55 protein-coding genes and 1 rRNA gene are annotated in these 57,485 nt (G+C 75.4%); 47 read left to right on the top strand and 9 right to left on the bottom strand.

From position 1 onward, the window contains the following. From JIG38_RS18930 to JIG38_RS18845, 18 genes are all read left to right on the top strand, one after another. Positions 1–1,974 (top strand): peptidoglycan D,D-transpeptidase FtsI family protein (locus tag JIG38_RS18930; RefSeq protein ID WP_307845034.1); only part of this gene is annotated, 1,974 nt, incomplete at its 5' end. 106 nt (positions 1,975–2,080) lie between these two features. Then, a complete protein-coding gene (locus JIG38_RS18925; protein WP_199425209.1) occupies positions 2,081–4,117 on the top strand; it encodes a UDP-N-acetylmuramoyl-L-alanyl-D-glutamate--2,6-diaminopimelate ligase in 2,037 nt (678 codons plus the stop codon). Continuing rightward, positions 4,114–5,196: a phospho-N-acetylmuramoyl-pentapeptide-transferase gene (gene mraY, locus JIG38_RS18920; RefSeq protein WP_199425208.1), complete on the top strand. Its 1,083-nt coding sequence runs from the start codon at positions 4,114–4,116 to the stop codon at positions 5,194–5,196. The genes JIG38_RS18925 and mraY overlap by 4 nt, the downstream gene beginning before the upstream one ends. After that, positions 5,196–6,644, top strand: coding sequence for a UDP-N-acetylmuramoyl-L-alanine--D-glutamate ligase (gene murD, locus JIG38_RS18915; RefSeq protein ID WP_307845033.1), 1,449 nt, complete (start codon positions 5,196–5,198; stop codon positions 6,642–6,644). Before mraY ends, murD begins: the two co-directional genes overlap by 1 nt. Before the next feature lie 9 nt (positions 6,645–6,653). Beyond that, the gene (ftsW, locus tag JIG38_RS18910; protein WP_307845032.1) at positions 6,654–7,943 is read left to right on the top strand and encodes a putative lipid II flippase FtsW; all 1,290 of its coding nucleotides are present in this window, start codon (positions 6,654–6,656) and stop codon (positions 7,941–7,943) included. After that, on the top strand, positions 7,936–9,054 hold the full coding sequence (gene murG / locus JIG38_RS18905; RefSeq protein WP_307845031.1) for an undecaprenyldiphospho-muramoylpentapeptide beta-N-acetylglucosaminyltransferase: 1,119 nt from the start codon (positions 7,936–7,938) through the stop codon (positions 9,052–9,054). Before ftsW ends, murG begins: the two co-directional genes overlap by 8 nt. Further along, positions 9,051–10,520: a UDP-N-acetylmuramate--L-alanine ligase gene (gene murC, locus JIG38_RS18900; protein WP_233405263.1), complete on the top strand. Its 1,470-nt coding sequence runs from the start codon at positions 9,051–9,053 to the stop codon at positions 10,518–10,520. The genes murG and murC overlap by 4 nt, the downstream gene beginning before the upstream one ends. Continuing rightward, entirely contained in the window at positions 10,517–11,524 is a 1,008-nt protein-coding gene (locus JIG38_RS18895) for a cell division protein FtsQ/DivIB (protein ID WP_199425205.1), read from the top strand. Before murC ends, JIG38_RS18895 begins: the two co-directional genes overlap by 4 nt. Positions 11,525–11,660: 136 nt before the next feature. Beyond that, entirely contained in the window at positions 11,661–12,965 is a 1,305-nt protein-coding gene (ftsZ, locus tag JIG38_RS18890) for a cell division protein FtsZ (RefSeq protein WP_199425204.1), read from the top strand. A 25-nt stretch (positions 12,966–12,990) separates the two neighbouring features. Next, the gene (locus JIG38_RS18885) at positions 12,991–13,722 is read left to right on the top strand and encodes a purine nucleoside phosphorylase YfiH/LACC1 family protein (RefSeq protein WP_199425203.1); all 732 of its coding nucleotides are present in this window, start codon (positions 12,991–12,993) and stop codon (positions 13,720–13,722) included. A 113-nt stretch (positions 13,723–13,835) separates the two neighbouring features. Next, complete coding sequence (locus tag JIG38_RS18880) at positions 13,836–14,315, top strand: cell division protein SepF (RefSeq protein ID WP_199425202.1); 480 nt, start codon at positions 13,836–13,838, stop codon at positions 14,313–14,315. A 1-nt stretch (position 14,316) separates the two neighbouring features. After that, a complete protein-coding gene (locus tag JIG38_RS18875; RefSeq protein WP_307845030.1) occupies positions 14,317–14,604 on the top strand; it encodes a YggT family protein in 288 nt (95 codons plus the stop codon). Positions 14,605–14,720: 116 nt separating this feature from the next. Then, on the top strand, positions 14,721–15,458 hold the full coding sequence (locus tag JIG38_RS18870) for a DivIVA domain-containing protein (RefSeq protein ID WP_199425201.1): 738 nt from the start codon (positions 14,721–14,723) through the stop codon (positions 15,456–15,458). 141 nt (positions 15,459–15,599) lie between these two features. Next, the gene (locus tag JIG38_RS18865; protein ID WP_199425200.1) at positions 15,600–16,070 is read left to right on the top strand and encodes a TraR/DksA family transcriptional regulator; all 471 of its coding nucleotides are present in this window, start codon (positions 15,600–15,602) and stop codon (positions 16,068–16,070) included. Positions 16,071–16,072: 2 nt separating this feature from the next. Next, the gene (gene lspA, locus JIG38_RS18860) at positions 16,073–16,642 is read left to right on the top strand and encodes a signal peptidase II (RefSeq protein WP_307845029.1); all 570 of its coding nucleotides are present in this window, start codon (positions 16,073–16,075) and stop codon (positions 16,640–16,642) included. Continuing rightward, positions 16,639–17,580, top strand: coding sequence for an RluA family pseudouridine synthase (locus JIG38_RS18855; RefSeq protein ID WP_199425199.1), 942 nt, complete (start codon positions 16,639–16,641; stop codon positions 17,578–17,580). Before lspA ends, JIG38_RS18855 begins: the two co-directional genes overlap by 4 nt. Positions 17,581–17,667: 87 nt before the next feature. After that, a complete protein-coding gene (dnaE, locus tag JIG38_RS18850) occupies positions 17,668–21,204 on the top strand; it encodes a DNA polymerase III subunit alpha (RefSeq protein WP_199425198.1) in 3,537 nt (1,178 codons plus the stop codon). A gap of 28 nt (positions 21,205–21,232) precedes the next feature. Beyond that, the gene (locus JIG38_RS18845; protein WP_199425197.1) at positions 21,233–21,640 is read left to right on the top strand and encodes a TIGR03618 family F420-dependent PPOX class oxidoreductase; all 408 of its coding nucleotides are present in this window, start codon (positions 21,233–21,235) and stop codon (positions 21,638–21,640) included. Between the two features lie 20 nt (positions 21,641–21,660). Here the strand turns inward: JIG38_RS18845 and JIG38_RS18840 are convergent, their stop codons facing one another. Continuing rightward, positions 21,661–21,885 carry an RNA-binding S4 domain-containing protein gene (locus JIG38_RS18840; protein WP_199425196.1) on the bottom strand — a complete coding sequence of 75 codons (225 nt, stop codon included), beginning with the start codon at positions 21,883–21,885 and terminating at the stop codon, positions 21,661–21,663. 87 nt (positions 21,886–21,972) lie between these two features. On the opposite strand from JIG38_RS18840, the gene hisD reads away from it, so the two are divergent. After that, entirely contained in the window at positions 21,973–23,301 is a 1,329-nt protein-coding gene (gene hisD / locus JIG38_RS18835) for a histidinol dehydrogenase (protein WP_199425195.1), read from the top strand. A gap of 39 nt (positions 23,302–23,340) precedes the next feature. Here hisD and JIG38_RS18830 read toward each other — a convergent pair whose 3' ends face one another. Further along, complete coding sequence (locus tag JIG38_RS18830) at positions 23,341–25,533, bottom strand: RecQ family ATP-dependent DNA helicase (protein WP_307845028.1); 2,193 nt, start codon at positions 25,531–25,533, stop codon at positions 23,341–23,343. Between the two features lie 64 nt (positions 25,534–25,597). On the opposite strand from JIG38_RS18830, the gene JIG38_RS18825 reads away from it, so the two are divergent. The 8 genes from JIG38_RS18825 (at position 25,598) to JIG38_RS18790 (ending at position 31,628) form a co-directional block, all read left to right on the top strand. Next, positions 25,598–26,434: an alpha/beta hydrolase gene (locus tag JIG38_RS18825; RefSeq protein ID WP_199425193.1), complete on the top strand. Its 837-nt coding sequence runs from the start codon at positions 25,598–25,600 to the stop codon at positions 26,432–26,434. 76 nt (positions 26,435–26,510) lie between these two features. Further along, on the top strand, positions 26,511–27,140 hold the full coding sequence (locus tag JIG38_RS18820) for a YgjV family protein (protein WP_199425192.1): 630 nt from the start codon (positions 26,511–26,513) through the stop codon (positions 27,138–27,140). An 82-nt stretch (positions 27,141–27,222) separates the two neighbouring features. Further along, a complete protein-coding gene (locus tag JIG38_RS18815) occupies positions 27,223–28,323 on the top strand; it encodes a histidinol-phosphate transaminase (protein ID WP_307845027.1) in 1,101 nt (366 codons plus the stop codon). Next, complete coding sequence (hisB, locus tag JIG38_RS18810; RefSeq protein ID WP_199425191.1) at positions 28,320–28,955, top strand: imidazoleglycerol-phosphate dehydratase HisB; 636 nt, start codon at positions 28,320–28,322, stop codon at positions 28,953–28,955. Before JIG38_RS18815 ends, hisB begins: the two co-directional genes overlap by 4 nt. Beyond that, positions 28,952–29,431 (top strand): hypothetical protein, encoded by a 480-nt coding sequence (locus tag JIG38_RS18805; protein ID WP_199425190.1) that lies wholly within the window; start codon positions 28,952–28,954, stop codon positions 29,429–29,431. The genes hisB and JIG38_RS18805 overlap by 4 nt, the downstream gene beginning before the upstream one ends. A 99-nt stretch (positions 29,432–29,530) precedes the next feature. Beyond that, positions 29,531–30,172: an imidazole glycerol phosphate synthase subunit HisH gene (hisH, locus tag JIG38_RS18800; RefSeq protein ID WP_199425189.1), complete on the top strand. Its 642-nt coding sequence runs from the start codon at positions 29,531–29,533 to the stop codon at positions 30,170–30,172. Between the two features lie 8 nt (positions 30,173–30,180). Then, positions 30,181–30,909 (top strand): bifunctional 1-(5-phosphoribosyl)-5-((5-phosphoribosylamino)methylideneamino)imidazole-4-carboxamide isomerase/phosphoribosylanthranilate isomerase PriA, encoded by a 729-nt coding sequence (gene priA, locus JIG38_RS18795; RefSeq protein WP_199425188.1) that lies wholly within the window; start codon positions 30,181–30,183, stop codon positions 30,907–30,909. Further along, on the top strand, positions 30,909–31,628 hold the full coding sequence (locus tag JIG38_RS18790; RefSeq protein ID WP_199425187.1) for an SseB family protein: 720 nt from the start codon (positions 30,909–30,911) through the stop codon (positions 31,626–31,628). The genes priA and JIG38_RS18790 overlap by 1 nt, the downstream gene beginning before the upstream one ends. Positions 31,629–31,648: 20 nt before the next feature. Here JIG38_RS18790 and JIG38_RS18785 read toward each other — a convergent pair whose 3' ends face one another. The 3 genes from JIG38_RS18785 to JIG38_RS18775 form a co-directional block, all read right to left on the bottom strand. Further along, positions 31,649–32,164 carry a spore germination protein GerW family protein gene (locus JIG38_RS18785; RefSeq protein ID WP_199425186.1) on the bottom strand — a complete coding sequence of 172 codons (516 nt, stop codon included), beginning with the start codon at positions 32,162–32,164 and terminating at the stop codon, positions 31,649–31,651. Between the two features lie 67 nt (positions 32,165–32,231). Next, positions 32,232–33,002, bottom strand: a complete 771-nt coding sequence (locus JIG38_RS18780) for a S1C family serine protease (protein WP_199425185.1) — start codon at positions 33,000–33,002, stop codon at positions 32,232–32,234. Then, complete coding sequence (locus tag JIG38_RS18775; RefSeq protein ID WP_199425184.1) at positions 32,999–33,490, bottom strand: hypothetical protein; 492 nt, start codon at positions 33,488–33,490, stop codon at positions 32,999–33,001. The genes JIG38_RS18780 and JIG38_RS18775 overlap by 4 nt, the downstream gene beginning before the upstream one ends. 91 nt (positions 33,491–33,581) lie before the next feature. On the opposite strand from JIG38_RS18775, the gene JIG38_RS18770 reads away from it, so the two are divergent. After that, the gene (locus JIG38_RS18770; protein WP_199425183.1) at positions 33,582–33,944 is read left to right on the top strand and encodes a hypothetical protein; all 363 of its coding nucleotides are present in this window, start codon (positions 33,582–33,584) and stop codon (positions 33,942–33,944) included. A gap of 47 nt (positions 33,945–33,991) precedes the next feature. On the opposite strand, the gene JIG38_RS18765 is transcribed toward JIG38_RS18770, so the two are convergent. From JIG38_RS18765 to JIG38_RS18755, 3 genes are all read right to left on the bottom strand, one after another. Then, a complete protein-coding gene (locus tag JIG38_RS18765; RefSeq protein ID WP_199425182.1) occupies positions 33,992–34,378 on the bottom strand; it encodes a DUF1844 domain-containing protein in 387 nt (128 codons plus the stop codon). Between the two features lie 84 nt (positions 34,379–34,462). After that, entirely contained in the window at positions 34,463–35,959 is a 1,497-nt protein-coding gene (locus tag JIG38_RS18760; RefSeq protein ID WP_199425181.1) for a catalase, read from the bottom strand. Between the two features lie 96 nt (positions 35,960–36,055). Further along, on the bottom strand, positions 36,056–36,466 hold the full coding sequence (locus JIG38_RS18755) for a Fur family transcriptional regulator (RefSeq protein ID WP_199425180.1): 411 nt from the start codon (positions 36,464–36,466) through the stop codon (positions 36,056–36,058). A 318-nt stretch (positions 36,467–36,784) separates the two neighbouring features. Between JIG38_RS18755 and infC the strand changes: the two genes are divergently transcribed. From infC to pheT, 7 genes are all read left to right on the top strand, one after another. Then, a complete protein-coding gene (gene infC, locus JIG38_RS21260) occupies positions 36,785–37,915 on the top strand; it encodes a translation initiation factor IF-3 (RefSeq protein WP_372420014.1) in 1,131 nt (376 codons plus the stop codon). 71 nt (positions 37,916–37,986) lie between these two features. After that, positions 37,987–38,181: a 50S ribosomal protein L35 gene (gene rpmI / locus JIG38_RS18745; RefSeq protein ID WP_199425214.1), complete on the top strand. Its 195-nt coding sequence runs from the start codon at positions 37,987–37,989 to the stop codon at positions 38,179–38,181. A gap of 64 nt (positions 38,182–38,245) precedes the next feature. Next, positions 38,246–38,629 (top strand): 50S ribosomal protein L20, encoded by a 384-nt coding sequence (gene rplT, locus JIG38_RS18740; RefSeq protein ID WP_199425179.1) that lies wholly within the window; start codon positions 38,246–38,248, stop codon positions 38,627–38,629. Positions 38,630–38,729: 100 nt separating this feature from the next. Next, positions 38,730–39,614, top strand: coding sequence for a TrmH family RNA methyltransferase (locus tag JIG38_RS18735; protein WP_307845026.1), 885 nt, complete (start codon positions 38,730–38,732; stop codon positions 39,612–39,614). Next, on the top strand, positions 39,614–40,237 hold the full coding sequence (gene thpR, locus JIG38_RS18730; protein WP_199425178.1) for an RNA 2',3'-cyclic phosphodiesterase: 624 nt from the start codon (positions 39,614–39,616) through the stop codon (positions 40,235–40,237). The genes JIG38_RS18735 and thpR overlap by 1 nt, the downstream gene beginning before the upstream one ends. Before the next feature lie 201 nt (positions 40,238–40,438). Beyond that, positions 40,439–41,521 (top strand): phenylalanine--tRNA ligase subunit alpha, encoded by a 1,083-nt coding sequence (gene pheS, locus JIG38_RS18725; protein WP_199425177.1) that lies wholly within the window; start codon positions 40,439–40,441, stop codon positions 41,519–41,521. Continuing rightward, positions 41,521–44,139: a phenylalanine--tRNA ligase subunit beta gene (gene pheT, locus JIG38_RS18720; protein WP_199425176.1), complete on the top strand. Its 2,619-nt coding sequence runs from the start codon at positions 41,521–41,523 to the stop codon at positions 44,137–44,139. The genes pheS and pheT overlap by 1 nt, the downstream gene beginning before the upstream one ends. Before the next feature lie 22 nt (positions 44,140–44,161). Here pheT and JIG38_RS18715 read toward each other — a convergent pair whose 3' ends face one another. Beyond that, positions 44,162–45,142: a quinone oxidoreductase family protein gene (locus tag JIG38_RS18715; protein WP_199425175.1), complete on the bottom strand. Its 981-nt coding sequence runs from the start codon at positions 45,140–45,142 to the stop codon at positions 44,162–44,164. A gap of 70 nt (positions 45,143–45,212) precedes the next feature. On the opposite strand from JIG38_RS18715, the gene argC reads away from it, so the two are divergent. The 12 genes from argC to JIG38_RS18655 form a co-directional block, all read left to right on the top strand. Further along, the gene (gene argC, locus JIG38_RS18710; RefSeq protein WP_199425212.1) at positions 45,213–46,259 is read left to right on the top strand and encodes an N-acetyl-gamma-glutamyl-phosphate reductase; all 1,047 of its coding nucleotides are present in this window, start codon (positions 45,213–45,215) and stop codon (positions 46,257–46,259) included. After that, the gene (gene argJ, locus JIG38_RS18705; protein ID WP_199425174.1) at positions 46,256–47,419 is read left to right on the top strand and encodes a bifunctional glutamate N-acetyltransferase/amino-acid acetyltransferase ArgJ; all 1,164 of its coding nucleotides are present in this window, start codon (positions 46,256–46,258) and stop codon (positions 47,417–47,419) included. Before argC ends, argJ begins: the two co-directional genes overlap by 4 nt. Further along, positions 47,416–48,402 carry an acetylglutamate kinase gene (argB, locus tag JIG38_RS18700; RefSeq protein ID WP_199425173.1) on the top strand — a complete coding sequence of 329 codons (987 nt, stop codon included), beginning with the start codon at positions 47,416–47,418 and terminating at the stop codon, positions 48,400–48,402. The genes argJ and argB overlap by 4 nt, the downstream gene beginning before the upstream one ends. Beyond that, a complete protein-coding gene (locus tag JIG38_RS18695) occupies positions 48,399–49,652 on the top strand; it encodes an acetylornithine transaminase (protein ID WP_307845025.1) in 1,254 nt (417 codons plus the stop codon). Before argB ends, JIG38_RS18695 begins: the two co-directional genes overlap by 4 nt. Then, complete coding sequence (gene argF, locus JIG38_RS18690; RefSeq protein WP_199425172.1) at positions 49,649–50,581, top strand: ornithine carbamoyltransferase; 933 nt, start codon at positions 49,649–49,651, stop codon at positions 50,579–50,581. The genes JIG38_RS18695 and argF overlap by 4 nt, the downstream gene beginning before the upstream one ends. Next, positions 50,578–51,129, top strand: a complete 552-nt coding sequence (locus JIG38_RS18685; RefSeq protein ID WP_199425171.1) for an arginine repressor — start codon at positions 50,578–50,580, stop codon at positions 51,127–51,129. The genes argF and JIG38_RS18685 overlap by 4 nt, the downstream gene beginning before the upstream one ends. After that, entirely contained in the window at positions 51,126–52,556 is a 1,431-nt protein-coding gene (argG, locus tag JIG38_RS18680) for an argininosuccinate synthase (RefSeq protein WP_199425170.1), read from the top strand. The genes JIG38_RS18685 and argG overlap by 4 nt, the downstream gene beginning before the upstream one ends. Before the next feature lies 1 nt (position 52,557). Continuing rightward, entirely contained in the window at positions 52,558–53,973 is a 1,416-nt protein-coding gene (gene argH, locus JIG38_RS18675; RefSeq protein WP_199425169.1) for an argininosuccinate lyase, read from the top strand. Beyond that, the gene (locus JIG38_RS18670; RefSeq protein WP_307845024.1) at positions 53,966–54,604 is read left to right on the top strand and encodes a uridine kinase family protein; all 639 of its coding nucleotides are present in this window, start codon (positions 53,966–53,968) and stop codon (positions 54,602–54,604) included. Before argH ends, JIG38_RS18670 begins: the two co-directional genes overlap by 8 nt. Next, positions 54,601–55,269: a DNA-3-methyladenine glycosylase gene (locus tag JIG38_RS18665; RefSeq protein WP_199425168.1), complete on the top strand. Its 669-nt coding sequence runs from the start codon at positions 54,601–54,603 to the stop codon at positions 55,267–55,269. The genes JIG38_RS18670 and JIG38_RS18665 overlap by 4 nt, the downstream gene beginning before the upstream one ends. A gap of 67 nt (positions 55,270–55,336) precedes the next feature. Continuing rightward, positions 55,337–56,614 (top strand): tyrosine--tRNA ligase, encoded by a 1,278-nt coding sequence (gene tyrS, locus JIG38_RS18660; protein WP_307845023.1) that lies wholly within the window; start codon positions 55,337–55,339, stop codon positions 56,612–56,614. Between the two features lie 597 nt (positions 56,615–57,211). Then, a 16S ribosomal RNA gene (locus JIG38_RS18655) occupies positions 57,212–57,485 on the top strand; the annotation flags it as partial.

Here is a 57,485-nt window from a genome sequence, read left to right as displayed (position 1 = left end):
ACCGCGGGCCGCAGCCCGGCCGGCCGCACCACGCCGGGCCCGCTGCCGCGCGCCGTGCCGACCCAGCGCCTGCAGGCACGCGTGGGGGCGACGGGGGAGGCCACGGGCGCGCCGCGCACCCCCCGCGCGTCCGGCACCGACGGCACGGACGGCCTCCCGCGCCGCCGCGTCCCCGGCGCGACGCGTCGGGCTGCGACCCCGCGCGCCTCGGCTGCGCTCGCGGGCGCCCGGGTGCGGGACGCCGCGGCGCGCGCCTCACGCACGGGGACGCCGCAGCGCCGGCAGTCCGCGCTGCTCGTCGTCGCGCTCTGCCTGCTCACCGTCTTCGCGGGCCGGCTCGTCTACGTGCAGGGCCTCCAGGGCCCCGCGATCGCCGAGGACGCGCTGTCGACCCGCCTGGTGACGGTGCCGATCCCGGGTGACCGCGGGGACATCCTCGACCGCGACGGCGACGTGCTCGCGACCTCCGTCGAGCGGTGGAACGTCGTCGTCAACCAGCGGCAGTTCACCCAGGCCCGCTCGACGGCCCAGGGCGCAGCCGACGCCGCTGCCCTGCTCGCCCCGCTCCTCCAGGCAGACCCCGCGGCGCTGGGCGCGAAGCTGCTCGGCGAGGACCAGTTCGTCTACCTCGGCAAGAACGTCTCGCCCGAGGTCTACGAGCAGGTCCTCGACCTCGGCCTGCCCGGCGTCACCGGCGAGCGGACGACGGACCGGGTCTACCCGGAGGGCACCACGGGCGGCAACGTCGTGGGCTTCGTGGGCGCCGAGGGCCACGGTCAGGCGGGGCTCGAGCAGGTCTTCGACGAGCTGCTGTCGGGCAGGCCCGGCGAGGAGACGTACGAGCGCGGCGCGCGCGGCCAGCGCATCCCGACGGGTCAGGACGACCTCGTCCCGGCCGTGCCGGGCCAGGACGTGAAGCTGACGATCGACGGCGACCTGCAGTACACGGCGCAGGCGGCGATCGACGAGCAGGTCGCGGCGACCGGCGCCGAGTGGGGCGTCGTCGAGGTGGTCGACGTCCGCACGGGCGAGATCCTCGTCCTCGCCGACTCGGGCACGACCGACCCCAACGCGCCCACGGGCGCCGACGCCAGCCGGGCGGTCGCCGCGGTGTACGAGCCGGGCTCGACGGCCAAGGTCATCGCCATGGCGGCGATCCTCGAGACGGGCCTCGCGACGCCGACCTCGCAGTACGTCGTCCCCTACACCTACGCGGTGCCGAACGGGCAGTCCTTCAAGGACTCGCACGAGCACCCGGACCTCAACCTCACGCTCACGGGCATCCTCGCCGAGTCGTCCAACACGGGCACGGTCATGGTCGGCCAGGACCTCCCGGCCCAGGTGCGCCACGACTACCTCGCCCGGTTCGGCTTCGGCCGGACGACGGGTGTCGGGCTCCCGGGCGAGTCCCGCGGCCTGCTGCACGACGCCGACGCGTGGGACGGCCGCACGGCGTACGCGGTGCTCTTCGGGCAGGGCGTCGGCGCGACGACCCTCCAGTCGACCCAGGTCTTCGCGACGCTCGCCAACGGCGGCGTCCGCCAGCAGCCGCACGTGGTCGCGGGGACCTACGCGCCCGACGGCACCTACCGGCCGGCCGAGACCGAGCCGCCGCAGCAGGTCGTCAGCGAGCAGACCGCCCGCACGGTCGTGTCGATGCTCGAGAGCGCGGTCGCGGAGGGCACGGGCGGCAACGCCGCGGTCCCGGGCTACCGGATCGCGGGCAAGACCGGCACGGCGCAGGCGTGGGAGCCGAACGGCGCGATCAAGATCGTCTCGTCCTTCATCGGCATCGCGCCGGCGGACGACCCGCGCCTCGTCGTCAACGTCGCGCTCTACGACCCCAAGACGTCGATCTACGGCGGCACGGTCGCCGCGCCGGTCTTCAGCGAGGTCACGGCCCACGCCCTGCGCTCGCTGGGCGTGCCGCCGTCCGGGACGCCCGCGGAGCTGTTCCCGACCACGTGGCAGTGAGGGCGGTCCGGGCGCGCGTGCCGAGCGTCGCCGGGCGGGTGCCCGCGACGCGCCCCGGGGCCGGCCCGGCGCGGCGGGCCCCGCGCCGGACGGTAGATTCGTCGCCGTGACGTCCCCCCAGGGCCGGATGCGGCCCGAGCACCGCCCGACGCGTCACCTCCCCGACCTCGTCGCCCGCTTCGGCCTCGTCGTCGCGCGCGGAGGTGCCGACGCGTCGGCCGCCGGGGCACCCGGCGACGCGCGTGTCGACGTCACGGGCGTCGCCGTCGGCTCGGCCGACGTCCTGCCGGGCGACCTCTTCGTCGCGCTGCCCGGGCTGCGCTCGCACGGCGCGCGGTACGCGCGCGCGGCGGTCGACGCGGGCGCGGCCGCGCTGCTCACCGACGCCGCGGGGGTCGAGCTCCTGCCCCCCGCGCTCGGCGTCCCCGTCCTCACCTGGCCCGACGGCGTGTCGGGGCGCACGCTCCTCGGCGAGCTGTCGGCCTGGTTCTACGAACACCCGGCCGAGCGGCTCACGGTCGTCGGCATCACGGGCACCAACGGCAAGACCACGACGTGCTACTTCGTCGACGCCGCGCTGCGCACCGTCCACCCGACGACGGCCGTGGTCGGGACGGTCGAGCTGCGCGTCGGCGCCGAGGCGATCGAGAGCCCGCGCACGACGGTGGAGGCGCCCGTCCTGCACGGTCTCTTCGCCCTCATGGGGGAGCGCGGTGCGACGGCGTGCGCCATGGAGGTCTCCTCGCACGCCCTCGCGCTCGAGCGCGTCGGTGGGCTCCGGGTGGACGTCGCCGGGTTCACCAACCTCCAGCGCGACCACCTCGACTTCCACGGCGACATGGAGGGCTACTTCCGCGACAAGGCGCGCCTCTTCGCGCCCGGGAGCGCCCGCCGCGGCGTCGTGTGCGTCGACGACGCGTGGGGCGCGCGGCTCGCCGCCGAGGCCCTCGTCCCGGTCGACACGGTCGCGACCCGGCCCGACGCGGTGGGCGGCGCCTCCGCGGGCTGGCGCGTGAGCGACGCGTCGGTCGGCCTCGACGGCGTGGGCTCGACGTTCGTCCTCACCGGCCCGGACGGCGAGCGCGTCGACGCCGCGAGCCCGCTCCCGGGCCTGGTGAACGTGTCCAACGCCGCCCTGGCGATCGTGCTTGCGCACCGCGCGGGCGTGCCCCTCGCCGAGGCGGTCGCGGGCGTCGCGGGCGCGTCCGCGATCCCGGGGCGCATGGAGCGCGTGGTCGAGCGCGGCCCCGGCCGGCCGCTCTGCCTCGTCGACTACGCGCACACGCCCGACGCCCTCGTCCTCGCGCTCGAGGCGGTCCGCCCCGTCACGCCGGGGCGCCTGCTGCTCGTCCTCGGGTCGGACGGCGACCGCGACCAGGGCAAGCGACCGATCATGGGCGAGATCGCGGCCCGGCTCGCGGACGTCGTCGTCGTCACCGACGAGAACCCGCGCTCGGAGGTGCCGGCCGACATCCGGGCGGCCATCCTCGACGGCGCGCGCGCGCAGCGCCCCGACCTGCACGACGTGCACGAGGTCGAGCCGCGCGCCGAGGCGATCCGCGTCGCGCTGCGGCTCGCGCGCGAGGGGGACACGGTGATCGTCACCGGCAAGGGCCACGAGCCGACCCAGGAGGTCGCAGGGGTGTTCCACCGCTACAACGACCGCGACGTGTTCCTCGCGGCGGTCGCCGGGACCGCGCCGGGCGACGCCGGCGACGCCGAGGGGGCCGACGACCGCCAGGCCGTCGACGTCCTCGACGCCACGGGCGGCGCGACGGTCGACTCGGTGCGCGCCGCGCTGCGGGACCTCGCGGTCCGCGCCGGCGCGGCGCGCAGCATCGCCGTCGTCGGCGCGCTCGCGGGCCCGGGCGCGCGGTCGGTCGACGAGCTCGACGGCATCGGCCGGCTCGCCGTGCGCCTCGACATCGACCGTCTCGTCGCCGTCGGCGACGGCGTGCGCGCGGTGCACACGGGCGCCTTCCAGGAGGGGTCCTGGGGCGAGGAGTCGCGGCACGTCGCCGACGCCGCCGCGGCCGCCGCGTGGCTGTCCGCGGAGGTCCGGCCCGGCGACGTCGTGCTCGTGGCTGACGCCGACGGCGCGCTCGCGCCCGTCGTGGCCGCCGCCCGCGGGGTCGCCCCGTGAGGGCGGTCCTCATCTCCGGCGGGCTCTCGATGCTCATCGCGCTGCTCGGCACGCCGCTGTTCATCCGGTTCCTCGTGCGGCGCCAGTACGGCCAGTTCATCCGCCAGGACGGCCCGACCGCGCACTTCACCAAGCGCGGCACGCCGACCATGGGCGGCGTGGTCATCCTCGTCGCGACGCTGCTCGGCTGGGCGGGCGCGGGGCTGGTCACGGGCAACCGCCCCAGCGCGTCGGCGCTGCTCGTCCTGTTCCTCATGACGGGCCTCGGGGTGGTCGGCTTCCTCGACGACTTCATCAAGATCTCGCGCCAGCGCAGCCTCGGGCTCTCCGCGCGGTGGAAGGTCGTGGGGCAGGGCCTCGTCGGCATCAGCTTCGCGGTCCTCGCGCTGCAGTTCCCCAACGAGAACTTCCGCACGCCCGCGTCCACCCACGTGTCCTTCATCCGGGACACGCAGATCGACCTCGCCTGGGCGGGCCCGACGCTCGGCGTCATCCTCTTCGTCCTCTGGGCGAACTTCCTCATCACGGCGTGGTCCAACGCCGTCAACCTCACGGACGGCCTCGACGGCCTCGCGACCGGCGTCTCGCTCATCGTCTTCGGCGCGTTCGTCCTCATCGGCGTCTGGCAGTCGAACCAGACCTGCCAGGGCCTGACGACCGCCGGACCGCGCTGCTACGAGGCGCGCGACCCGCTCGACCTGGCCGTGGTCGCGGCGGCGATCACGGGGGCCTGCTTCGGGTTCCTGTGGTGGAACGCGTCGCCCGCCAAGATCTTCATGGGCGACACCGGCTCGCTCGCGCTCGGCGGCGCGCTCGCCGGGCTGTCCATCCTGTCCCGCACGGAGATCCTCGCCGCGATCGTCGGCGGCATGTTCGTGCTCATCGTGCTCTCGGACGTCATCCAGATCGGCTTCTTCAAGCTCACGAGGAAGCGGGTGTTCAAGATGGCACCGCTGCACCACCACTTCGAGCTCTCGGGGTGGGGCGAGGTGACGATCGTCATCCGCTTCTGGATCATCGCGGGCCTCTTCGTCGCGGTGGGCGTCGGCATCTTCTACGCCGAGTGGGTGGCGGGCTAGTGCCGGTCGACCTCGCCGGACGGCGCGTGCTCGTCGCGGGGCTGGGCGTGACCGGCCGTGCCGTCGTCGCGGCGCTGACGGCGCTCGGCGACCGCGCGCCCGCGCTCGTGACGCTCGACGCGCACGCCCCCGAGGCGGACGTCGCCGCCGAGGCCGACGTCGACCTCGCGGACGTCGACCTCGTCGTGGCGTCGCCCGGCTGGCGCCCGACGTCGCCCGTGCTCGCCGACGCGGCGCGCCGCGGCGTGCCGGTGTGGAGCGAGGTCGAGCTCGCGTGGCGCCTGCGGGTCGACCGCCGCGCCGGCGACGGCCCCGCGCCCTGGCTCGTGCTCACCGGCACCAACGGCAAGACGACCACGGTCGGCATGCTCGAGTCCGTGCTCACCGCGGCGGGCCTGCGCGCCGCGGCGGTGGGGAACGTCGGCACCCCGGTGGTCGCCGCCGCAACCGACCCCGACGTCGACGTGCTGGCCGTCGAGCTGTCGAGCTTCCAGCTCCACTTCACGCACACCATGGCGGCGCGCGCGGCCGCGGTCCTCAACGTCGCGCCGGACCACCTCGACTGGCACGGCTCGTTCGAGGCGTACGCCGCGGACAAGGCGCGGATCTACGAGCGCGTCGAGGTCGCGTGCGTCTACGCGACCGACGACCCCGCCCTCGAGCGGATGGTCCGCGACGCCGACGTCGCCGAGGGCGCGCGTGCCGTCGGCGTGACCCTCGGCGCACCCGGGCCCGGGCAGCTGGGCCTGGTCGACGGGATCCTCGTGGACCGCGCGTTCCACGCGCCCGCCGACGACCCCCACCGGCAGCGCTCGGCCGCCGAGCTGGGGACGGCGCGCGACCTCGACCACCTGGCAGGGCCCGACGGCCGGCTCGCCGCGCACGTCGTGACCGACGCGCTCGCCGCGGCCGCGCTCGCGCGCGCGCACGGCGTCCCGGCCGCGGCCGTGCGCGACGGGCTGCGCGCCTACCGGCCGGGGGCCCACCGCATCGAGCACGTCGCCACGGTCGACGACGTGCGCTGGGTCGACGACTCCAAGGCGACCAACGCCCACGCCGCGGCGGCCTCGCTCGCCGCCTTCGCGCCCGGCACCGTGGTCTGGGTCGCGGGCGGGCTCGCCAAGGGCGCGCGCTTCGAGGACCTCGTGCGGGACCGTGCCGACCGGCTCCGCGGCGTCGTGCTCGTCGGCGTCGACCAGGAGCCGTGGCGCGAGGCGCTCGCCCGACACGCGCCCGCAATCCCCGTCGTCGCCGTCGATCCCGCCGACACTGGGACGGTGATGACCCGCGCCGTGACCGCCGCACGCACCCTCGCCCAGCCCGGCGACACGGTCCTGCTGGCGCCCGCGTGCGCCTCGATGGACCAGTTCGCCTCCTACGCCGCGCGCGGCGACGCGTTCGCCGCCGCCGTCGCGGCCCTGGGCGACGACGACCTCCTGGTCGGCTGACCGGTGGCGGTGTCGGCAGCCGAGACCCCCCGCGGGTCGGTCCTCGGCCAGTGGAACAGCGCGGTCACGAGCTACTACCTGCTCGTGGGCGCCGCGGGGCTGCTCCTCGCCCTCGGGCTGATCATGGTCCTGTCGAGCTCGAGCGTGGACGCGCTCAGCGCGAGCGAGGGCGCGTCGCCCTACGGGATCTTCCTGCGGCAGGCCCAGTTCGCCGTCGTCGGACTGCCGCTCGCATGGGTCGCGAGCCGCCTGCCGGCGCGCTGGTACCAGCGGTTCTCGTGGCCGCTGCTCATCGGCGCGCTCGTCCTCCAGCTCGCCGTGCCCCTCGTCGGCAAGGAGGTCAACGGCAACCGGAACTGGCTCGTGCTCGGGCCGGTGCAGGTGCAGCCGTCGGAGGCGGTCAAGCTGGCGCTCGCGGTCTGGCTGGGCACGGTGCTCGCTCGCAAGCGGGCCCTGCTGGGCGAGTGGCTCCACGTGCTGCTCCCCGGCGTCGTGGTCGCCCTCGCCTCCGTCGGGCTGGTCCTCGCGGGCGGCGACCTCGGCACGGGCATCGTCCTGCTCGTGCTCGTCGCGGGGGCGTTCTTCGTCGCAGGCGTGCCCATGCGGATGTTCGCCGTCGCCGGCGTCCTCGCGGTCGCGGGCGTGCTCGCGCTGACCCAGGTGGGCAGCAGCCGCGTCGAGCGGATCGAGGCGTTCTTCAGCGACGACTGCGACACGTCCGACGCGTGCTACCAGACCACGCGCGGGATGTACGGCCTCGCCTCGGGCGGCTGGACGGGCATGGGCCTGGGGGAGAGCCGCGAGAAGTGGTCCTACCTGCCCGAGGCCCACAACGACTTCATCTTCGCGATCCTCGGCGAGGAGCTCGGGCTGCTCGGCACCGGCCTCGTCCTCGCGCTGTTCGGGCTGCTGGCCGTCGCCGTCACGCGCGTCATCCGCCGGCACACCGACCCGTTCGTCCAGATCACCACGGGCGCGATCGGCGCGTGGGTGCTGGGCCAGGCGCTCATCAACATCGCGGTGGTCATCGGCCTGCTGCCGGTCATCGGCATCCCGCTGCCGCTCGTCTCGGCGGGCGGCTCGGCGCTCATCACGACCATGATCGCCATCGGCGTCCTCGTCTCGTTCGCGCGCGGCGAGCCCGGTGCGGCGGAGTCCCTCGCCGCCCGGCCGGGCGTCGTGCGGCGGTCGCTCGCCGTGCTCGGCCGGCCCTCGCGGCCCGGCCGGGGGGACGCCGGCGCGGCCCGGCGGGCGGCCCGTCGCGCGCGCCGCGCCGACGCGGAGGTGGCCGGTGGTTGAGTCCGTCCTGCTCGCGGGCGGCGGGACCGCCGGGCACGTCAACCCGCTCCTCGCCGTGGCCGACGAGCTGCGTCGTCGCCACCCCGGCGCGACCCTCACCGTGCTCGGCACGGCCACCGGGCTCGAGGCCGAGCTCGTCCCCGTCCGCGGCTACCCGCTGCGCGAGGTGCCGCGCGTCCCGCTCCCGCGCCGGCCCACGGCCGACTGGCTGCGCCTGCCGGGCCGGCTCGGCGCGGCCGTCCGGGCCGCGGACGCCGCCCTGACGTCGACGCGGGCCCAGGTCGTCGTCGGCTTCGGCGGCTACGTGTCGACGCCCGCGTACCTCGCGGCGCGGCGCCGCGGGATCCCCGTCGTCGTGCACGAGCAGAACGCGCGCCCGGGTCTCGCGAACCGGCTCGGCGCCCGGTGGGCGCGGTCCGTCGCCGTGACCTTCCCCGGCACGCCGCTGCCCGGCGCGGTCGTCACCGGCCTCCCGCTCCGGACCGCGGTCGCCGACCTCGTCGCCGCCCGGCGCGACGACGGCGCGGCCGTCCGCGCCGACGCCGCCGCTCGCCTGGGCCTCGACCCGGGACGCCCGGTGCTCGTCGTCACCGGGGGGTCGCTCGGCGCGCTGAGCCTCAACCGTGCCGCATCGGGCGCGGCCGCCGACCTCCTCGCCGCCGGCGCGCAGGTGCTGCACCTCACCGGCCGCGGCAAGGCCGACGCGGTGCGCGACGTCCTCGCGACGCTCGCGCCCGAGGCGGCCGCGGGCTACCACGTGCTCGAGTACCTGCCGGAGATGGAGCGGGCGCTCGCGGTCGCCGACCTGGTCCTGTGCCGTGCGGGCGCGGGCACCGTGAGCGAGCTCGCGGCGCTCGGGGTGCCGGCCGTGTACGTGCCGCTCCCGGTGGGCAACGGCGAGCAGCGGCTCAACGCCGCGCCCGTCGTCGGCGCGGGCGGCGGCCTCCTCGTCGACGACGCCGCGCTCGACGCCGGTCTCGTGCGCACGACCCTCGTCCCGCTGCTGGCCGACCCGGTGCGGCTCGCCGCCATGGGCCGGGCCGCGGCCGGCGTGGGCGTGACCGACGGCGCGGCGCGTGTCGCCGACCTCGTCGAGGCGGCGGCGGCATGACCGCCCGTGCGCACGGGGGCGAGCTCGTCGCGATGGCCGCGCGCGGCCGCGTCCACCTCATCGGCGTCGGCGGCGCGGGGATGTCCGCGGTCGCGGGACTCCTGGCCGCACGCGGCCTGGCCGTCTCCGGCTCCGACGCCCGCGGCGGTCCCGTCGTCGAGGCGCTGCGCGCCGCGGGCGTCACCGTCCACGTCGGGCACGACGCCGCGCACGTCGAGGGCGCGGGGACCGTCGTCGTCTCGACCGCGATCCGCGAGACGAACCCCGAGCTCGCGCGGGCCCGCGCGGCCGGGACCACCGTGCTGCACCGGTCGGAGGCGCTCGCCTCCCTCCTGGCCGACCGGCGCACGGTCGCCGTCGCCGGGGCGCACGGCAAGACGACGACGTCGGCCATGGTCGCCGTGACCCTCGAGCACGCGGGTCTCGCGCCGTCGTGGGCGATCGGCGGCACGGTGCGCGCGACCGCCGGGACGCGCGTGACCGGCGGGCCGCCCGACGTCGGCGGGGGTCATCACGGCACGGGCGACGTCGTGGTCGTCGAGGCCGACGAGTCGGACGGCTCGTTCCTCGCCTACGAGCCGCTCGTCGCCGTCGTGACGAACATCGAGCCGGACCACCTCGACCACTACGGCACGCGCGAGGCCTTCGAGGCGGCCTTCCGGCGCTTCGCGGCCCGCGTGCGTCCGGGCGGGTGGCTCGTCGCGTGCGCCGACGACGCCGGCTCGTCCGCGCTCGCGGCGCACGCGCGCGCGCACGGCGTCCAGGTGAGGACGTACGGCATGGACGAGGAGGCCGACGTCCGCGTCGGACCGTGGGTGCCCGAGCCCGAGCGCTCGGGCGGCGCGACGTGGGTCGACGACGGCGCGGGCCGCGTCCCCCTGGTCCTCGCCGTGCCCGGTGCGCACAACGGTCTCGACGCCGCCGCGGCCTGGACGGCCGCGCGCCTGCTCGGCGTCGACGCCGAGGTCGCGGCGGCGGGCCTCGCGACGTTCGCCGGGACGGGGCGCCGGTTCGAGGACCGCGGCACGGCCGGCGGCGTGCGCGTCGTCGACGACTACGCCCACCACCCGACCGAGGTCGCGGCCCTCCTGCGCGCCGCCCGGCCGGTCGCGGGCGACGGGCGGGTGCTCGTGCTGTTCCAGCCGCACCTGTTCTCGCGCACGACTGCGTTCGCCGAGGAGTTCGCGCAGGCGCTCGACCTCGCCGACGTCGTCGTCGTGACCGACGTCTACGCGGCGCGCGAGGACCCGGACCCGGCCGTGAGCGGCGCGACCGTCGTCGACCGCACGACGGGCGACGCGACGTTCGTGCCCGACCGGCTGGAGGCGGCGCGCGCGATCGCCGCGCGCGCCCGGCCGGGTGACCTCGTCCTCACGGTCGGCGCGGGCGACGTGACGGAGCTCGGGCCCGTCGTGCTCGAGCACCTGCGCGACGTCGGCGGCGCCGGTCCCGACGCGGGCCGATGAGGCCACCCGCCACCCCGCGCCGGGTCGCGCCCCTGGGCGACCCGGCGGTCCGCCGCCCCGCGGCGCCGCCCGCCGCACCGCCGTCCGACCCGCCCGCCGACCCGCCCGCCGCGGCCCGGCGCGACGTCGTCGCCGAGCCGGACGTCGCGGCACGCGAGGCACCGTCACCCGCGCCCGAGCCGCCCGCGAGCGCGTCGCCCGGGGCGTCGGGGAGCGCCCTCGTCGTCCCCGGGCGCGAGTGGCGGCCCGTGCGCCCCGCGGTCGTGTCGGACGCCGCGGACCGGTTCGCCGAGCGCGCCGCCGTGCGGCGCCACCTCCTGCGCCGGCGCGTGGTCCTCGCGGTCGTGGCGGTGCTGGCCGCGGGCGCGCTCGGCTGGCTCCTGCTCCTGTCGCCGGTGCTCGCGCTCGACGCCGCGCAGGTGCGCGTCGAGGGCCAGGGCACCGTCGTCGACGCCGCGGCGGTCGCCGCCGTCGTCGCCCCGCACGACGGCACGCCCCTGCCTCGCCTCGACACGGTGGCGCTGCGCCGGGCCGTGCTCGACGTGCCCGGGGTGCGCGCGGCGGAGGTGGCGCGCGAGTGGCCGCACGGCCTGCTCGTCACCGTGGTCTCGCGCGAGCCGGTCGCCGCGGTGCCGCAGACGGGCGGCGGCGTGGCGCTGCTCGACGTCGAGGGCGTGCAGGTCGGCAGGTCGGACACCGCGCCCGAGGGCCTGCCCGTCGTCTCCGTGCCGCTCGAGGACCCGGGCGCACGCGCGCTCACGGCGGTGCTCACCGTGCTGCAGCAGCTGCCGCCCGAGCTCGCGGCCCAGGTCGAGACGGCGTCGGCGGACAGCCAGGACGCCGTGCGCTTCGGCCTGCGCGACGGGGTGACGGTGGAGTGGGGGAGCGCGGACCAGACGGCGCTCAAGATCAGGGTCCTGCAGACGCTCCGCACCGCCGCGCCGAGCGCGACGGCCACCCACTACGACGTCTCGGCGCCCGAGCTGCCGATCACCCGGTCCTGATCCGGCGACACGCGCGCGCGGTCGTTGCCCGGGTCGTCCCGGCGACCTAGCGTCGCTCTCGACAGCATCTGACATAACTCTAACCTTCTACCTGAGACTGAAGGTTGGGACCCATCGCAGGACGAGAGGCACCGACGTGGCAGCTCCGCAGAACTACCTGGCGGTCATCAAGGTGGTCGGCATCGGCGGCGGTGGCGTCAACGCCGTCAACCGGATGATCGAGGTCGGGCTCAAGGGCGTCGAGTTCATCGCGATCAACACGGACGCGCAGGCACTCCTCATGTCCGACGCCGACGTCAAGCTCGACGTCGGCCGTGAGCTGACCCGGGGGCTGGGCGCGGGCGCCGACCCCGAGGTCGGCAAGAAGGCCGCCGAGGACCACGCGGAGGAGATCGAGGACGTCCTGCGCGGCGCCGACATGGTCTTCGTCACCGCGGGCGAGGGCGGCGGCACCGGCACGGGCGGCGCGCCCGTCGTCGCGCGCATCGCGCGCTCGCTCGGCGCCCTGACGATCGGCGTCGTCACGCGGCCGTTCACGTTCGAGGGCCGACGCCGCTCGGTGCAGGCCGAGAACGGCATCGACGCGCTGCGCTCCGAGGTCGACACGCTCATCGTCATCCCCAACGACCGCCTGCTGTCGATCTCCGACCGCTCGGTCTCCGTGCTCGACGCCTTCCACTCGGCCGACCAGGTCCTGCTGTCCGGCGTCCAGGGCATCACCGACCTCATCACGACGCCGGGTCTCATCAACCTCGACTTCGCGGACGTCAAGAGCGTCATGCAGGGCGCGGGCTCGGCGCTCATGGGCATCGGCTCGGCCCGCGGCGACGACCGCGCGGTCCAGGCCGCGGAGCTCGCCATCTCCTCGCCCCTGCTCGAGGCGAGCATCGACGGCGCGCACGGCGTCCTGCTCTCGATCCAGGGCGGCTCGGACCTCGGGCTCTTCGAGATCAACGAGGCCGCGCGCCTGGTCCAGGAGGCCGCGCACCCCGAGGCCAACATCATCTTCGGCGCGGTCATCGACGACGCCCTCGGCGACGAGGTCCGCGTGACCGTCATCGCCGCCGGCTTCGACAACGGCAGCCCCACGGTGCGGCGCGACAACCGCGCGCTGGGCCAGGTCAGCAGCGCGCCCCGGGTGCCGAGCGTCCCGGCGACGGAGCCGCGTCCGGCGCCGTCCGACCTCGCGCCCTCGGGTGCGGGCACGGAGCCGTGGCGCGCATTCGGCGCCGCGGAGCCGGCCCGCAACGGCGGGCACGCGGTCCCGCGTCCCAACGAGGCCGTCGAGCGTCCGGGCGAGGCGGTCCCGTCGTTCCTCGCGGACGAGCGCGACCCCGCGCCCGCGCCGCAGTCCGTCGAGGTGCCGCCCGTGCTCGAGGACCGTCCGGTCCGGCGGGGCACGGACGACCTCGACCTGCCGGACTTCCTCAAGAACCCGTGACGCGCGCCGGCGTCCCGGTCCGCTGATGCGCTGGTACGACGTCGACCTGGGCCCGGGCGTCCGCGCGGGGTTCACGGGGGCGGACGCGAACCTCAGCGTCGTCGTGGGGGACCGGGACCTGGCGCTCGGCCACCGCCGGGCTCTCGCGGACCTCGTCGGCGGGCCGGTGACCTTCGTGCGTCAGGTGCACGGCGCGACCGTGCTCGAGGCCCCGCTGCCCGGCGGTGTCCCGGGGACCGCCGACGACGTGCCGTACGACGGCGTGCCCGCCGCGGACGCGCTCGTCGCGCGCCGCGGCGCGGCCGTCGGGGTGCTCGTCGCCGACTGCGTCCCCGTCCTGCTCGCCGACGCGCGCGCCGGCGTCGTCGCGGCCGTCCACGCCGGGCGGTGCGGTCTCGTGGACGGCGTCGTGCCCGCCGCGGTCGCGGCCATGGTCGCGCGGGGCGCCGAGGCGGGCGGGGTCCGCGCCGCGGTCGGGCCGGCCGTCTGCGGCCGGTGCTACGAGGTGCCGCCGGCGCTGCGGGACGACGTCGCCGCGGCCGTGCCCGCGACGCCGTCGACGACGTCGTGGGGGACCCCCGCCCTCGACCTGCCCGCGGGCGTGCGCGCGCAGCTGCGTGCGGCCGGGGTCGCCGACGTGCGCGCCGTGGGCGGGTGCACGCTCGAGGACGCCCGCTGGTTCTCGCACCGCGCCGCGTCGGCCGGCCTGCCCGGCCGGGCGGCCGGGCGGTTCGCGGGTGTCGTGCGCATCGCCTGACCCGGGCGTGTCGCCGACGGAGCGCGGGTCGCGAGGGTTAGCGTGGTCACGACCGGATCGGCGCCCCTGGGCGACGGTCCACACCGGACCGTGACTGGGGATGGAGGCCGCTGATGGCCGGAGCACTGCGCAAGACCATGCTGTACCTCGGGCTGGCCGAGGACGACCGTGCCGCCCACGGCGCCGACGAGTACGTCGAGGAGTACGACCACGAGTACGCGCCCGCCCACGAGTACGAGGCCGAGGTGACGCCCCTGCGCGCGGCGCGGGGCCACGAGGTCCACGAGCACCACGCGCCCGCGCCCGAGCTGCGGCGGATCACGACGGTCCACCCGCGCTCGTACAACGACGCCCGCGTCATCGGGGAGGCCTTCCGGTCGGGCACCCCCGTGATCATGAACCTCTCGGAGATGACGGACGCCGACGCCAAGCGGCTGGTCGACTTCTCGGCGGGCCTCATCTTCGGTCTGCACGGCGCGATCGAGCGGGTGACCAGCAAGGTGTTCCTCCTGTCCCCCGAGCACGTCGAGGTCACGGGCGAGGAGCAGGTCGCCGGCGGCGAGCAGCGCGCCGGCTTCTACAACCAGAGCTGACGTGCTGGACCTCGTCTGGGACGTCCTCTACCTGGTCGTCCTCGTCTACCTCGTCCTCCTGCTGGCCCGCCTCGTCCTCGACTGGGTCCAGGTGTTCGCGCGCGACTGGCGCCCGCGCGGCGCCGTCCTCGTGATCGCCGAGGTCGTCTACACGGCGACCGACCCGCCGATCAACGCCGTGCGGCGCGTCGTCAAGCCCATCACGATCGGCCAGATCCGCCTGGACCTGGCCTTCACCATCGTCGTGCTCGCGTGCTGGATCCTCCTGCGCGTGCTCGCCTTCCTGTGAGACACGACCCCGGAACGTCCCCCCGCGCCCGTGCAGCCCTCCCGATGTCCGCTACGGTGATCCGTGGCGGTCGGCGGACTGCCCCGGCCCGACCAGCACGAACAACGAGGTGAACCATGGCTCTGCTCACGGCAGATGACGTCCTGAACAAGAAGTTCCAGGCGACGAAGTTCCGGGAGGGCTACGACCAGGACGAGGTCGACGACTTCCTGGACGAGGTCGTGAACACCCTGCGCGCCGTCCAGGCCGAGAACGACGACCTCAAGACGAAGCTCGCCGCCGCCGAGCGCCGGGTCGCCGAGCTGAGCCGCTCGGGTGCCGCGTCGTCGTCCGCGCCGTCGCCGTTCGCGCAGCCCACGCCGCAGCCGCAGCCCCAGGCCCAGCCGGAGCCCACGCCGGAGCCCGAGCCCGAGCCGGAGCCCACGCCGGCCCCGGCGCCCGTCGTGGCCGCCGCCCCGACGGTCGAGGACCGCGTCACGGCCGCCGCCTCGCCGGCCCCGCAGCGCCTCAGCGAGCCGGAGTCCGCCACCGGCATGCTGCAGCTCGCCCAGAAGCTCCACGACGACTACGTCCGCTCGGGCCAGGAGGAGGGCGACCGCATCATCACGGACGCCAAGTCCCAGGCGACGCGGATCGTCCGCGAGGCCGAGGAGACGTCGGCCCGCACGCTGTCCCAGCTCGAGCAGGAGCGCAGCCTCCTCGAGCGCAAGATCGACGAGCTCCGGGTCTTCGAGCGGGACTACCGCACGCGGCTCAAGAGCTACCTCGAGAACCTGCTGGGCGACCTCGACGCCCGCGGCTCCACGGTCGCCCCGCGCGCCGGGAACGAGCAGGGCCTGCAGTTCAACGGCTGACCGCCTCGGCGGCTCGTCGTCGGCCCGGGTCCGGGCCACCAGACGTCACGACGCACCACACCGGCCGTGCCGGTGTGGTGCGTTGTGCGTCACCCGTGGGAGGTCTACTCTCGCGTGACCTTCTGCACCAGGGAGAGCCCCATGGCCATCGACGACACGGTCAGCCCCACGCTGGGCGGCGACCGGCTCCACGAGATGCCCGACCTCGCCAAGCTCGTCCGCACCTTCCCGGTGCGTGACGGCGAGAAGCCGTGGACGGTCAAGGAGGTCGAGACGATCGCGCAGGAGCTGACGACCGAGATCGCCCGGCTGCGGGTCGAGCTGGCGGAGGCGGACGCCGAGCTCTCGTCGCTCCTGCGCAACTCCGGTGACGGCGCTGGCGACGACCAGGCGGACTCGGGCTCGAGCGCGCTCGAGCGCGAGCAGGAGCTGACGCTCGTGCTCAACACCCGCGACCTGCTCGAGCAGAACACCCACGCCCTCGAGCGCGTCGGTGCCACCGGCTTCGGCACGTGCGAGTCCTGCGGCCAGGCGATCGGCAAGGCACGCCTGCAGGCGTTCCCGCGGGCGACCCTCTGCGTCACGTGCAAGGCGCGGCAGGAGCGTCGCTGAGCGTGCCCTCCCGCCCGGCGCGCCCCCGGCTCGTCCTCGGAGTCCTCGTCCTGGCGGCAGCCGTGCTGGTCGTGGACCAGCTCACCAAGGAGTGGGCGCTGCGGACCCTCACCGAGGGTGAGCGGACCCCGGTCCTGGGCGACCTGCTGGGCCTGACCCTCCTGCGCAACCCCGGCGCGGCGCTGAGCTTCGCGACGGGCATGACCTGGGTCTTCACGCTCGCCGCGGTCGCGGTGACTGTCGTCGTCCTGCGCGTGTCGCACCGGCTCGGCTCACGCTCGTGGGCCCTCGCCCTCGGGCTGCTCCTCGGCGGCGCCGTCGGCAACCTCGTGGACCGGCTCACGCGCGAGCCCGGGTTCGCCCGGGGCCACGTCATCGACTTCATCGCCTACGGCGACTGGTTCGTCGGGAACGTCGCGGACATCGCGATCGTGGCCGCCGCCGGGCTCATCGTCCTGCTCAGCCTCCGCGGGGTGGGCATGGACGGCAGCCGCGCGCCTGCTGCGGGGACGAGCGACGACCCGAGCAACGAGGGGGCGCCCGCGCCCTCGCAGCCCGGCGGCGACGCGTGAGCGGTCTGCGCTCGCTGCCGGTGCCCGACGGGCTCGCGGGCGAGCGGGTCGACGCCGGCCTGTCGCGCCTCCTCGGCGTCTCGCGCACGCGCGCGGCCGACCTGGCGGAGGCCGGGGCCGTCTCGCTCGACGGGCGCCCGGCCGGCAAGTCCGACCGGCTCGCCGCCGGGGCGTGGCTCGAGGTCGACGTCGAGGCGCTCGACGGCCCGGCCGCGGCCGCCGCGGCGGCGGCCGCCGAACCGGTGCCGGGCATGCGGGTCCTGCTCGACGACGACGACGTCGTGGTCGTGGACAAGCCCGTCGGCGTGGCGGCGCACGGCTCGCCCGGGTGGACGGGCCCCACCGTCGTCGGCGCGCTCGCGGCGGCCGGCTACCGCGTCTCGACGTCGGGCGCGGCCGAGCGCCAGGGCGTGGTGCACCGGCTCGACGTCGGGACCTCCGGCGTCATGGTCGTGGCCAAGAGCGAGCGCGCGTACACGGCGCTCAAGCGGGCGTTCAAGGAGCGCACGGTCGAGAAGGTCTACCACGCCGTGGTGCAGGGCCACCCCGAGCCGACGACGGGCACGATCGACGCGCCGATCGGGCGGCACCCGAGCGCGGACTGGAAGTTCGCGGTCACGGAGTCGGGCAAGCCCTCGGTGACGCACTACGAGGTCCTCGAGATGGTGCCCGCGGCCTCGCTCACGGAGGTCCACCTCGAGACCGGGCGCACGCACCAGATCCGCGTGCACATGGCCGCGCTGCGGCACCCGTGCGTGGGCGACGTGACCTACGGGGCGGACCCCGCGCTCGCGCAGCGCCTGGGGCTCGGACGGCAGTGGCTGCACGCGGTGCGCCTCGGGTTCGACCACCCCGCGACGGGGCGGTGGACCGAGGTCACCAGCCCCTACCCGGCCGACCTCCAGCACGCCTGGGACGTCCTGCGCGGGGCGGTCTGAGCCGACGTCGGGCGCGGCACGCCGGGCGACCTGCGGCGCCGTGGGCGCGCGCGGGGAGTGTCGGATCCGCGACCTAGAATCGGGCGCATGGCTGCCGCAGGTTCCGACTTCGTCCACCTGCACGTGCACACCGAGTACTCGATGCTCGACGGCGCGGCCAAGCTCGACGAGCTGTTCGCCGAGGTCTCGCGCCAGGGGCAGACGGCCATCGCGACGACCGACCACGGGTACCTGTTCGGTGCGTACGACTTCTGGAACAAGGCGCGCAAGGCGGGGATCAAGCCGATCATCGGCGTCGAGGCGTACGTCACGCCGGGCACCAGCCGGTTCGACAAGACGCGCGTCAAGTGGGGCGAGGCGCACCAGAAGGACGACGACGTCTCGGCGAGCGGTGCGTACACCCACCTGACGATGTGGGCGCGCAACAACGAGGGTCTGCACAACCTCTTCCGCGCGAGCTCGCTCGCCTCGCTCGACGGCCAGATGGGCAAGTGGCCGCGCATGGACCGCGAGCTGCTGTCCACGTACGCGTCGGGTCTCGTCGCGTCGTCGGGCTGCCCGTCCGGGGAGATCCAGACCCGCCTGCGGCTCGGGCACTACGACGAGGCGCTGCGGGCCGCGGGCGAGCTCCAGGACATCTTCGGCAAGGAGCACTTCTACGTCGAGCTCATGGACCACGGGCTCGACATCGAGACGCGCGTCCAGAAGGACCTGCTGCGCATCGCGCAGGAGATCGGCGCCCCGCTGCTCGCCACGAACGACCTGCACTACACGAAGCGCGAGGACGCGTCGTACCAGGAGGCGCTCCTGGCGATCAACTCGGGCTCGACGCTCGCGGACCCCGACCGGTTCAAGTTCGACGGCGACGGCTACTACGTGAAGTCCGCGCAGGAGATGCGGCGCGTCTGGGCCGAGCTGCCCGAGGCGTGCGACAACACGCTCCGCCTCGCCGAGCAGTGCGAGGTCTCGTTCAACACGTCGGCGAACTACATGCCGAACTACCCGTGCCCGCCGGGCGAGGACGAGACGTCGTGGTTCGTCAAGGAGGTGGAGCGCGGCCTGCACGTGCGGTACCCGGGCGGCATCCCCGACGACGTGCGCCGCCAGGCGGAGTTCGAGACCGAGGTCATCACGGGGATGGGCTTCCCGGGCTACTTCCTCGTCGTCGCCGACTTCATCAACTGGGCCAAGGACAACGGGATCCGCGTCGGACCCGGCCGTGGCTCGGGTGCGGGTTCGATGGCCGCCTACGCGATGCGGATCACGGACCTCGACCCGCTCCAGCACGGGCTCATCTTCGAGCGCTTCCTCAACCCGGACCGCGTGTCGATGCCCGACTTCGACGTCGACTTCGACGAGCGCCGGCGCGGCGAGGTCATCCGCTACGTGACCGAGAAGTACGGCGAGGACCGCGTCGCGCAGATCGTCACGTACGGCACCATCAAGGCCAAGCAGGCGCTCAAGGACTCGAGCCGCCTCCTCGGCTTCCCGTTCGCGATGGGGGAGAAGCTCACCAAGGCGATGCCGCCCGCGATCATGGGCAAGGACATCAGCCTCACGGGGATCTTCGACCCCGCGGACAAGCGCTACAACGAGGCCGAGGAGTTCCGGCAGGTCCACGCCGCGGACCCGGACGCGCAGCGGGTCGTCGAGCTGGCGAAGGGCATCGAGGGGCTCAAGCGCCAGTGGGGCGTCCACGCGGCCGGCGTGATCATGTCGAGCGAGCCGCTCATCGACATCATCCCGATCATGCGGCGCCCGCAGGACGGCGCGGTCATCACGCAGTTCGACTACCCGACCTGCGAGGGCCTCGGCCTCATCAAGATGGACTTCCTGGGGCTGCGCAACCTCACGATCCTCGACGACGCCCTGGCCAACATCGAGATGAACGGCAAGGACCCGGTCGTCCTCGAGGACCTGACGCTCGACGACCCGGCGACCTTCGAGCTCCTCGGGCGCGGCGACACCCTGGGCGTGTTCCAGCTCGACGGCGGCGGCATGCGCACGCTCCTGCGCCTCATGCGTCCCGACAACTTCGAGGACATCTCGGCCGTGGGCGCGCTGTACCGCCCCGGGCCCATGGGCGCGAACTCGCACACCAACTACGCGCTGCGCAAGAACGGTGCCCAGCCCGTCGTCCCCATCCACCCCGAGCTCGCGGAGCCGCTCGCCGAGATCCTGGGTCAGACCTACGGCCTGATCGTCTACCAGGAGCAGGTCATGGCCATTGCGCAGAAGGTCGCGGGCTACAGCCTCGGCCAGGCGGACATCCTGCGCCGCGCGATGGGCAAGAAGAAGAAGGAGGAGCTGGACAAGCAGTTCGCCGGCTTCTCGGCCGGCATGCAGGAGCGCGGCTACTCCCTGGACGCCGTGAAGACGTTGTGGGACATCCTGCTGCCGTTCTCCGACTACGCGTTCAACAAGGCGCACTCGGCCGCGTACGGCGTCGTCTCCTACTGGACCGCGTTCCTCAAGGCCAACTACCCGACCGAGTACATGGCCGCCCTGCTCACCAGCGTGCGGGACGACAAGGACAAGTCCGCGCTCTACCTCGGCGAGTGCCGGCACATGGGCATCACGGTCCTCCCGCCCGACGTCAACTCCTCGTCGGCGAACTTCACGGCCGTCGGCAAGGACATCCGGTTCGGCCTCACGGCCGTGCGCAACGTCGGCGCGAACGTGGTCGACGCGATCGTCGCCGCGCGCGAGGCCAAGGGTGACTTCACGTCGTTCACCGACTTCCTCGACAAGGTGCCGGCCGTCGTCTGCAACAAGCGCACGATCGAGTCGCTCATCAAGGCGGGCGCGTTCGACTCGCTCGCCCCGAGCCGGCGCGCCCTGCTGCTGGTCCACGAGCAGGCGGTCGACGCCGTCGTCGGGGTCAAGCGCAAGGAGGCCGAGGGGCAGTTCGACCTGTTCGCGGGCTTCGGCGGGGACGACGACGCCGGGCTGACGTTCACGGTCGACGTGCCGGACGTCCCGGACTGGGACAAGAAGCAGCGCCTCGCGTTCGAGCGCGAGATGCTCGGGCTCTACGTCTCCGACCACCCCCTGTCCGGCCTCGAGCACGTCCTCGCGGCCGCGGCCGACTGCTCGATCGCGACCCTCATGGCCGACGAGGCCCGCGCCGACGGCTCGATGGTCACGGTCTGCGGCCTCGTGACGTCGCTCCAGCGCAAGATGTCCAAGAACGGCAACCCGTGGGCCGCGGTCACGCTCGAGGACATCGACGGCTCGGTCGAGATCATGTTCTTCGGCGAGACCTACCTGGCGTACTCGACCGTGCTCGCCGAGGACGCGGTGATCACGGTGCGCGGCCGCGTCCGCCGGCGGGACGAGACGATGCAGCTCCAGGCCGTCGAGGTGTGGTTGCCCGACGTCTCCGCCGTCGAGACCCGCCCCGTGATGATCACGCTCCCGGTCTCGCGGTGCACGCCACCGGTGGTCGAGCGGCTGCGCGAGGTGCTCTCGACGCACCCCGGGGTGACCGAGGTGCACCTCAAGCTCACGCAGCCCGGGCGCGCGACCGTCATGCGGCTCGAGGAGGGCCTGCGGATCGACCGGTCGCCCGCGCTGTTCGCCGACCTCAAGGTGCTGCTCGGGCCCGGGTGCCTCACGGGCTGAGGCCGGCGCGCGCACCTAGACTCACCCGGTGATCCACCTGACCCCCGAGCAGCACGTGTTCGTCACCGAGCGGCACCTGGCGACCCTCGCCACGCTGCGGCCCGACGGCACGCCGCACGTGGTCCCCGTCGGCTTCACGTGGGACCCCGAGGCGGGCGTGCTCCGGATCACGACGCGCGTGACGTCGGCCAAGGTCCGTCACATCCGGCGCGCGGCCGACGCCGGGCGCCCGGCCCGTGTCGCGGTGTGCCAGGTCGACGGCGGGCGGTGGCTGACCTTCGAGGGCGCGGCGACCGTCGAGACGGACGAGGACGAGGTGGCCGACGCGGTGCGCCGCTACGCGCGCCGCTACCGCCAGCTCGAGCACGACCCGCGCCGCGTCGTCGTGCGGGTCGCCGTCGACCGCGTGCTCGGCTCGGACTACATGACGCGCTGAACGGCCGCCGCCACGCGACCTCAGGCGACCCGGAACGCCTGCTCGCCGCCCGGCAGCGAGACCACCACGACGTCGCCCGGCGAGAGCTGGCGACCGCGCCGCTGCTCGACCTCGCCGCCGACCGTGACCTCGCCCTCGGCGAGGAGCTCCCGGGCGTGGGCGCCGGACTCCGCGACGCCGGCGAGCTTGAGGAACTGGCCGAGGCGGATGCCCGCCTCGTCGACGGGGACGTCCTGGGTGTGCACGTGACGAGTCTGCCAGCCGGGTGTACGCACGCGGGCGAGGCGTGGGCGCCCGGGCGGCGCCGGTCGCGCCGCACCTAGAATCGCGGCGTGATCTCCCGCATCGACCTGCGTGGTCGCACCCTGACCCCCCGCGAGCTGACCGCGACGCTGCCGCGCCCCGAGCTCGACGTCGCGGGCGCCGCCGAGCGCGTCGCCCCGATCCTCGAGGACGTGCGCGCACGCGGCGCCGCGGCGCTGCGGGACCTCGGCGAGCGGTTCGACGGCGTGCGCCCGGACCACCTGCGCGTGCCGGCGCAGGCGCTGGCCTCGGCCCTCGACACCCTCCCGGGCGAGGTGCGCGCCGCCCTCGAGGAGGCCGTCCGCCGCGTGCGGACCGTCCACGCCGCGCAGGTCCCGGCCCCGATCGCGGTCGACCTCGGACCAGGCGCCCAGGTGCGTCAGCGCTGGCTGCCGGTGCGGCGCGTGGGGCTGTACGTCCCGGGCGGCCTCGCGGTCTACCCGTCGTCCGTCGTCATGAACGTCGTCCCCGCCCAGGAGGCCGGCGTCACGTCGCTCGTCGTGACGAGCCCGCCGCAGAAGGACAACGGGGGCCTGCCGCACCCGACCATCCTCGCGGCGTGCGCGCTGCTGGGCGTGACCGAGGTGTACGCCGTGGGCGGCGCGCAGGCGGTCGCGATGCTCGCGTACGGGGCCGTGGGGGAGGACGAGCGCGACGGCGACGTCCTGTGCGAGCCCGTCGACGTCGTCACCGGTCCCGGCAACCAGTACGTCACCGCGGCCAAGCGCCTCGTGCGCGGCGTCGTCGGGATCGACTCCGAGGCCGGGCCGACCGAGATCGCGATCCTCGCGGACGCGACCGCCGACCCTGCGCACGTCGCGGCCGACCTGGTGTCCCAGGCCGAGCACGGACCGACGTCGGCGTCGGTGCTCGTCACGGACGCCCCCGGGCTCGCGGACGCGGTCGAGCGGCTGCTGCCCGAGGTCGTCGCCGCGACGCGGCACAGCGAGCGCGTCGCGACGGCGCTCGCCGGCCCGCAGTCGGCCGTCGTCCTCGTCGACGACGTCGAGCAGGGCCTCGCGGTGGTCAACGCCTACGGCGCCGAGCACCTCGAGATCCAGACGGCCGACGCCGCGCGCGTCGCCGACCGCGTGACGAGCGCGGGGGCGATCTTCGTCGGGCCGTGGTCGCCGGTCTCGCTGGGCGACTACATGGCCGGCTCCAACCACGTGCTGCCCACGGGCGGGTGCGCGCACTACGCGAGCGGGCTCGGCGTGCACAGCTTCCTCCGGCCGGTCCAGGTCGTCGAGTACGGCGCCGCGGCGCTCGCCGAGGTCGCCGACCGCATCGTGGCGCTCGCGGGCGACGAGGACCTGCCGGCGCACGGCGAGGCGGTCCGGGCCCGCTTCCCGGGCTGAGGCCGGGACCACGGAGGACGAGGGCTGCTCGGCGGGCCCTCAGCCGACCGCGAGCGCGAACGGGTGCACCGCGGCCGCGCCGGCCTGCCGCAGGAGCCGGGCCGCGACGGTCGCGGTCCAGCCCGTGTCATAGCGGTCGTCCACCAGCACCACGGTCCGGCCCGGCAGACCCGACAGGGCGGCGGGTCCGAGGTCGAGCTCGAGGCGTCGGTGGACGTCGGCGAGGCGCTGGGCGCTGTTGACGTCGTGCCGCGGCGCGCCCGCGTCCGGCGCCGGCGCGACCGCACCGACGACCGGCACCCCGAGCCGGCGCGCGACGCCCGCGGCGAGGCTCTCGACGAGCAGCGGACGGGACGCCGAGCGGAGCACCACGACGCCGTCCACGTGCCCGAGGCCCCACGCGTCGAGCACCTCGGTCACCGGGGCCCGCAGCGCGGGCGGCACCGGGCCGTCGGGCGGCGCCTCCGGCCCGACGGCGAACAGGGCGCGGAGCGCGCCGCCCCAGCCCAGCGCGTCCAGCCGTGCGACCGCGCGACCGGGCGCGGCGCCCTCGTCCGCGGCGATCCGACCCGCGAGGGGCACGCCGAGCGCGCCCATGCCGCTGGGCCACTGCCGGCGCGGCGTGAGCTCCACCCCGGGGACCGAGAGCGCGCCTCGCGCCGCCGCGACCTCTCTGTCGTCCGGGACGGCGTCGTGCGTCGCGCCCGTGCAGCGGTCGCAGCGTCCGCAGGTCCAGCCGGGCTCGAGCGCGGCGTCGTCGAGCGCGGCCCGGAGGAACGCCATCCGGCAGCCCGGCGTCGCGACGTAGTCGAGCATCGAGCGCGCCTCGGCGTCGCGCGTCGCGGCGACGCGCGCGTACCGCTCCGCGTCGTAGGACCAGGCCTCGCCCGTCGAGCGCCACCCGCCGCGCACGCGCTGCACCGCGCCGTCGACGTCGAGCACCTTGAGCATCGTCTCGAGGCGACCGCGGCGCAGGCTCACGCGCGGCTCGAGCGCGGCGGTCGAGACCGCGCCGCCGTCCTGCTCGAGCACCGCGAGCGTCTCGCGCACGTCGCGCTCGGGCGGGAACGCCATGGAGGCGAACCAGTCCCAGATCGCGCGGTCGTCCCGGCCGGGCAGCAGCACGACGTCGGCCCGCGCGGTCGCGCGCCCCGCGCGCCCCACCTGCTGGTAGTACGCGATGGGCGACGCCGGCGCGCCGAGGTGGACGACGAACGCCAGGTCGGGCTTGTCGAACCCCATGCCCAGCGCCGACGTCGCCACGAGTGCCTTGACCCGGTTGTCGAGCAGGTCCTGCTCGCACTCGAGGCGCTCGGCGGGCTCGGTCTGGCCGGTGTACGCGCGCACCGGCAGCCCGACCGAGCGCAGGTGGGCCGCGACCTGCTCCGCGGCCGCGACCGTGAGGCAGTAGACGATGCCCGAGCCGTCGAACCGGGGCAGGTTGTGCGTGAGCCAGGCGAGCTGGGACGCGTGGTCGGGGAGCTCGCGCACGGCGAGCGCGAGGCTCTCGCGGTCGAGCGACCCGCGCAGGACGAGGACGTCGTCCTCCGCGCCCGGGCGCAGGCCCGCGGCCAGCTGCTCGGCGACGTCGCGCGTCACGCGCTCGTTCGCGGTGGCGGTCGTCGCGAGGACCGGCGTGCCCGCCGGCAGCTCGGTGAGGAGCGTGCGGATCCGGCGGTAGTCGGGCCGGAAGTCGTGCCCCCAGTCCGAGACGCAGTGCGCCTCGTCGACCACGAGGAGCCCGGCGTCGTCGGCGAGCCGGGGCAGGACCTCGTCGCGGAACCCCGGGTTGTTGAGGCGCTCGGGGGACACGAGGAGCACGTCGGTCTCGCCCGCGGCGACGCGCTCGTGGACCGCCTCCCACTCGTCGGTGTTGGCGGAGTGGATGGTCTCCGCGCGGATGCCCGCCCGCCGCGCCGCGTCGACCTGGTTGCGCATGAGCGCGAGGAGCGGCGAGACGATCACCGTCGGGCCGGCCCCCCGCGCGCGCAGCAGGGCCGTGGCCACGAAGTACACGGCGGACTTGCCCCACCCGGTGCGCTGGACGACGAGCGCGCGTCGCCGGCCGGAGACCAGCGCGTCGATCGCTACCCACTGGTCCTCGCGCAGCCGCGCGTCGTCGCGCCCCACGAGACGCCGGAGCGCCGCCTCGGCCTCGGCGCGCAGGTCCGCGGGGTCGGCGCCGGGAGCGACGGGGTCGGCAGCGGACGCGGGGCGGGGAGGGGTCGGCACCGCGCCAGTGTGCCAACACCCGCCCACACGCCCACCACGTCGTGCACAGGAGCAGACTTCCCCCATGCGCTCCCGACCCCGCGCCGTCGTCCCCGTCGCCCTCGTGGCGACCGCAGTCCTGGCGGCCTGCTCGCCGTCCGCGCCCCCGTCGTCGCCCGCGGCGGACGCCGCCGAGCCGGGGGAGTACCGCCCCGGGCGTGCCGCGTCCACCGACCTCCCGGCGGGCGACCCGGACGCCGTCGTCGTCCTCGTGCCGGGCGGCGGGTGGGCCACGGCGAACCCCGGCGGCCTCGCGCCGCTCGCGGACGCGCTCGTCGCGGACGGCCTCGCCGTCGTGACGATCACCTACGGGACCAGCTCCACGGACAGCGCCTACCCCGAGCCCGCCGACGACGTCGTCTGCGCGATCGCCTACGCGGCGACGCAGGTGCCGGACGTGCCGGTCGTCGCCGTCGGCCACTCGGCGGGTGCCCACCTCGCGCTCCTCGCCGCGCTCGCGCCCGAGCGCGCGATCACGGGCGAGCCGTGCCCGCACCCCGCGCACCCCGCCGACGGCGTCGTGGGGCTCGCGGGGCCGTACGACGTCACGCGGACGGGCGGCATGGCGCGGGACCTGTTCGGCGCGAGCCAGACGGACGCGCCCGAGGCGTGGGCGGACGGCAACCCGCTCACGTGGGCCGCCGCTCGCCCGGACCTGCCGGTCCTCCTCGTGCACGGCGACGCGGACGACGTCGTGCCGACCTGGTTCACGACGGACCTCGCCGCCGACCTCGAGGCCGCCGGCCACGACGTGCGGACGGAGCTGCTGCCGGGCGTCGACCACATGCAGGTCATCCGGCCCGAGGTGGTGGGCGACCTCGTGGCGGGGTGGGTGCACGAGGCGGTGCCGGCGCGCCCCTAGGATCGTCGGTTGTCGTCGACGACGCGTGCGCGGGTGCCCGCGCGGTCGCGGGTCGACCGGGACCAGGAGGACTGTCGTGCCGCTGCTCGAGGTCGTGGGCTGGGTGGGGTCGGCGCTGCTCGTCGTGTCCCTGCTGCAGACGCGCGTCATGCGTTTCCGCGTGCTCAACACCGTCTCGTGCGTCGTGCTCATCGGCTACAACGCCGCGGTCGGCGTGTGGCCCATGGCCGCCATGAACGTCGTCCTCGTCGCGATCAACCTCTGGGTCATCGCGCGCATGGTCCGCAGCCGCCACGACGACCGCGCGTACGACGCGGTGCCGATCGCGCTCGACGAGCCGTTCCTGCAGCACCTGCTCGCGCGCCACGCCGAGGACATCCGCACGTTCAACCCCGACCTCCCGGACGACGTCGCCCCCGCGGCCGAGCACGCGTTCGTCGTGAGCACGGACGACACGGTCGTGGGCGTCGTGCTCTCGCGCACCGGTGCCCAGCCGGACGAGCAGCAGGTCGTGCTCGACTACGTCCTGCCCGCCTACCGGGACTTCACGCCGGGCGAGTTCGTCTTCCGGCCCGACGGGCCGTTCGCCGCGCTCGGCACGCGCCGCGTCGTCGCCTCCCCGGGCATGGCCGCCTCCGAGCGGTACCTGCGTGCCGTCGGCTTCGTCGAGCGCGACGGCCGCCGGGTCCTCGACCTCGCGGCGTGAGCCGAGCGCTGCCCGGCGACGACCGCCGCGCGGCCGCGGACACGGCGCGGACGGCGGGCGCGCGCTGGCTACGATCGGGCGCGTGACCCCGAGCCTCCCGCTGCGCCCGGAGCTCCAGGGCCTCGAGCCCTACGGGGCCCCGCAGCTCGACGTGCCAGTCCTGCTCAACGTCAACGAGAACCCGTACGCGCCGTCCGACGGCGTCGTCGCGGACGTCGCCCGCGCGGTGGCCGAGGCGACGCGCGGCCTCAACCGCTACCCGGACCGCGACTTCCTCGACCTGCGCCGGGACCTCGCGACGTACCTCGCGCGCGAGTCGGGCGTCACGGTCGCGCCCGAGGGCATCTGGGCCGCCAACGGCTCGAACGAGGTCATGCTCCACCTGCTGCAGGCGTTCGGCGGGCCGGGCCGGACGGCGCTGTCCTTCGCGCCGACGTACTCGATGTACCCGGAGTACGCACGCGACACGTCCACCGCGTGGGTCACGGCGCAGCGCGCCGAGGACTTCACGCTCGACGTCGACCGCGCGGTGGCGGCCGTCGCCGAGCACGCGCCCTCGGTGGTGCTGCTCGCGAGCCCCAACAACCCGACGGGCACGGCGCTCGCGCCCGCGGCCGGCGAGGCGGTCCTCGCCGCGGCCGCGCGCGTCCCCGGCGGCTGCGTCGTCGTCGTCGACGAGGCGTACGGCGAGTTCCGGCGGGAGGGCACGCCGTCGGCGCTCGAGCTGCTCGCCGACCACCCGCACCTCGCCGTGAGCCGGACGATGTCCAAGGCGTTCGGCCTCGCGGGTGCGCGGCTCGGCTACCTCGCGGCGGCACCCGCGCTCGTCGACGCGCTGCGCGTCGTGCGGCTGCCGTACCACCTCTCGGCCGTCACGCAGGCGGTCGCGCGCGCCGCGCTGGCGCACTCCGACGAGCTCATGGCGCAGGTGGGGTCGCTGCGGGCCGAGCGCGACGCCACCGTGACGTGGCTGCGCGAGCGCGGGCTCACGGTGGCGGAGACCGACGCCAACTTCGTGCTGTTCGGCATGTTCGACGACCGGCACGCGGTCTGGCAGGGTCTGCTCGACCGCGGCGTGCTCATCCGCGAGGTGGGCCCCGACGGCTGGCTGCGGGTCTCGATCGGGACCCCGGCGGAGATGACGGCGTTCCAGGACGCCCTGGTGGAGGTGGCAGGACTGTGACCGCAGCAGCGAGCGACGACGCGACCGGACGCACCCGCAGGACGGCGCGGCTCGAGCGCTCGACGTCCGAGTCGAGCGTCGTCGTCGAGATCGACCTCGACGGCACGGGGCGCACCGAGATCTCGACGAGCGTCCCGTTCTACGACCACATGCTCACGGCCCTCGGCAAGCACTCGCTGATCGACCTCACGGTGCGGGCCACGGGCGACACCCACATCGACGTCCACCACACGGTCGAGGACGTCGCGATCACGCTCGGCGAGGCGCTGCGCGTCGCGCTCGGCGACAAGGCCGGCATCGCGCGCTTCGGCGACGCGCTCGTCCCGCTGGACGAGGCGCTCGCGCAGGCCGTCGTCGACGTGTCGGGCCGCCCGTACCTCGTCCACCAGGGCGAGCCCGCCGGCCAGGAGTACCACCTCATCGGCGGCCACTTCACCGGGTCGCTCACGCGCCACGTCCTCGAGTCGATCGCGCACCACGCAGGCATCTGCATCCACATGCGCGTGCTCGCGGGCCGCGACCCGCACCACGTCGTCGAGGCGCAGTTCAAGGCGCTCGCGCGCGCGCTGCGCGCGGCCGTCGCGCCGGACCCGCGCGTCGAGGGCGTCCCCTCGACGAAGGGCGCGCTGTGAGCGAGGACCCTCAGGCGGCGGCCGGGCCCGACGGCGACGCGCTGCCGGCTGCCGCCGTCGTGCTCACCCAGGTCGCGGTGCCCGAGGGTCTCGCGGCCGCGTGCGCGATGAGCAAGGTGCCCGTCGACGCCGTCCCGACGCCGATCGGCGCGGTCGCCGTGTGCCGCGCGACGGGTGTGGGCGACCCCGAGCTCGTCGCGCAGGTCGTCTCCCAGCTCCTCCAGAACACGCCCGTGCTGCTCGTCACCCAGCGCGGCGGGCGGATGACCGCCGCTCGCTGGAGCGGCGGCAAGCAGGAGGAGGAGCTGTCGCCCGCGCTCGTGCTCGACGGCACGCCGCCCGAGATCGAGCAGCTGCTCCTCGGCCAGGTCGCCGCCGCGGACCTGCCGGGCACGGTGACGTCCGTGGGCATGTCCCGCTGGAAGGCTGCGCGCATCCTCGCGTCGGTCGCGCGCGCGGGTCGCCGGCGGGGCTGACGGGGCCGGCGCGGCCGGTCGCGGCCGCCCGGCGGTGCCCGGGTGGTGCGCGATCTGGACAGGGCGACCCGTCCCGCGGGGCCGCCGTAGGATCGTCCGGTGAGCTCCCCGCGCGTCGTCGTCCTCGACTACGGCTTCGGCAACGTGCGCTCGGCGACCCGCGCGCTCGAGCGCGTCGGGGCCGACGTCGAGCTGACGGCGGACCCGGTGGCCGCGGCGGAGGCCGACGGGCTCGTCGTCCCCGGCGTCGGCGCCTTCGCCGCCGTCATGGCCGGCCTGCGCGCCGTGCGCGGCGACCAGATCATCGACCGGCGGCTCGCCGGCGGCCGCCCCGTGCTCGGCATCTGCGTCGGCATGCAGGTGATGTTCACCGAGGGGGTCGAGCACGGCGAGCGCACCGAGGGCCTGGGGGAGTGGCCCGGCGTCGTCGAGAAGCTCGAGGCGCCCGTCGTGCCCCACATGGGGTGGTCGACGGTCGAGGCGGACGAGGACAGCACGCTGTTCTCGGGAGTCGAGCAGGAGCGCTTCTACTTCGTGCACTCCTACGGCGTGCGGGACATGCCTCCGCTGGGCGGCGGCCGCCTCACGCCCCCGCACGTGACGTGGTCCGAGCACGGCGACCGCTTCGTCGCGGCCGTCGAGAACGGCCCGCTCTCCGCGACCCAGTTCCACCCCGAGAAGTCCGGCGACGCCGGCGCCCACCTCCTCGAGAACTGGGTCACCACCCTGAAGGGACACTGAGCAACCGCATGGACCGACTCCAGCTCCTGCCCGCCGTGGACGTCGCCGACGGGCAGGCGGTCCGCCTCGTCCAGGGCGAGGCCGGCTCCGAGACGTCGTACGGCAGCCCCCTCCAGGCGGCGCTCGACTGGCAGGCCGGCGGCGCCGAGTGGATCCACCTCGTGGACCTCGACGCGGCGTTCGGCCGCGGCTCGAACGCGGAGCTGCTCGCCGAGGTCGTCGGGGCGCTCGACGTCCAGGTCGAGATGTCGGGCGGCATCCGCGACGACGCGTCGCTCGAGCGCGCGCTCGCGACGGGCTGCCGCCGGGTCAACCTCGGCACCGCCGCGCTCGAGGACCCGGAGTGGACCGCGAGCGCGATCGCGCGGCACGGCGACGCGATCGCCGTCGGGCTCGACGTGCGGGGCACGACGCTCGCGGCACGCGGCTGGACGCGCGAGGGCGGCGACCTGTGGGAGGTCCTCGAGCGGCTCGACGCCGCGGGCTGCGCCCGGTACGTCGTGACCGACGTGACCAAGGACGGCACGCTCCGCGGCCCCAACCTCGACCTCCTGCGCGAGGTGTGCGCACGCACCGACGCGCCGGTCGTGGCGTCGGGCGGCATCGCGAGCCTCGACGACATCGCGGCGCTCCGCGGGCTCGTCGGCGAGGGCGTCGAGGGGGCCATCGTCGGGAAGGCGCTGTACGCCGGCGCGTTCACGCTGCCCGAGGCCCTGGACGTCGCCGGGCGCCCGTAGTGGCCGGCCGCGCCCTGCCGGGCACCTCGCCCTACGCGGGCGACGACGGCTCGCCCGACCCCGGCCTCGCTGTGGCGCTCGCGCAGCACGCGTCGGGTGCGCGCGCGGGGGCCGACCTCGTCGCGGCGCTCGCCTCGGCGCGCGTCCTCGTCCCGGTGCTCGTCGAGCTCGAGGTGGGCGGCACCACGCAGGCGGGTCTGCACGTCGACAAGGAGGCGTCGGCGGGCGTCGTCGCGCTGCGCGCGCCCGACGGGCGCACCGCCCTGCCGGTCTTCACCGGGACCGCAGCCCTGGCCGCGTGGCGTGCCGACGCCCGGCCCGTGCCGGCGTCCGCGGCGCGGGCGGCCGCCGCGTGCCTCGAGGAGGGCTGGCACGTGCTCGTCGTCGACCCGGGCGGACCGGTGACCGCCGTCGTGCCCGCGCCCGCCGTGCGCGCGCTCGCCGCCGGCGAGCCGTGGGTGCCCGCGACGGCGGACGGCGTCGTCCGGCCCGGGCTGGTCGAGGGGGTGCGGGCCGCGCTCGCGGGCGTCGGACCCGTCTCGGGCGTCGACCTCGCGCCCGGACGCGGTGCCGAGGTCGCGGTGCTCCTCGGCGTGCGCCCGGGACTCGACCGCGCCGCCCTGGACGACGTGCTGGCCGACGTCGGCCGACTGCTGGCGACGACCTCGCTCGCCGCGGAGGCGGACTCCGTCGAGCTCCGCGTGGTCGCCGCCGGCTGACCGTCGTGCGGCGCGGCCGGTCAGCCGCGCCGGCGGCGGGCGCGCAGGGCCCGGGCGAGCACGAGGACCGCGAGCGCGCCGACGACCTGACTGCCGAGGATCACGCGCCCGAGGTCGAGAGCGGGCCGCCACTCGACGTCGGTCCCGCGCACGACGAACACGCCCAACGGCCGCACGCGGACGCCGAAGCCGCCCCCGCCGCCCGCGCCGGAGCCCTCGCCGCTCGAGCGTGCGGCCTCCGTGCCGGCCCCGAGCTCGCCGGAGCCCCACCCGGACCCGGCGCCGCCCAGGACCCGCGCGACGGGGACGAGCGTCACGCCGTCCTCGCGGATGGGCTCGCCGAAGACGCGCCGCACGTGCAGGGCGTCGCCGGCCACGCGGGTGACGAGCCGGCCGCGGTCGCCGCGCGGGCGACCGCGACCGCCCCGGGCCTTCGCGCCGCGTCGGCGTGCCTCGCGCCCGTGAAGGCCGTCGTCATCGGTCCTGCGCTCGCTGTGCTCGCTGTGCGCGTCCTCGTCGTGCCTGGCGTCGGTCATCTCCGGGCCTCCCTCGTCGGTGCGGGTGGACCGTGCCCGGCGGCCGGGGCCGTGCCGGGCCGGTACGTCAGGGCTCGCAGCCCGCGGTCGGTGTGAACGCCGCCTCGTCCGCGAGCAGCCCGCGCAGCGTGCTCACCGGCACGATGAAGCTCTGCCCCGAGGCGTTCTTGGCGTACACGACGCCGACCACGAGGCCTTCCTCGTCGAGCACCGCCGAGCCCGAGCTGCCGGGCTCGACCGCGGCGTCGGTGACGAGCACCTCGCCCAGGTTCTCGTTGAGCGGGTCGGTGGTCGCTCCGATGACCTGGCCGGTGGTGAGCGTCAGCGCGCCGCCCTGCGGGTAGCCGACCACGGTGACGGCATCCCCGGGGACCGGGTCGCTCGTCGCGAGCTCGGGGAAGCTGGGCAGCTCCTCGGCCGTGCGCACGACGGCGAGGTCGGCGAGGTCCGCCGTGCTCGCCGCGGTGACGTCGACGTCGCGGCCGTCGTACGTGGAGACCTGGAGGTCCGCCGAGTCGGCGACGACGTGCTTGTTCGTGATGAGCGTGGTCGCGTCGATCGCGAACCCGGAGCCGGTCGACAGCGAGCTGCAGCCCACGTTGCGGATCCGGACGGCGAGCCGCTCGACGGCGTCGAACCCGTCGGGGGAGAGGTTGCCCGTGCCCGCCTGCTCGAGGGGCGGCTCGGACGGCACGAAGTCCGTCTGCGCCGGCCCGGGCATGCGGGGCAGGCCGTCGAGCGCGTCGTCGACCGCGGCGCAGCCGACGAGGCTCGCGAGCGCGAGCGCGGTCGCCGTGAGGACGGCGCCGACCCGGCGGGGGCGGACCGCGCGCGTCATCCGGCGAGCTCCCGCTGCAGCGCGGCGTTCGCGTCGGTCGCCTGCTGGCACAGGGCCTGGACGTCCTGGCCGAAGCGCTCGAGCTCGACCGGGTCGTACTGCGAGGCGTTGCGGAGGTAGCCGATGAGCTGGTCCTGCCCCTGGACGCACTGGTCGAGCGCGAGGGCGACGGTGCCGGCGGCCTCGGAGACCCGCTGCTGGTAGTCGACGAGCTGGCGCTGCACCTCGCGGTCGTCGCCGAGCTGGGCCTTCTCGTCCGCGAGCTCGACGATGCGCTCGTTCGCGGTCGCGAGCTGGGCGCGCACGCCCTCCAGCTCGGCCCGCGCACCCTCGAGCTCCGCCTGGGTGGTGGCCAGCGTGCCGCCGAGGCCCTCCGCCGCCTGCCGGTACTCCTCGGCGCGGTCCTCCCACGCCGCCGTCGCGCGGTAGAGGTACACGGCCGCCGCGCCGACGAGCAGGAGCAGGAGCACGAGCACGCCGACGATCACGGCCCGACGGCGGCGCGACCGCCGCGCGGCGCGCTCGGCCTCGGTCGGCGCGGTCGGTGCCCCGGGCGGGGTGGTGACGCCCGGAGCGGCGGTGGCACCCGGGACGACCGAGGCCGCGGGGCCTGCGGCCGCCGAGGACGACGTCGAGGTGGGCAGGGTCGTCGTCCGCGTCGCGCCCGCGGTGGTCGCGGCCGCGGTCGTCGCCGCCGGGCTGGTCGCGGCCGGGCTGGTCGGCGCCGGGCTGGTCGCCGCCGAGCTGGTCGGAGCTGAGCTGGTCGACGCCCCGTGGTCCGACCCGGGGGGCGCACCCGTCGCCGTCGGACCCGCCAAGACCCGGGTGGGCGCAGCCGGTGCCGGGCGCCGCTGGCGCAGCACGCGCGCGAGCCGGCCCCGGGCGGGCGGCTCGGGCGCGCGCGTCTCGGCCGTCGGCGGGTCGGTCATGCCGCCAGGATAGGAGAGTCGTCGCGCGGCGTGACCCGGGTCCGCGTGGCGGTCACCGGCTCAGCGCACCGGGCCCGTGAGCTTCTCGCCCGGACCCTCGCCCGGCGCGTCCGGGATCGGCGACGCCTCGCGGAAGGCGAGCTGGAGCGAGCGCAGGCCGTCGCGCAGCGACCGGGCGTGCTGGTTGCCGATGTCGGGCGCGCTCGCGGTGACGAGCCCGGCCAGCGCGGTGATGAGCTTGCGCGCCTCGTCGAGGTCGGTGAGGTCCCCGCCGCGGACCGTGGCGGTGTCGGGGCTGAGGCCGCACTTCACCGCCGCCGCACTCATGAGGTGGACCGCCGCGGTCGTGATGACCTCGACCGCGTTGACCTCGGCGATGTCGCGCAGCGCGCCGTCGGTCGGGTCGGGCGTGGTCGCGGTCGGTGCGCTCGGGTCGGGCTGACTCATGCGTCGATCCTCTCATCGGCGCGGGGCCCAACCCGGACGCGTGTCCGGGCCGGGCCCCGCGGGTGCCGTCTGGGCGGCTCTCCGTCAGCGGACGGGCAGCGCCGACGTCGCGGGCTGACCGGTCTCGAACGGCGCCGTGCCCGCGAGGGTGGCGCGCAGAGCCGAACCGAGCCCGGCGTCGACCTGCGTCCAGTAGGCGATCGCGCGCTCCCGGATGTCCGCGCTGCGCACCCCGCCCACGTGGCCGGTGATCGTGTCGAGGAAGCGGGCGCGTGCGGCGTCGTCGAACACCTCGCGGTAGAGCGTGCCCGCCTGGCCGAAGTCGTCGTCCTGCGGGTGCAGCGTCGACGCGGCGCGGACCATGGCGCCGTCCGACTCCCAGCCGGACTCGCCCGCGCGCGCCGGGTCGGCGTGCGCCCCGCCGCGCGAGTTGGGCGCGTAGACGGGGACGTCGGGCGCGTCGAAGACGTACCGCGCGGCGCCGTCCTGCGCGGAGGAGTGCACGGGCGCGGCGTGCGGGGCGTTGACCGGGAGCTGCGCGTGGTTCGTGCCCACGCGGTACCGGTGCGCGTCGGCGTAGGAGAAGATCCGCGCGAGCAGCATCTTGTCGGGGCTCGCGGCGATGCCCGGCACGAAGTTCGACGGCGCGAAGGTCGCCTGCTCGATCTGCGCGAAGTAGTTCTCCGGGTTGCGGTTCAGCTCCATGGTCCCCACCTCGATGAGCGGGTAGTCGGCGTGCGGCCACACCTTCGTCAGGTCGAAGGGGTTGAAGCGGTAGCCGGGCGCGTCCGCGTAGGGCATGACCTGGACGGACAGCGTCCACGACGGGAAGTCGCCGCCGTCGATGGCCTCGTGCAGGTCGCGGATGTGCACGTCGGCGTCGGAGCCGGCGAGCTGCGAGGCCTCGTCGGCGGTGAGGTTCCGGATCCCCTGGTTCGTGCGGAGGTGGTACTTGACCCAGAAGCGCTCGCCCTGGGCGTTGATCCACTGGTACGTGTGCGAGCCGAACCCGTCCATGTGCCGCCACGAGGCGGGCAGGCCACGGTCCCCCATGAGCCACGTGACCTGGTGCGCGGACTCGGGGGAGAGCGTCCAGAAGTCCCACTGCATGTCGTTGTCGCGCAGGTGGGAACCCGGCAGCCGCTTCTGGGAGTGGATGAAGTCGGGGAACTTGATGCCGTCGCGGATGAAGAAGACGGGCGTGTTGTTGCCGACCAGGTCGTAGTTGCCCTCGGTCGTGTAGAACTTCAGCGCGAAGCCGCGGGGGTCGCGCCACGTGTCGGGCGAGCCGTTCTCGCCCGCGACCGTCGAGAAGCGCGCGAGCATCTCGGTCCGCACGCCCGGCTGGAAGAGCGCGGCCCGCGTGAACCGGCTGACGTCCTGCGTCGTCGTGAACGTGCCGAACGCGCCACCGCCCTTGGCGTGGACGACGCGCTCGGGCACCCGCTCGCGGTTGAACTGCGCGAGCTTCTCGACGAGGTAGTGGTCGTGCAGGACGATCGGCCCGTCGGCGCCGACGGTGAGGGCGTGGGCGTCCGAGGCGACGGGCGCGCCGGCGGTGGTGGTGGTGAACGGCGTCACGGGGGTCCTTCCGGTCGTGCCGGACCCGGGGTGCGGGCGCGGCGGGGCCGACCCGCGGCGTGCGCCGTGGGCCGGGTGGTCAGGTGGGGTCGGGCGTCAGGCGGCGCCCTGGCAGGCGGGGCACAGGCCCCAGTAGGTGACCTCGGCCGTCTCGACCGTGAAGCCGCTGGTCGAGGACGGGGTCAGGCAGGGCGACGGGCCGACGGCGCAGTCGACGTCGTCGATCGCGCCGCAGCCGCGGCACACGACGTGGTGGTGGTTGTCGGCGACGCGGCGCTCGTAGCGCGCCGGGTGGCCCGCGGGCTCGATGCGCCGCAGCAGGCCGGCACCGGCGAGCGCGTGCAGCACGTCGTACACGGCCTGCACCGAGACGGTCGGCAGGCTGGTCCGGACCTCGGCGAGGACCGCGTCGGCGGTCGCGTGGGGCAGGCGCCCGACGGCCTCCAGCACGGCCGTCCGCTGCGCCGTGACGCGCAGGCCGGCGTCGCGCAGGGTCTGGCTCTCCATGCGGCGATCATGGCAGCGTTTTCTGGAACGGTTCAAGTTTCGCTAGCGACGTGGCGCCGGTGGCGGTCGCCACGCACCGGTCCTGGGGACGGGTGGTATCGTGGACCCCGACCAACCGGTGAGCCCTGCCTGCGTGCAGGTGGGACGAGCCGGTGCACAAGTGGAGCAGATCCCACCTGAGCCCCGACGGGTCGCCTCGTGCGGCCGACAGGAGCCAGGTCCCGGTCCGAGGGTCGTGATGGTGACGTCGCGGCCTGGTGTCGCCCGTGCCTCCGGTTCGCCGGGGCGGGTGGTGCCGTCGGACGCAGGCCTCCGCGTGTGCTCAGCAGCGGGGGCCTTCTTCGTTGCTCGAGGTCCCACCACGAGTACGAGGAGCAGCACATCAGCGAGCCCCGCATCAACGATCGGATCCGCGTCGCCGAGGTCCGACTGGTCGGCCCCAACGGCGAGCAGGTCGGCATCGTCCGCGTGGAGGACGCCCTTCGTCTTGCCCAGGAGGCGGACCTCGACCTCGTCGAGGTGGCCCCTGACGCCAGGCCCCCGGTCTGCAAGCTCATGGACTACGGCAAGTTCAAGTACGAGGCCGACATGAAGGCCCGTGAGGCGCGCCGGAACCAGGCCAACACGGTCCTCAAGGAGATCCGCTTCCGCCTGAAGATCGACCCGCACGACTACGGCACCAAGAAGGGCCACGTCGAGCGCTTCCTCAAGGCCGGGGACAAGGTCAAGGTCATGATCATGTTCCGCGGTCGCGAGCAGTCGCGCCCGGAGATGGGCGTGCGCCTCCTGCAGCGCCTCGCTGACGACGTCGTCGAGCTCGGCTTCATCGAGAGCATGCCGAAGCAGGACGGCCGCAACATGATCATGGTGCTCGGCCCGACCAAGAAGAAGGCCGACGCCAAGGCCGAGCAGCAGCAGCGACGGCGGGAGCGCGACGCGGCGGACGCGCCCGCGCAGGAGCAGGTCCCCGCAGCCGCGCCCGCCCGGACCGCCCCTGCGGCCGAGCCGACGCCGGCCCCCGCGGAGACCGAGGCGGTCCCGGCCGTCGAGGCCGCGAGCCCGGCCGTCGGTGCCGCGACCCCGGTCGCCGCGACAGCGACGCCGGTCGCCGAGACCGCGACCCCGGCCGCGGACACCGCGACCCCCGCCGCGGAGAAGGCCGCCCCGGCGCCCCGTCCGGCGGCTCGTCCCGCCGCCGCGGCCCCGGCGCGTCCGGCACCCGCGGCGCGCGCGGCGGCTCCGGCCCCGCGTGCGGCGGCCCCGCGTGCGTCGGCCGAGGCGGCTCCCGCCGCACGGCCGGCCGCGACGCCGCAGCCTGCGGCGACGCCGAAGCCGGTGGCGGCCCCCAAGCCGTCCGCCGCGGCGCCGAAGCCCGCACCGGCCAAGCCGGCGCGTCCGGCCCCCAGGCCGGCCGCCCGGACGAAGTCCACCGACGACTCGTCGTCCTGACCGGGTGCGGGCCCCAGCCCGCACGTGAACCTCGTCCCGACCGGGACGACCTGATGGAAGAGAGCACACCAGTGCCGAAGAACAAGACGCACAGTGGTGCGAAGAAGCGGTTCCGCATCACGGGGACCGGGAAGCTCATGCGGGAGCAGGCCGGCGCGCGCCACCTGTTCGAGCACAAGTCGAGCCGTCGCACGCGCCGTCTCGCCTCGGACCAGCTCGTGGCCTCCGCCGACGTCCCCAAGATCAAGAAGCTGCTCGGCAAGTGAGCCCGCGGCGCGCACGCCGCGCGCCCGGACCCATTTGTGAGCCCCGAAACGCAAGGAGCATCACGTGGCACGCGTGAAGCGGGCAGTCAACGCCCAGAAGAAGCGCCGTACGACCCTCGAGCGCGCCAGCGGTTACCGCGGCCAGCGCTCGCGCCTCTACCGGAAGGCGAAGGAGCAGGTCACCCACTCCCTCGTCTACGCCTACCGTGACCGCAAGGCGCGCAAGGGCGACTTCCGCAAGCTGTGGATCCAGCGCATCAACGCTGCGTCCCGCGAGCAGGGGCTGACCTACAACCGCCTCATCCAGGGCCTCAAGCTCGCGGGCGTCGAGGTGGACCGTCGCGTCCTCGCCGACCTCGCGGTGAACGACGCCCCGGCGTTCAACGCGCTGGTGCAGGTCGCCAAGGAGGCGCTCCCCGCCGACGTCAACGCGCCGTCGGCCGCCTGAGCAGCAGCTCCTCGCAGCACCCCGCACGCAGGCCCCCGGACCACGGTCCGGGGGCCTGCGTCGTGCCCGGCCCGCACACACGGCCTGGCAGACTTCCCCCGTGGCCCACCTGACCCCGGCGTACGGACCCGCTCGCGCCGGTGGCGCGGACCTCACGAACCCCCGCGCCGAGCGCGTCCGGGCCGTCCGCGCCCTGGCCGGACGTGCGGTCCGCGAACGCCAGGGGCGCTTCCTGGTCGAGGGCCCGCAGGGTGTCCGTGAGGCCGTCCGGTTCGCCCCCGGGCGGGTCGAGGCGCTGTACGTCACGCAGCCCGCGGCCGACCGCTACCCGGAGATCGTCGGCGACGCGGAGCGCGGGGGTGTGCCGCTGCGCACGGGCACCCCCGAGGTGCTGGAGGCGATGAGCGCGGACGGCCAGGGCCTGGTCGCCGTGCTGGCCGTCGCGGCGCCCGCTCTCGACGACGTCGTCGCGTCGCGGCCCGGGGTCGTCGCGGTGCTCTCCCAGGTCCGCGACCCGGGCAACGCCGGGACGGTGATCCGCGCGGCGGACGCGGCCGGCGCCGACGCGGTCGTGCTGAGCTCGGGCAGCGTCGACCCGCACAACCCCAAGGTGGTCCGCTCGACGGCGGGCTCGCTGTTCCACCTCCCCGTGGTCGCGGGCGTGCCGCTCGTCGAGGCGGTCGCGGCACTGCGCCGCGCGGGCTGCGCGGTGCTCGCCGCGGACGGCGCGGGCGAGCACGACCTCGACGACCTGCTCGACGTCGCGGGGGCGGCGCCCGGCGGCGTCCCCGACCTCGCGGCACCCACCGCGTGGGTCTTCGGCAACGAGGCGTGGGGGCTGGACCCCGCCGAGCGTGCGCTCGCGGACGCCGTCGTGCGCGTGCCGCTCCACGGCCGCGCCGAGTCCCTCAACCTCGCCACCGCCGCGACGGTGTGCCTCTACGCGTCCGCGCGCGCTCGCCGCGCCGGGCGCCGGGAGGGCTGATGGCGCGGCTGTTCGTCGCGGTGCTGCCGCCCCCGCCCGTCCTCGAGCACGTGGACCGTGCGCTCGTGCTCGCTCGCGCGGGCACCGCCGCCGACGAGGGGCAGGGCCCGGTCCGCTGGACGCCGGCGGCGGACCGGCACCTCACCCTCGCGTTCTACGGCGGCGTGCCCGACGGCCTCGAGCTCGAATTCGTCGAGGCTCTCGCCGGCGTCGCGGCGGTCACCCCGTCGTTCGGCCTCGCGCTGCGCGGCTCGGGGCTGTTCGACCGCCGCACGCTGTGGATCGGGTGCGGGGGCGACGTCGCCGCCATGACGGCGCTCACGGAACGCACGACGGCGGTCGGCGCGGACCTCCTCGGGCGGACCGACGACCGCGTGCGTCACCGCGCGCACCTCACCGTGGGCCGGGTCCGCGACCAGGCGCGGCGGTCCGCGAGCCGCCGGCGCGAGGCGCCCGGTGTCGTCCAGGTGCAGACGCTCGCGCACGCCCTCGCGGTGTACTCGGGCCCGGCGTGGACCGTCGACGCGTTCCACCTGCTGCGCTCCGAGCTCGGCGCCGGCCCGGGGGGCGCCGCGCTGCACTCCGTGGTCGAGACCTTCGCGCTCGGCGCTGTGGCAGGATGACGACCATGTCGCAGAGGCAGCCGGTGGCCGGTGGTCGCCGATTTAGCCGGCCCGCAGGTGGGCCGCGCGGCTGAGCCGCGCTCCGGACCGGCGCTCGCGCGCACGCTCCCGACAGCCCACGGCGGGCCTCGCCCCACGTCCTGGCCGCACCGGCTCCCCGCGCGTCGTCGCACGCCCCGCCCTGGAAGGCACCGATCGCCCATGCCCGAGACCCCTGCGCCCGCGCCCGACGCGCCGGCCCTCTCACCCCTGGACGGCGACGCGGTCGCCGCCGCCGTCGACGCCGCGCTCGCGGCGATCGCCGCCGCCACCGACCTCGACGGGCTCAAGGCCGCCCGCCTCGCCCACACGGGCGACCGGAGCCCGCTCGCGCTCGCGAACCGTGCGATCGGCGGGCTCGCACCCGCGGACAAGGCGGTCGCCGGCAAGCTCCTCGGCGCCTCCCGGGGCCGCGTCCAGCAGGCGCTCGCCGCGCGCCAGGCCGAGCTCGAGGCGGAGCGCGACGCGCGCGTGCTGGTCGAGGAGGCCGTGGACGTCACGCTGCCCGTCGACCGCGCGCCGCGCGGCGCACGCCACCCGCTCGAGGCGCTCGGTGAGCGCATCGCCGACGTCTTCGTCGCGATGGGCTGGGAGATCGCCGAGGGGCCGGAGCTCGAGGCCGAGTGGTTCAACTTCGACGCGCTCAACTTCGGCGTCGACCACCCGGCGCGGCAGATGCAGGACACCTTCTTCGTCGAGCACCCGACCGCGGGTGCGGCGTCGGGCCTCGTGATGCGCACGCACACGTCGCCGGTCCAGGCACGCACGCTGCTCGAGCGCGACCTGCCCGTGTACGTCGCGTGCCCGGGCAAGGTGTTCCGCACGGACGAGCTCGACGCGACCCACACCCCGGTGTTCCACCAGGTCGAGGGTCTCGCGGTCGACAGGGGCCTGACGATGGCGCACCTCAAGGGGACGCTCGACCACTTCGCACGCGCCATGTTCGGGCCTGAGGCGCACACGCGCTTCCGGCCGTCGTTCTTCCCGTTCACGGAGCCGAGCGCCGAGCTCGACATGTGGTTCCCGCAGAAGAAGGGCGGGCCCGGCTGGATCGAGGTCGGCGGCTGCGGCATGGTCAACCCGAACGTGCTCCGCGCCTGCGGCGTGGACCCGGAGGTCTACACGGGCTTCGCGTTCGGCATGGGCATCGAGCGCACGCTGATGCTCCAGCACGGCATCGCCGACATGCACGACATGGTCGAGGGCGACGTGCGCTTCTCGCTGCAGCTGGAAGGGATCCTCTGATGCCGCGCGTCCCGCTGTCCTGGCTCGCCGAGCACGTCGCGCTGCCCGCGGGCACGACCGCCGAGCAGCTCGCCGCCGACCTCGTGCGCGTGGGCCTCGAGGAGGAGGCCGTGCACGGCGCCGCCGTCACCGGCCCGCTCGTCGTCGGCGAGGTGGTCGAGCAGACCCCCGAGCCGCAGAAGAACGGCAAGACCATCCACTGGTGCCGCGTCGACGTCGGGCCGGAGCACAACGAGGTCGGCGACGACGGCACCGTCCGTCCGCGCGGCATCGTGTGCGGCGCGCACAACTTCGACGTGGGCGACCGCGTCGTCGTCGCGCTGCCCGGCGCGGTGCTGCCGGGGCCGTTCCCCATCGCCTCGCGCAAGACCTACGGGCACGTGTCCGACGGCATGATCTGCTCCCAGCGCGAGCTCGGCCTCGGCGACGACCACGAGGGGATCATCGTCCTGGCCCGCCTCGGGTACGACGACGCCGCCGCCCCGGTGGGGGCCGACGCGCGCGCCCTCCTCGGTCTGGGCGACGAGGTGCTCGAGATCAACGTCACGCCCGACCGCGGCTACTGCTTCTCGATGCGCGGCGTCGCTCGCGAGTACGGCCACGCGACGGGCGCGGCCTTCACCGACCCCGCCCTGCCCGTGCCCGACGTCGTCCCGACCGCCGACGGCGTCGCGGTCGAGCTCGCGGACGAGGCGCCGATCGACGGCGTCCCCGGCTGCGACCGCTTCGCGGCGCTCGTCGTGCGCGGGGTCGCGGCGGCGGGGCCGTCGCCCGCCTGGCTGCAGCGCCGGCTGACGCAGGCCGGCATGCGGCCGATCTCGCTCGCTGTCGACGTGACCAACTACGTGATGCTCGACCTGGGCCAGCCGCTGCACGCGTACGACCTCGAGCGCGTCGCCGCGCCCGTCGTCGTCCGGCGCGCGCGTCCCGGTGAGCGCCTGACGACGCTCGACGACGTCGACCGCGCCCTCGACCCCGAGGACCTGCTCATCACCGACTCGCCCGACGGCGACCGGGCGTCCCGGGTGCTCGGCCTCGCGGGCGTCATGGGCGGAGCGCAGAGCGAGGTGAGCCCCGGGACGACCGACCTCCTGCTCGAGGCGGCGCACTTCGACCCGGTCTCGATCGCGCGGACCGCGCGGCGGCACCGCCTCCCGAGCGAGGCGTCGCGCCGGTTCGAGCGGGGCGTCGACCCGCAGCTCCCGCTCGTCGCCGTGCACCGCGCCGCGGCGCTCCTCGTCGAGCACGGCGGGGGGCGGCTCGAGGGCCTCACCGACGTCGACCGGACGGTCCCGCCGACGCCGATCGACCTCGACCTCGACCACCCGGCGCGCCTCGTCGGCGTGCCGTACACGCGCGAGGAGGTGGCTGCGACGCTCGAGGCGATCGGGTGCCGGGTCGAGGTGGGTGCCGACGGCGAGCGCGCGCTCGTGACGCCGCCGACGTGGCGCCCCGACCTCCTGGTGGACGTCGACCTCGTCGAGGAGGTCGCGCGCGTGCGCGGCTACGACGCGATCCCGTCGGTCGTCCCGCCCGCACCCGTCGGTCGCGGCCTGACGGTCGACCAGCGCGTCCGGCGGGCGGTGGCCCGGGCGCTGGTCGGCGCGGGGTTCGTCGAGACCCTCAGCTACCCGTTCATCGGCGCGCACCAGCTCGACGAGCTCGCGCTGCCCGCGGACGACGCGCGCCGCCGTACCGTGCGGCTCGTCAACCCGCTCTCCGACGAGCAGCCCGAGCTGCGCACGAACCTGCTGGTCACGCTCCTCGACACGGCGCGTCGCAACGTCGCGCGCGGGACGACGGACCTCGCGATCTCCGAGGTGGGTCTCGTGACGCGCCCCGCACCGGACGCGCCGCCCGCGCCGCGTCTGCCGGGCGCGGCGCTCCCGTCGCAGGAGGACCTCGCGCGCCTCGCCGCCGCCGTGCCGCACCAGCCGCGCCGCGTCGCGGGGGTCCTCACCGGGCTCCGCGAGCCCGCGGGCTGGTGGGGGCCGGGCCGGCGCGTCGAGCACACGGACGCGATCGCCGCGGCGCTGCTCGTCGCGCGCGCCGTGGGCGTCGAGGTCCGGGTCGACGCGGACGAGCACGCGCCGTGGCACCCGGGGCGCTGCGCGCGGCTGACGCTCGCCGACGGCACGCTCGTCGGCCACGCGGGCGAGCTGCACCCCACCGTGGTCGCGACCCTGCGCCTGCCCGAGCGCGCGAGCGCGTTCGAGGTGGACCTCGACGCCCTGCTCGCGGCGCGCCCCGCGGAGCCGGTCGCCGCGGTGCCCGTCTCCACGTTCCCGGTCGCGAAGGAGGACGTCGCCCTCGTCGTCGACGCGTCCGTCCCGGCCGGCGCGGTGCTCGACGCGGTGCGCGCCGGGGCACGGTCGTCGTCGGCGGGAGACGTGGTCGAGGACGTGCGTCTCTTCGACGTGTACCGCAGCAGCGAGCTCGGTCCCGGCCGTCACTCGCTGGCGTTCGCGTTGCGCCTGCGCGCGCCGGACCGGACGCTCACGGCGCAGGAGACGGCGGCGGTGCGCGAGGCGGCGCTGGCCGAGGCGCACGCGCGCCACGGCGCGGTGCTCCGGGGCACCGAGTCCGCGGCGCCGGTCGGGGACGCGCCCGGCGCCTGAGGCGAGGAGGGCGCCGCGGCCGTCAGGGGACCAGCAGGACCTTGCCGGTCGTGGCGCGACCCTCGAGCGCGCGGTGCGCGTCGGCGGCGTCCGCGAGCGCGAAGCGGGCGCCGATGCGCACGTCGAGCGAGCCGTCGGCGACGGCGCCGAGGACCGCGGCGGCGCGCTCCTCGAGCTCGTCGCGGGTCGCGACGTAGTGGCCGAGCGTGGGCCGGGTGACGTACACGGAGCCCGCGCGGTTGAGCCGCTGGAGGTCGACGGGCGGCACCTGGCCGGACGCACCCCCGAAGAGGGCGAGCCCGCCGCGGCGGCGCAGGCTCGCCAGCGACGCGTCGAAGGTCGTGCGGCCGACGCCGTCGAAGACGGTGTGGACGCCGCCCTCGGCGAGCTCGCGGACGCGCGCGGACAGCTCCGTCGTCAGGTCGGACATCGCGTCGTAGCGGATGACCTCGGCGCCCGCCGCCGCGGCGAGCTCCGCCTTGGCGGCACTCGAGACCGTCGCGAGCACGCGCGCCCCGCGCGCCCGCGCCATCTGGGTGAGCAGCAGCCCGACGCCGCCCGCCCCCGCGTGCACGAGCACGGTCTGCCCGGCGCGGACGGGGAACGTCGCGTCGACGAGGTAGTGCGCGGTCATCCCCTGGAGCATCACGGCGGCGGCGACGGCGTCGTCCACGCCGTCGGGGACGTGGACGAGACGCTCGGCGCGCACCGTGGTGAGCGCGGCGTAGGAGCCCGACGAGCCGTCCGCCCAGGCGACCCGGTCACCCGGAGCGACGCGCGCGACGTCCGGACCGACCTCGACGACGACACCGGCGCCCTCGTCGCCCGGCACATGGGGGAGCGTGACGGGGTAGACCCCCGAGCGCCGGTAGGTGTCGATGAAGTTCACGCCGACGGCGGCGACGCGCACGAGCGCCTCGCCCGGACCCGGCGAGGGGTCCGGCAGCTCCGTGGGGACGAGGGCCTCGGGACCGCCGGTGGTGGTCACCTGGATCGCGCGCATGGCGACACGCTACGACGCCGCGCGGGGCCTGGCGCGCAACTTCCATGCAGGGGCGTGTATATTCATGCACATGACAGTGCGGGTCGCCGTCTCCGGCGCGAGCGGGTACGCGGGTGGCGAGGTGCTCCGCCTCCTCGCGGCGCACCCCGAGGTCGAGATCGGCGCGGTCACCGCGCACTCGTCGGCGGGGGACCGCCTCGGCCAGCACCAGCCGCACCTGCGCTCGCTCGCCGACCGCGTGCTGGTCGAGACCTCCGCCGCGACCCTCGCGGGGCACGACGTCGTCGTCCTGGCGCTCCCGCACGGGGCCTCGGGCGCCGTGGCCGCGGAGCTCGGGGACGACGTGCTGGTGCTCGACTGCGGCGCCGATCACCGCCTCGCCGACGGCGCCGAGTGGGCCGCCTACTACGGCGGGACCCACGCGGGCACGTGGCCCTACGGCATGCCCGAGCTGCGGCTCGCGGGCGGCGGGACGCAGCGCGAGCGGCTCGCCGGTGCCCGGCGCGTCGCGGTCCCGGGCTGCAACGTCACCGCCGTGACGCTCGGGATGCAGCCGGGCGTGGTCGCGGGTGTCGTCGAGCCGGACGACCTCGTCGCGGTCCTCGCCGTCGGCTACTCGGGTGCCGGACGCGTCGCCAAGCAGCACCTGCTCGCCTCCGAGGGCCTCGGGTCCGCCGTGCCGTACGCCGTCGGCGGCACGCACCGGCACACGCCGGAGATCATCCAGAACCTCACGGCCGCGGGCGGGCGTGGTGTCGCGGTGTCGCTCACGCCCGTGCTCGTGCCGATGTCGCGCGGGATCCTCGCGACGACGACGGCGCGCCTCGCACCGGGCGCGGACGCCGCTGCGGTCCGCGAGGCGTGGGTCGCCGCCTACGCGGACGAGCCCTTCGTGCACGTCCTGCCGGAGGGTCAGTGGCCCACCACGGCGGCCACGGTCGGCGCGAACACCGCGCTCGTCCAGGTCGCGGTCGACGCGCGCGCGGGCAGGGCCGTGAGCGTGTGCGCGCTCGACAACCTGGTCAAGGGCACCGCGGGCGCGGCCGTCCAGTCCATGAACCTGGCCCTCGGCCTGCCGGAGACGCTCGGCCTCACCACCGAAGGAGTCGCCCCGTGACCGTGACCGCACCCCGGGGGTTCCGCGCGGCGGGCGTGACCGCAGGCCTCAAGGCCTCGGGCCGGCCGGACGTCGCGCTCGTCGTCAACGACGGCCCCGACCACGTGGGCGCCGCCGTCTTCACGTCCAACCGCGTGGTCGGCGCGCCCGTCGTGTGGTCGCGCCAGGTCGTCGCGGACGGCGTGATCGCGGCGGTCGCGCTCAACAGCGGTGGCGCGAACGTGGGCACCGGCCCGCTCGGCTTCCAGGACACGCACGCGACCGCCGAGCACGTGGGCGAGGCGCTCGGGGTCTCGCCGGGCGACGTCGTGGTGTGCTCGACCGGCCTCATCGGCGAGCGCCTCCCGCGCGAGCGCCTGCTCGACGGCTTCACGGCCGCGGCCGCCGCGCTCGCCGCGGCCGGCGGCGACGACGCGGCCGTCGCGATCATGACGACCGACTCGGTGCCCAAGACGGTGCTGGTCCGGCGCGACGGGTGGTCGGTGGGCGGCATGGCCAAGGGCGCCGGCATGCTCGCACCGGGCCTGGCCACGATGCTCTGCGTGCTGACGACGGACGCCCGGACGACGGCGGCCGACGCGGACGCCGTGCTGCGCGCCGCGACGCGCGCGACGTTCGACCGGGTCGACTCCGACGGCTGCATGTCGACGTCCGACACCGTCACGCTGCTCGCCTCCGGGGCGAGCGGCGTCACGCCCGACCCGGCCGAGCTCGCCGACGCGGTGCGCGAGGCGTGCGCGGTCCTCGCCCGGGCCCTGGTGGCCGACGCCGAGGGCGCCACGCACGACATCGCGGTGACCGTGGTCGGCGCCGAGACCGAGGACGCCGCCGTCGCCGTCGCGCGCGCCGTGACGCGGTCGAACCTCTTCAAGGCCGCCATGTTCGGCAACGACCCGAACTGGGGCCGGATCATCGCGCAGGTCGGGACCGTCCCCGAGGACGTCGCGGCGTTCGACCCCGAGCTCATCGACGTCTCGATCAACGGCGTCCAGGTGTGCCGGGCCGCCGGCGAGGGGGAGCCGCGCGACCGCGTCGACATCGGCGCGCACCGCGAGGTCCACGTCGAGGTCGACCTGCACGCGGGCCCCGCCTCGGCCACGGTGTGGAGCAACGACCTCACCCACGCCTACGTCCACGAGAACAGCGCGTACTCCACATGAGCGACACGACCGCCCCCACGCCCTCGCCCGACGACGACGCGTTCGACACCCGCACGGACCTGCGCCCGGACCAGAAGGCCGAGGTCCTGCTCGAGGCCCTGCCCTGGCTGCAGCGCTTCGACGGCGCGCTGTTCGTCGTCAAGTACGGCGGCAACGCGATGGTGGACGAGGACCTCAAGCGCGCGTTCGCGCAGGACATGGTGTTCCTGCGCCAGGTCGGGCTGCGACCGGTGGTGGTGCACGGCGGCGGCCCCCAGATCTCCTCGATGCTCGACCGGCTCGGCATCGAGAGCGAGTTCCGCGGCGGCCTGCGCGTGACGACGCCCGAGAGCATGGACGTCGTCCGGATGGTCCTCACGGGCCAGGTCTCGCGCGAGCTCGTGGGGCTGCTCAACGCGCACGGCCCGCACGCGGTCGGCCTGTCCGGCGAGGACGGGGGACTGCTGCGCGCCCGCCGCCGCACGGCCACGGTCGACGGGCGCCAGGTCGACGTCGGCCAGGTGGGCGACGTCGTCGAGGTCGACCCGCGCGCGGTCCAGGACCTGCTCGACGCCGGCCGGATCCCGGTCGTCTCGACGGTCGCGCCCGACATCGAGGACCCGACGCAGGTGCTCAACGTCAACGCGGACACCGCGGCGGCGGCGCTCGCGATCGCGCTCGGCGCGTCCAAGCTCATCATCCTCACCGACGTCGAGGGCCTGTACACCGACTGGCCGGACCGCTCCTCGCTCGCGCGCCGCATCCGCGTCTCCGCGCTCGCGGAGCTGCTGCCGCGGCTCGAGTCGGGGATGGTCCCGAAGATGGAGGCCTGCCTGCGGGCCGTCCGGGGCGGCGTCCCGCAGGCGCACGTCGTCGACGGCCGGCAGGCGCACTCGGTGCTCATGGAGGTCTTCACGGAGCGGGGGGTCGGCACCATGGTCCTGCCCGACGACCTGCGCACCGGCGCGCTGCCCGTGGTCCGGCCGACCGGAGGTCCGTCGTGAGCGACGTCGTCCCCCTGCCCACGACGGGCGAGCTCGTCGGCTCGGGCACCGAGTGGACCGAGCGCTACACCCGCTCGGTGATGAACACCTTCGGCCCCCCGCGCCGGGTGCTGGTGCGCGGCGAGGGGGTCCACGTGTGGGACGCCGACGGCCGCCGGTACACCGACCTGCTCGGCGGCATCGCCGTCAACGTGCTGGGCCACGCCCACCCGACGCTCACGGCGGCCGTGTCCGCGCAGCTCGGCACCCTCGGCCAGGTGTCCAACTTCTTCGCCAGCCCCGTCCAGGTCGCGCTCGCGGAGCGCCTCGTCGCTCTCGCGGGCGGCGACGCCGGCTCGCGCGTCTTCTTCGCGAACTCCGGCACCGAGGCCAACGAGGCCGCCTTCAAGATGGCGCGCCGCACGGGCCGCCCGCGCGTCCTCGCGCTCGAGGGCGCGTTCCACGGACGGACCATGGGCGCGCTCGCGCTGACCCACAAGGCGGCGTACCGCGAGCCCTTCGAGCCCCTGCCGGGCGGCGTGGAGTTCGTCCCGTTCGGCGACGCGGCGGCGCTTGAGGCGGCGATGTCCGACGACGTCGCGGCGATCGTCCTCGAGCCGGTGCAGGGGGAGGCGGGCGTGCGGCCGCTGCCGCCCGGCTACCTCGCGCACGCCCGGGCGCTCGCGGACCGCCACGGCGCGCTGCTCGTGCTCGACGAGATCCAGACCGGCGTCGGGCGCACCGGGGCGTGGTTCGCGCACCAGCTCCCCGAGCTCGGCGGGGGCGTCCGGCCCGACGTGGTGACGCTCGCCAAGGGGCTCGGCGGCGGGATCCCCATCGGCGCCGTCGTCGCGCTGAGCGAGCGCGCCGCGACGCTGCTCGGCCCCGGTCAGCACGGCACGACGTTCGGCGGCAACCCCGTCGCCGCGGTCGCGGCGCTGACGACGCTGGGCGTGATCGAGCGCGACGGTCTGCTCGCGCGGGTGCGCGAGGTCGGTGGGCGGCTCGCGGACGCCCTGCGCACCGTGACGCCGCTCGTGACCGAGGTCCGCGCCGCGGGCCTGCTGGTCGCGGCCGAGCTCGCGGCGCCGGTGGCCGCGCGCGTCGCCGACGAGGCGCTCGCCGCGGGCTGGATCGTCAACCCGGTGACCCCGTCGGCGCTGCGGCTCGCGCCCCCGCTCGTCCTCACGTGGGACCAGGTCGCCGGCTTCGTGGACTGGCTCGCCGCCCTGCCGGCGCGCGAGCTCCTCACCGAGGGGGACCACGCATGACCCGCCACCTCCTGCGCGACGACGACCTCGGCCCGGCCGAGCAGCGCGAGGTCCTCGAGCTCGCGCTGCGCCTCAAGGCCGACCGCTTCGCGCTGCGTCCGCTCGCGGGCCCTCGCACCGTCGCGATCCTCTTCGACAAGCCGACCTTGCGCACGCAGCTGTCGTTCACGGTGGGCGTCGTCGAGCTCGGCGGTCACCCCATGGTGGTCGACGGCAAGCTCGCGCAGATCGGCGTGCGCGAGTCGGTCGCGGACACGGCCCGCGTGCTCGGGCCGCAGGTCGCGGCCGTCGTGTGGCGGACCTTCGGCCAGGACCGGCTCGAGCAGATGGCCGCCCTTGCGGGCGTGCCGGTGGTCAACGCCCTCACCGACGACTTCCACCCGTGCCAGATCCTGGCCGACCTGCTCACGCTGGCCGAGCGCTGGGGCGGCCCGGCCGCACTCGCGGGCCGGACGCTCGCCTACCTCGGCGACGGCGGCAACAACATGGCCCACTCCTACCTGCTGGGCGGCGCCACGGCGGGCATGCACGTGCGCATCGCGACGCCGGACAGCCGGCAGCCGGCGGCGGACGTGCTCGCCCGGGCGCAGCAGCTCGCCGCGACCACCGGCGGCTCCGTCCTCGTGACCGACGACGCGGCGCAGGCGGCCGACGGCGCGGACTGCGTCGCGACCGACACCTGGGTCTCGATGGGCGACGACACGGACGAGGCGGAGGCCGTCGCGCTCTTCTCCCCGTTCCAGGTGGACGCGGCCCTCCTCGGCCGCGCCGCCCCGGGCGCCGTCGTGCTCCACTGCCTGCCGGCCTACCGCGGCAAGGAGATCACGGCCGAGGTGATCGACGGCCCGCAGTCGGCGGTGTTCGCGGAGGCGGAGAACCGCCTGCACGCGCAGAAGGCCGTCCTCGCGTGGCTCCTGGAGCGCTCGTGAGCACCCGGACGCCGGCCCCGGCCGTCGCGCCGCCGACCAAGGCGGCGCGGCACGCGCTCATCGCCCGCCTGCTCGCCCGCCGTCCGGTGCGCTCGCAGGCGCAGCTCGCGGCGGCGCTCGCGGCGGAGGGCGTCACGGTGACCCAGGCGACGCTGTCCCGCGACCTCGTCGAGCTCCGCGCGGTGCGGATCCGGGCGAACGACGGCACGCTCGCGTACGCCGTGCCGGGGGAGGGCGGCGACCGCACGCCCCACCTCGCGGACTCGACCGAGCACCTGGCGGCGCGCCTCGCGCGGCTCTGTGCCGAGCTGCTCGTGACCGCCGAGGCGTCGGGGAACCTCGTCGTCCTGCGCACCCCGCCGGGCGCGGCGCAGTTCCTCGCCTCGGCCATCGACCACTCGGTCCTGCCGGCGGTCATGGGCACGATCGCCGGGGACGACACGGTCCTGGTCATCAGCAGCGAGCCCGACGGCGGCCACGCGGTCGCGCAGCGGTTCCTCGACCTCGCGGGTGGCCGCGACGACGCACGAGAGAAGGAAGACACGTGAGCAAGGTTCTGACTCAGCTGCCGGTCGGCGAGCGCGTGGGGATCGCCTTCTCGGGCGGGCTCGACACGTCGGTCGCCGTGGCCTGGATGCGGCAGCGCGGCGCGATCCCGTGCACCTACACCGCCGACCTCGGGCAGTACGACGAGCCCGAGATCGACCAGGTGCCCGACCGCGCGCTCCGGTACGGCGCCGAGCTGTCGCGCGCCGTCGACTGCCGCTCGGCGCTGGTCGAGGAGGGCCTGGCCGCGGTCGCGTGCGGCGCGTTCCACATCCGCAGCGGCGGCCGGTCCTACTTCAACACGACGCCGCTCGGCCGTGCCGTGACCGGCACGCTGCTCGTGCGCGCGATGCAGGCGGACGACGTCGAGATCTGGGGCGACGGCTCGACCTTCAAGGGCAACGACATCGAGCGGTTCTACCGGTACGGGCTCCTGGCGAACCCGTCGCTGCGGATCTACAAGCCGTGGCTCGACAAGGACTTCGTCAGCGAGCTCGGCGGCCGCGCGGAGATGAGCCAGTTCCTCGTCGAGCACGGCCTGCCGTACCGCGACAGCGCCGAGAAGGCGTACTCGACCGACGCCAACATCTGGGGCGCGACGCACGAGGCCAAGACGCTCGAGCACCTGGACGTCTCGCTCGAGCTCGTCGAGCCGATCATGGGTGTGCGCTTCTGGGACCCCGCGGTCGCGATCGAGACCGAGGACGTGACGATCGGCTTCGAGCGGGGCCGCCCGGTGACGATCGACGGCGTGCGGTACGACGACCCGGTCGCCCTCGTCCGCGAGGCCAACGCGATCGGTGGTCGGCACGGGCTCGGCATGTCCGACCAGATCGAGAACCGGATCATCGAGGCCAAGTCGCGCGGCATCTACGAGGCGCCCGGCATGGCGCTGCTCTTCGTGGCCTACGAGCGCCTCGTCAACGCGATCCACAACGAGGACACCATCGCGAGCTACCACGCGGAGGGCCGCCGGCTCGGCCGGCTGCTCTACGAGGGCCGGTGGCTGGACCCGCAGGCCCTCATGCTGCGCGAGTCGATCCAGCGGTGGATCGCGTCCGTCGTCACGGGCGAGGTGACGCTGCGCCTGCGGCGGGGCGAGGACTACACGATCCTGCGCACCGAGGGCCCGGCGCTCTCCTACCACCCGGACAAGCTCTCCATGGAGCGCACGGAGTCGGCGGCCTTCGGCCCCACCGACCGGATCGGCCAGCTGACGATGCGCAACCTCGACATCGCGGACTCGCGCGCGAAGCTCGAGCTGTACGCGCAGCAGCCGGTCGAGCAGGGCCAGGTGCTCGTCGAGAACGGCACGCTCTTCGGCGCGCTGCCCGCCGGCGGGGCCGACGTCATCACGGAGAACCCGTCGGTCGTCGGCGACGAGGAGCTCGCGCTCGAGAGCGCGGCGATGGAAGTGGGGACGGACTGACATGGGTGCGACACCGTCGGGCGCCCTGTGGGGCGGCCGGTTCAGCGGCGGACCGGCCGACGCGCTGGTCGAGCTCTCGCGGAGCACCCAGTTCGACTGGCGCCTCGCCGACGTCGACCTGCGCGGGTCGGTCGCCCACGCCCGCGTCCTGCACGGCGCCGGCCTCCTGGACGACGACGCGCTCGCGGGCATGCTCGCGGCGCTCGAGCGTCTCCGGTCCGACGTCGCCTCGGGCTCCTTCACCCCGGTGCCCGACGACGAGGACGTCCACAGCGCGCTCGAGCGGGGGCTGATCGAGCGCGCGGGCGCCGACCTCGGCGGCCGTCTGCGGGCCGGCCGCTCGCGCAACGACCAGATCGCGACCCTCGTGCGCATGTACCTGCGCGAGAACGCGCGCGTGCTCGCCGGTCACGTGCTCGACGTGGTCGACGCGCTCGTGGAGCAGGCCGCCGCCGCCGGCACGGCGGCCATGCCCGGACGTACCCACCTCCAGCACGCCCAGCCCGTCCTCCTCGCGCACCACCTGCTCGCGCACGCCTGGCCGCTGCTGCGCGACGTCGAGCGCTGGGCCGACTGGGACCGCCGTGCGGCCCGCTCGCCCTACGGATCGGGCGCGCTCGCGGGCTCGTCGCTGGGCCTGGACCCGGCGGCGGTGGCCGCGGACCTCGGCTTCGACGGCCCCGTGGAGAACTCGATCGACGGCACCGCGTCGCGCGACGTCGTCGCGGAGTTCGCCTGGGTCGCGGCGATGGTGGGGGTCGACGTCTCGCGCCTCGCCGAGGAGGTCGTCCTCTGGGCGACGAAGGAGTTCGGCTTCGTCCGCCTGCACGACGCGTACTCGACCGGGTCGAGCATCATGCCGCAGAAGAAGAACCCCGACGTCGCCGAGCTCGCGCGGGGCAAGGCGGGGCGGCTCGTCGGGGACCTCACCGGCCTGCTGACGACGCTCAAGGGACTGCCGCTCGCGTACAACCGGGACCTCCAGGAGGACAAGGAGCCGGTGTTCGACCAGGTCGACACCCTTGCCGTCCTCCTGCCCGCCTTCGCCGGCATGGTCGCGACGCTGACGTTCGACACCGAGCGGATGGCGTCGCTCGCACCGCAGGGCTTCTCGCTCGCGACCGACGTCGCCGAGTGGCTCGTGCGCGAGGGCGTGCCCTTCCGGGTGGCCCACGAGGTCGCGGGGGCCTGCGTCCGCACGTGCGAGGAGCGCGGCATCGAGCTCTGGGACCTGTCCGACGCCGATCTCGCCGCGATCTCGGAGCACCTCACCCCGGCGGTCCGCGAGGTGCTCACGGTCGAGGGGTCGCTCGCCTCCCGCTCGGCGGTGGGCGGCACGGCGCCCGTCCGGGTCGCCGAGCAGCTCGTGGCCGCACGCGCGCGTGCCGCCGAGCTCCGCGCGTGGGCGCGTGCGTGAGGTGACCGCGCCGCGCGAGGCGCACCACCCGTCGTCGGGCGCCGCCCGGCACGTGGCTCCCGGGCCCCGCCTCGTCCCCGCGTCGGTCGCGGCGCTCGCGACCGCGGTCCGGGACGCGCCGCCGCGGCTCGGCCCGGTCCGCCTCGTGTGCGTCGACGGCCCCGCCGGCTCGGGCAAGAGCACGCTCGCCGGCCGGCTCGCCGACGCGACGGGCGGCGTCGTCGTCCACCTCGACGACCTCTACGAGGGCTGGTCCGGCCTCGGTCGCGTCTGGGATCGCGTCGAGGAGCAGCTCCTCGCCCCCCTCGCCGCCGGCCGCGCCGCGCGCTACCAGCGCTACGACTGGGACCGGGCCGCCTTCGCCGAGTGGCGCGACGTGCCGGTGCCTGCCGTCCTCGTGCTCGAGGGCTGTGGCAGCGCGCCGGCGGCGGCCGACGGCCGCGCCTCGCTCGTCGTCTGGGTCGAGGCCCCCGCCGACGTGCGACTCGCGCGCGGGATCGCCCGGGACGGCGAGGCGCTGCGCGCCGAGTGGCTGCGCTGGATGGACCTCGAGGAGCAGCACTTCGTCCGCGAGCGCACGCGCGAGCGCGCCGACGTGCACGTCGACGGCACCGCGCCGTACGCGCCATGACCCCGACCACGGCCCCGGCCGGCGAGGCGCCCGACCCGCACGAGGCCCTCGCGGCGCACGCGCTCGACGTCGCCCCCGACCTTCTCGGCGCGCTCCTGACGACCACGCTGCCCGACGGCGTCGTGTCGGTCCGCGTCACGGAGGTCGAGGCCTACGAGGGCGAGCGGGACCCGGGCTCGCACGCGTACCGCGGCCCCTCGGCGCGCAACGCGGTGATGTTCGGCCCGGCGGGACACCTCTACGTCTACCGGCACATGGGGCTGCACCACTGCGCGAACGTCGTGACCGGCCCCGACGGGACGGCGTCGGCGGTCCTGCTGCGCGCGGGCGAGGTGGTCGAGGGCGCGGAGGTGGCCCGCGAGCGCAGGACCCGGCGCGGCGTCGTGCGCACCGACGTCGACCTGGCGCGCGGACCGGCGCGCCTGGCGGACGCGCTCGGCCTCGACCTCACGCACTACGGCGCAGACCTCCTCGACCCCGCATCCGTCGTGCGCCTCACCTTCGCCGGACGCCCGGCGGCCTGGCGCACCGGGCCGCGGGTCGGCGTCAGTGGCGCGGGTGGCGACGCCACCGCGTTCCCGTGGCGCTTCTGGCTCGTCGACGAGCCCACGGTCTCCGTCTACCGGCCGGCGCCCCCGCCGCGCCCGCGCGCCACGCGTCGCTGAGCGGACGGCGCGACGCGCGCCCCGCGCGGCACGGCAGACTGGGCGCACCGACCGATCGAGAGGGACCGTGGTGGACATCCTGGACGAGCTGCGATGGCGAGGTCTGCTCGCGCAGACCACCGACGAGCAGGCCCTGCGCGACGCGCTGGCGAGCGGTCCGGTCACCCTCTACTGCGGCTTCGACCCGACGGCCCCGAGCCTGCACCACGGCCACCTCGTGCAGCTGGTCGTCCTCCGCCACCTCCAGCGCGCGGGCCACCGCGTGCTCGCGCTCGTCGGGGGTGCGACGGGCATGATCGGCGACCCCCGGATGTCGGGGGAGCGGGTCCTCAACACCAAGGAGACCGTCGCCGAGTGGGTCGAGCGCCTGCGCGCCCAGGTCTCGCGCTTCGTGGACCTCGACGGCGACAACCCCGCGCGGCTGGTCAACAACCTCGACTGGACGGGCGACCTCTCCGCGATCGACTTCCTGCGCGAGATCGGCAAGCACTACCGGCTGGGCACGATGCTGGCGAAGGACACGGTGGCGCGCCGCCTGGCGAGCGACGAGGGGATCAGCTTCACCGAGTTCAGCTACCAGATCCTCCAGGGCATGGACTTCCTCGAGCTCTACCGTCGCTACGGCTGCACGCTGCAGACGGGTGGCAACGACCAGTGGGGCAACCTGCTCTCGGGCGTCGAGCTCGTGCGCAAGGCGGAGCGGGCCGCCGTCCACGCCCTGACGACGCCGCTCATCACCAAGGCGGACGGGACGAAGTTCGGCAAGTCCGAGGGCGGGGCCATCTGGCTGGCCCCGGACATGATGAGCCCGTACGCCTTCTACCAGTTCTGGCTCAACACCGACGACGCCGACGTGGTGGGCTACCTCCGCATCTTCACCTTCCGCACGCGCGAGGAGATCGCCGAGCTCGAGCGCTCGGTCGCCGAGCGCCCCGCGGCGCGGGAGGCGCAGCGCGCCCTCGCGGGCGACGTGACCACGCTCGTGCACGGCGAGGACGCGACGCACAAGGTGGTCGCCGCGAGCCAGGCGCTGTTCGGCCGGGGGGACCTCGCCTCGCTCGACGAGCCGACGGTGGGTGCGGCGGTCGCGGAGCTCCCGCGCGCCGACGTCCCCCCCGAGCTCTGGGCCGACGGCGGCGCGCCGGTCGTCGACCTCCTCGCGGCCGGCGGGCTCGTCGCGGGCCGCTCTGCCGCCCGGCGCGCGATCGCCGAGGGTGGCGTCTCGGTCAACAACGTCAAGGTGCTCGACGAGGACTTCCGCGTCTCGGACGCCGACCTGCTGCACGGCCGCTGGGCGGTCCTGCGCCGGGGCAAGCGGACGCTCGCGGTGGCCGAACGCCCCTGACCAGGCACGACGGCCGCCCGGGAGGGCTCGAAGCGCCTCGGGCGGCCGTCGAGCTCCGCGGCGGTGACGCTGGTCACGCCCCACGGACTTGAAGTCCCGGGCCCGGGCGACGTACTGTTCTCGACGTCGCCCGAGAGGGAGGAACGGACGGACGAGCACGACTCGCCGGCCGGTCCCACCGGGACGACCACACTCCCAGCAGGACCGTGACGGACGCTTCGGCGGCCGGCGCGCGGCATGCAGGGAACTGCCGGGCTCAGGCCGGCCGGGAAGCGCAAGTTGACCGGGCGGGACAGAGCGGCTAGATTAGAGAGGTTGCCTCCGGACAGGCCTGAGAGGGTCTGGATGGATGTGCGTCTGTTCTTTGAGAACTCAACAGCGTGCCAAAAGTCGATGCCGTTTGTCGGTGTCTGCGGGTGTTGCTCATCGTTGTGGTGGGTGGTGTTCGTGGGCGGACCGATGTGGTGTCGGATGAATGTTTAACGTCAGTTGTACATTTTGATGATGCCAGTTGATAACTGGACCTGCTCCTGCTGAGTGGGTCTGCTTCGTGTGTTGGTTGCCCTGCTGCTTCGGTGGTCGGGGTGCCTATAGACATCTACGGAGAGTTTGATCCTGGCTCAGGACGAACGCTGGCGGCGTGCTTAACACATGCAAGTCGAACGGTGATCTCGGTGCTTGCACCGGGTGATCAGTGGCGAACGGGTGAGTAACACGTGAGTAACCTGCCCCCGACTCTGGGATAACCCCGGGAAATCGGAGCTAATACCGGATATGAGACGCACAGGCATCTGTAGCGTCTGGAAAGAATTTCGGTCGGGGATGGACTCGCGGCCTATCAGCTTGTTGGTGGGGTAATGGCCCACCAAGG

Source organism: Actinotalea solisilvae (assembly GCF_016464425.1).
Lineage (GTDB): Bacteria > Actinomycetota > Actinomycetes > Actinomycetales > Cellulomonadaceae > Actinotalea > Actinotalea solisilvae.
Note: the sequence above shows the minus strand (reverse complement) of the source record. Positions and strands in the feature narration are given on the sequence as shown.

Excerpts from the sequence above, each read along its gene's own strand:
- murC (WP_233405263.1), top strand. The coding sequence starts at position 9,051 with ATGACCGCCCGTGCGCACGGGGGCGAGCTCGTCGCGATGGCCGCGCGC.
- JIG38_RS18895 (WP_199425205.1), top strand. The coding sequence starts at position 10,517 with ATGAGGCCACCCGCCACCCCGCGCCGGGTCGCGCCCCTGGGCGACCCG.
- JIG38_RS18885 (WP_199425203.1), top strand. The coding sequence starts at position 12,991 with ATGCGCTGGTACGACGTCGACCTGGGCCCGGGCGTCCGCGCGGGGTTC.
- JIG38_RS18880 (WP_199425202.1), top strand. The coding sequence starts at position 13,836 with ATGGCCGGAGCACTGCGCAAGACCATGCTGTACCTCGGGCTGGCCGAG.
- JIG38_RS18870 (WP_199425201.1), top strand. The coding sequence starts at position 14,721 with ATGGCTCTGCTCACGGCAGATGACGTCCTGAACAAGAAGTTCCAGGCG.
- JIG38_RS18865 (WP_199425200.1), top strand. The coding sequence starts at position 15,600 with ATGGCCATCGACGACACGGTCAGCCCCACGCTGGGCGGCGACCGGCTC.
- dnaE (WP_199425198.1), top strand. The coding sequence starts at position 17,668 with ATGGCTGCCGCAGGTTCCGACTTCGTCCACCTGCACGTGCACACCGAG.
- JIG38_RS18825 (WP_199425193.1), top strand. The coding sequence starts at position 25,598 with ATGCGCTCCCGACCCCGCGCCGTCGTCCCCGTCGCCCTCGTGGCGACC.
- priA (WP_199425188.1), top strand. The coding sequence starts at position 30,181 with ATGGACCGACTCCAGCTCCTGCCCGCCGTGGACGTCGCCGACGGGCAG.
- JIG38_RS18785 (WP_199425186.1), bottom strand. The coding sequence starts at position 32,164 with ATGACCGACGCCAGGCACGACGAGGACGCGCACAGCGAGCACAGCGAG.
- JIG38_RS18780 (WP_199425185.1), bottom strand. The coding sequence starts at position 33,002 with ATGACGCGCGCGGTCCGCCCCCGCCGGGTCGGCGCCGTCCTCACGGCG.
- JIG38_RS18765 (WP_199425182.1), bottom strand. The coding sequence starts at position 34,378 with ATGAGTCAGCCCGACCCGAGCGCACCGACCGCGACCACGCCCGACCCG.
- JIG38_RS18755 (WP_199425180.1), bottom strand. The coding sequence starts at position 36,466 with ATGGAGAGCCAGACCCTGCGCGACGCCGGCCTGCGCGTCACGGCGCAG.
- thpR (WP_199425178.1), top strand. The coding sequence starts at position 39,614 with ATGGCGCGGCTGTTCGTCGCGGTGCTGCCGCCCCCGCCCGTCCTCGAG.
- pheS (WP_199425177.1), top strand. The coding sequence starts at position 40,439 with ATGCCCGAGACCCCTGCGCCCGCGCCCGACGCGCCGGCCCTCTCACCC.
- pheT (WP_199425176.1), top strand. The coding sequence starts at position 41,521 with ATGCCGCGCGTCCCGCTGTCCTGGCTCGCCGAGCACGTCGCGCTGCCC.
- JIG38_RS18715 (WP_199425175.1), bottom strand. The coding sequence starts at position 45,142 with ATGCGCGCGATCCAGGTGACCACCACCGGCGGTCCCGAGGCCCTCGTC.
- argC (WP_199425212.1), top strand. The coding sequence starts at position 45,213 with ATGACAGTGCGGGTCGCCGTCTCCGGCGCGAGCGGGTACGCGGGTGGC.
- argB (WP_199425173.1), top strand. The coding sequence starts at position 47,416 with ATGAGCGACACGACCGCCCCCACGCCCTCGCCCGACGACGACGCGTTC.
- argF (WP_199425172.1), top strand. The coding sequence starts at position 49,649 with ATGACCCGCCACCTCCTGCGCGACGACGACCTCGGCCCGGCCGAGCAG.
- argH (WP_199425169.1), top strand. The coding sequence starts at position 52,558 with ATGGGTGCGACACCGTCGGGCGCCCTGTGGGGCGGCCGGTTCAGCGGC.
- JIG38_RS18665 (WP_199425168.1), top strand. The coding sequence starts at position 54,601 with ATGACCCCGACCACGGCCCCGGCCGGCGAGGCGCCCGACCCGCACGAG.